The 50,546-nt window shown below is 72.2% G+C and carries 47 protein-coding genes (1 of these 47 only partly in view); 21 read left to right on the top strand and 26 right to left on the bottom strand.

From position 1 onward, the window contains the following. The first annotated feature begins 488 nt into the window (after window positions 1-488). Both EES43_RS01325 and EES43_RS01320 read left to right on the top strand, forming a co-directional pair. Complete coding sequence (locus EES43_RS01325; protein ID WP_241192307.1) at window positions 489-1,307, top strand: GNAT family N-acetyltransferase; 819 nt, start codon at window positions 489-491, stop codon at window positions 1,305-1,307. Between the two features lie 257 nt (window positions 1,308-1,564). Continuing rightward, complete coding sequence (locus tag EES43_RS01320) at window positions 1,565-2,776, top strand: PP2C family protein-serine/threonine phosphatase (RefSeq protein ID WP_124266931.1); 1,212 nt, start codon at window positions 1,565-1,567, stop codon at window positions 2,774-2,776. A gap of 136 nt (window positions 2,777-2,912) precedes the next feature. On the opposite strand, the gene EES43_RS01315 is transcribed toward EES43_RS01320, so the two are convergent. From EES43_RS01315 to dhaK, 4 genes are all read right to left on the bottom strand, one after another. Further along, complete coding sequence (locus EES43_RS01315; RefSeq protein WP_124266930.1) at window positions 2,913-3,416, bottom strand: NUDIX domain-containing protein; 504 nt, start codon at window positions 3,414-3,416, stop codon at window positions 2,913-2,915. Between the two features lie 88 nt (window positions 3,417-3,504). Then, entirely contained in the window at window positions 3,505-3,915 is a 411-nt protein-coding gene (locus EES43_RS01310; protein WP_124266929.1) for a PTS-dependent dihydroxyacetone kinase phosphotransferase subunit DhaM, read from the bottom strand. Beyond that, complete coding sequence (dhaL, locus tag EES43_RS01305; RefSeq protein WP_124266928.1) at window positions 3,912-4,523, bottom strand: dihydroxyacetone kinase subunit DhaL; 612 nt, start codon at window positions 4,521-4,523, stop codon at window positions 3,912-3,914. The genes EES43_RS01310 and dhaL overlap by 4 nt, the downstream gene beginning before the upstream one ends. A 112-nt stretch (window positions 4,524-4,635) precedes the next feature. After that, a complete protein-coding gene (gene dhaK / locus EES43_RS01300) occupies window positions 4,636-5,628 on the bottom strand; it encodes a dihydroxyacetone kinase subunit DhaK (protein WP_124266927.1) in 993 nt (330 codons plus the stop codon). Between the two features lie 255 nt (window positions 5,629-5,883). Between dhaK and EES43_RS01295 the strand changes: the two genes are divergently transcribed. Then, entirely contained in the window at window positions 5,884-8,610 is a 2,727-nt protein-coding gene (locus EES43_RS01295) for a helix-turn-helix transcriptional regulator (protein WP_164493098.1), read from the top strand. A gap of 99 nt (window positions 8,611-8,709) precedes the next feature. Here EES43_RS01295 and EES43_RS01290 read toward each other — a convergent pair whose 3' ends face one another. The 4 genes from EES43_RS01290 to EES43_RS30460 all read right to left on the bottom strand — a co-directional run bounded on the left by EES43_RS01290 (window position 8,710) and on the right by EES43_RS30460 (window position 12,516). Next, window positions 8,710-9,126, bottom strand: coding sequence for a peptidase inhibitor family I36 protein (locus EES43_RS01290; RefSeq protein ID WP_164493097.1), 417 nt, complete (start codon window positions 9,124-9,126; stop codon window positions 8,710-8,712). Window positions 9,127-9,292: 166 nt separating this feature from the next. Continuing rightward, window positions 9,293-9,748: a hypothetical protein gene (locus tag EES43_RS30465; RefSeq protein ID WP_164493096.1), complete on the bottom strand. Its 456-nt coding sequence runs from the start codon at window positions 9,746-9,748 to the stop codon at window positions 9,293-9,295. Between the two features lie 255 nt (window positions 9,749-10,003). Then, a complete protein-coding gene (locus tag EES43_RS01280; RefSeq protein ID WP_164493095.1) occupies window positions 10,004-11,710 on the bottom strand; it encodes a YhgE/Pip family protein in 1,707 nt (568 codons plus the stop codon). Continuing rightward, entirely contained in the window at window positions 11,707-12,516 is an 810-nt protein-coding gene (locus EES43_RS30460) for an ABC transporter ATP-binding protein (RefSeq protein WP_164493094.1), read from the bottom strand. The genes EES43_RS01280 and EES43_RS30460 overlap by 4 nt, the downstream gene beginning before the upstream one ends. Before the next feature lie 345 nt (window positions 12,517-12,861). Between EES43_RS30460 and EES43_RS01275 the strand changes: the two genes are divergently transcribed. Together EES43_RS01275 and EES43_RS01270 are read left to right on the top strand one after the other, a co-directional pair. Continuing rightward, window positions 12,862-13,599 (top strand): hypothetical protein, encoded by a 738-nt coding sequence (locus tag EES43_RS01275; protein WP_124266922.1) that lies wholly within the window; start codon window positions 12,862-12,864, stop codon window positions 13,597-13,599. Further along, window positions 13,535-14,242 carry a class E sortase gene (locus tag EES43_RS01270; protein WP_241192306.1) on the top strand — a complete coding sequence of 236 codons (708 nt, stop codon included), beginning with the start codon at window positions 13,535-13,537 and terminating at the stop codon, window positions 14,240-14,242. The genes EES43_RS01275 and EES43_RS01270 overlap by 65 nt, the downstream gene beginning before the upstream one ends. A 29-nt stretch (window positions 14,243-14,271) precedes the next feature. Here the strand turns inward: EES43_RS01270 and EES43_RS01265 are convergent, their stop codons facing one another. Next, entirely contained in the window at window positions 14,272-16,161 is a 1,890-nt protein-coding gene (locus EES43_RS01265) for a transglycosylase domain-containing protein (protein ID WP_241192598.1), read from the bottom strand. 447 nt (window positions 16,162-16,608) lie between these two features. Here EES43_RS01265 and EES43_RS01260 point away from each other — a divergent pair, with 447 nt between their 5' ends. Beyond that, window positions 16,609-17,097: a hypothetical protein gene (locus tag EES43_RS01260; protein WP_124266920.1), complete on the top strand. Its 489-nt coding sequence runs from the start codon at window positions 16,609-16,611 to the stop codon at window positions 17,095-17,097. Window positions 17,098-17,152: 55 nt separating this feature from the next. On the opposite strand, the gene EES43_RS01255 is transcribed toward EES43_RS01260, so the two are convergent. The 3 genes from EES43_RS01255 to EES43_RS01245 form a co-directional block, all read right to left on the bottom strand. Beyond that, a complete protein-coding gene (locus EES43_RS01255; RefSeq protein ID WP_124266919.1) occupies window positions 17,153-18,577 on the bottom strand; it encodes an MFS transporter in 1,425 nt (474 codons plus the stop codon). Between the two features lie 151 nt (window positions 18,578-18,728). Then, a complete protein-coding gene (locus EES43_RS01250) occupies window positions 18,729-19,211 on the bottom strand; it encodes an ATP-binding protein (protein ID WP_124266918.1) in 483 nt (160 codons plus the stop codon). 203 nt (window positions 19,212-19,414) lie between these two features. After that, complete coding sequence (locus tag EES43_RS01245) at window positions 19,415-21,469, bottom strand: hypothetical protein (protein ID WP_206429975.1); 2,055 nt, start codon at window positions 21,467-21,469, stop codon at window positions 19,415-19,417. Window positions 21,470-22,249: 780 nt separating this feature from the next. Here EES43_RS01245 and kdpF point away from each other — a divergent pair. From kdpF to EES43_RS01220, 4 genes are read left to right on the top strand one after another with little or no spacing between them, the layout of a single operon-like run. Further along, entirely contained in the window at window positions 22,250-22,339 is a 90-nt protein-coding gene (gene kdpF, locus EES43_RS01235; RefSeq protein WP_124266915.1) for a K(+)-transporting ATPase subunit F, read from the top strand. Window positions 22,340-22,347: 8 nt separating this feature from the next. Beyond that, window positions 22,348-24,012, top strand: a complete 1,665-nt coding sequence (gene kdpA, locus EES43_RS01230) for a potassium-transporting ATPase subunit KdpA (protein ID WP_124266914.1) — start codon at window positions 22,348-22,350, stop codon at window positions 24,010-24,012. 29 nt (window positions 24,013-24,041) lie between these two features. Further along, a complete protein-coding gene (kdpB, locus tag EES43_RS01225) occupies window positions 24,042-26,144 on the top strand; it encodes a potassium-transporting ATPase subunit KdpB (protein ID WP_206430157.1) in 2,103 nt (700 codons plus the stop codon). 5 nt (window positions 26,145-26,149) lie between these two features. After that, window positions 26,150-26,818, top strand: coding sequence for a potassium-transporting ATPase subunit C (locus EES43_RS01220; protein WP_124266912.1), 669 nt, complete (start codon window positions 26,150-26,152; stop codon window positions 26,816-26,818). Window positions 26,819-26,985: 167 nt separating this feature from the next. Here the strand turns inward: EES43_RS01220 and EES43_RS01215 are convergent, their stop codons facing one another. The 4 genes from EES43_RS01215 to EES43_RS01200 form a co-directional block, all read right to left on the bottom strand. Beyond that, window positions 26,986-27,975: a DUF3048 domain-containing protein gene (locus EES43_RS01215; RefSeq protein ID WP_124266911.1), complete on the bottom strand. Its 990-nt coding sequence runs from the start codon at window positions 27,973-27,975 to the stop codon at window positions 26,986-26,988. Between the two features lie 235 nt (window positions 27,976-28,210). After that, window positions 28,211-29,128, bottom strand: a complete 918-nt coding sequence (locus tag EES43_RS01210) for a S1 family peptidase (RefSeq protein WP_124266910.1) — start codon at window positions 29,126-29,128, stop codon at window positions 28,211-28,213. 719 nt (window positions 29,129-29,847) lie between these two features. Further along, the gene (locus EES43_RS01205; RefSeq protein ID WP_124266909.1) at window positions 29,848-30,615 is read right to left on the bottom strand and encodes an NPP1 family protein; all 768 of its coding nucleotides are present in this window, start codon (window positions 30,613-30,615) and stop codon (window positions 29,848-29,850) included. 113 nt (window positions 30,616-30,728) lie between these two features. After that, on the bottom strand, window positions 30,729-32,063 hold the full coding sequence (locus tag EES43_RS01200; RefSeq protein WP_124266908.1) for an aspartate aminotransferase family protein: 1,335 nt from the start codon (window positions 32,061-32,063) through the stop codon (window positions 30,729-30,731). A 90-nt stretch (window positions 32,064-32,153) separates the two neighbouring features. Here EES43_RS01200 and EES43_RS01195 point away from each other — a divergent pair, with 90 nt between their 5' ends. After that, entirely contained in the window at window positions 32,154-32,903 is a 750-nt protein-coding gene (locus EES43_RS01195; RefSeq protein WP_124266907.1) for an SDR family oxidoreductase, read from the top strand. On the opposite strand, the gene EES43_RS01190 is transcribed toward EES43_RS01195, so the two are convergent. Both EES43_RS01190 and EES43_RS01185 read right to left on the bottom strand, forming a co-directional pair. Then, on the bottom strand, window positions 32,832-33,431 hold the full coding sequence (locus EES43_RS01190) for a DUF6309 family protein (protein ID WP_241192305.1): 600 nt from the start codon (window positions 33,429-33,431) through the stop codon (window positions 32,832-32,834). The genes EES43_RS01195 and EES43_RS01190 overlap by 72 nt on opposite strands. Beyond that, window positions 33,428-34,231, bottom strand: coding sequence for a phytanoyl-CoA dioxygenase family protein (locus EES43_RS01185; protein WP_124266906.1), 804 nt, complete (start codon window positions 34,229-34,231; stop codon window positions 33,428-33,430). Before EES43_RS01185 ends, EES43_RS01190 begins: the two co-directional genes overlap by 4 nt. Before the next feature lie 366 nt (window positions 34,232-34,597). Between EES43_RS01185 and pgm the strand changes: the two genes are divergently transcribed. Further along, window positions 34,598-36,250: a phosphoglucomutase (alpha-D-glucose-1,6-bisphosphate-dependent) gene (pgm, locus tag EES43_RS01180; protein WP_124266905.1), complete on the top strand. Its 1,653-nt coding sequence runs from the start codon at window positions 34,598-34,600 to the stop codon at window positions 36,248-36,250. Window positions 36,251-36,416: 166 nt separating this feature from the next. Here the strand turns inward: pgm and meaB are convergent, their stop codons facing one another. The 3 genes from meaB to EES43_RS01165 are packed head-to-tail and all read right to left on the bottom strand — an operon-like array spanning window position 36,417 to window position 41,521. After that, window positions 36,417-37,418 carry a methylmalonyl Co-A mutase-associated GTPase MeaB gene (gene meaB / locus EES43_RS01175; RefSeq protein ID WP_124266904.1) on the bottom strand — a complete coding sequence of 334 codons (1,002 nt, stop codon included), beginning with the start codon at window positions 37,416-37,418 and terminating at the stop codon, window positions 36,417-36,419. A 12-nt stretch (window positions 37,419-37,430) separates the two neighbouring features. Further along, the gene (gene scpA / locus EES43_RS01170; protein ID WP_124266903.1) at window positions 37,431-39,659 is read right to left on the bottom strand and encodes a methylmalonyl-CoA mutase; all 2,229 of its coding nucleotides are present in this window, start codon (window positions 39,657-39,659) and stop codon (window positions 37,431-37,433) included. Beyond that, window positions 39,659-41,521, bottom strand: a complete 1,863-nt coding sequence (locus tag EES43_RS01165; RefSeq protein ID WP_124266902.1) for a methylmalonyl-CoA mutase family protein — start codon at window positions 41,519-41,521, stop codon at window positions 39,659-39,661. The genes scpA and EES43_RS01165 overlap by 1 nt, the downstream gene beginning before the upstream one ends. Before the next feature lie 289 nt (window positions 41,522-41,810). On the opposite strand from EES43_RS01165, the gene EES43_RS01160 reads away from it, so the two are divergent. Both EES43_RS01160 and EES43_RS01155 read left to right on the top strand, forming a co-directional pair. Continuing rightward, complete coding sequence (locus EES43_RS01160; protein ID WP_124266901.1) at window positions 41,811-42,293, top strand: SHOCT domain-containing protein; 483 nt, start codon at window positions 41,811-41,813, stop codon at window positions 42,291-42,293. Between the two features lie 41 nt (window positions 42,294-42,334). Further along, entirely contained in the window at window positions 42,335-43,132 is a 798-nt protein-coding gene (locus EES43_RS01155) for a tyrosine-protein phosphatase (RefSeq protein ID WP_124266900.1), read from the top strand. A 47-nt stretch (window positions 43,133-43,179) separates the two neighbouring features. Here the strand turns inward: EES43_RS01155 and EES43_RS01150 are convergent, their stop codons facing one another. Together EES43_RS01150 and EES43_RS01145 are read right to left on the bottom strand one after the other, a co-directional pair. Beyond that, the gene (locus EES43_RS01150) at window positions 43,180-43,800 is read right to left on the bottom strand and encodes a hypothetical protein (protein ID WP_124266899.1); all 621 of its coding nucleotides are present in this window, start codon (window positions 43,798-43,800) and stop codon (window positions 43,180-43,182) included. Further along, window positions 43,797-44,378 (bottom strand): hypothetical protein, encoded by a 582-nt coding sequence (locus EES43_RS01145; RefSeq protein ID WP_124266898.1) that lies wholly within the window; start codon window positions 44,376-44,378, stop codon window positions 43,797-43,799. The genes EES43_RS01150 and EES43_RS01145 overlap by 4 nt, the downstream gene beginning before the upstream one ends. Window positions 44,379-44,587: 209 nt before the next feature. On the opposite strand from EES43_RS01145, the gene EES43_RS01140 reads away from it, so the two are divergent. After that, window positions 44,588-44,992 (top strand): DnaJ family domain-containing protein, encoded by a 405-nt coding sequence (locus tag EES43_RS01140; protein WP_124266897.1) that lies wholly within the window; start codon window positions 44,588-44,590, stop codon window positions 44,990-44,992. A gap of 43 nt (window positions 44,993-45,035) precedes the next feature. Further along, window positions 45,036-45,542, top strand: a complete 507-nt coding sequence (locus EES43_RS01135; RefSeq protein ID WP_124266896.1) for a GNAT family N-acetyltransferase — start codon at window positions 45,036-45,038, stop codon at window positions 45,540-45,542. Here EES43_RS01135 and EES43_RS01130 read toward each other — a convergent pair. Further along, on the bottom strand, window positions 45,530-45,910 hold the full coding sequence (locus EES43_RS01130) for a VOC family protein (protein WP_124266895.1): 381 nt from the start codon (window positions 45,908-45,910) through the stop codon (window positions 45,530-45,532). The two genes, EES43_RS01135 and EES43_RS01130, sit on opposite strands and share 13 nt — an antisense overlap. A 223-nt stretch (window positions 45,911-46,133) precedes the next feature. Here EES43_RS01130 and EES43_RS01125 point away from each other — a divergent pair, with 223 nt between their 5' ends. Further along, window positions 46,134-46,685, top strand: coding sequence for a DUF6328 family protein (locus EES43_RS01125; RefSeq protein ID WP_124266894.1), 552 nt, complete (start codon window positions 46,134-46,136; stop codon window positions 46,683-46,685). A gap of 15 nt (window positions 46,686-46,700) precedes the next feature. Here EES43_RS01125 and EES43_RS01120 read toward each other — a convergent pair whose 3' ends face one another. Both EES43_RS01120 and EES43_RS01115 read right to left on the bottom strand, forming a co-directional pair. Next, the gene (locus EES43_RS01120; RefSeq protein WP_124266893.1) at window positions 46,701-47,525 is read right to left on the bottom strand and encodes a VOC family protein; all 825 of its coding nucleotides are present in this window, start codon (window positions 47,523-47,525) and stop codon (window positions 46,701-46,703) included. Window positions 47,526-47,682: 157 nt separating this feature from the next. Next, entirely contained in the window at window positions 47,683-48,015 is a 333-nt protein-coding gene (locus EES43_RS01115) for a DUF6479 family protein (RefSeq protein WP_124266892.1), read from the bottom strand. A 258-nt stretch (window positions 48,016-48,273) separates the two neighbouring features. Here EES43_RS01115 and EES43_RS01110 point away from each other — a divergent pair, with 258 nt between their 5' ends. The 4 genes from EES43_RS01110 to EES43_RS01095 all read left to right on the top strand — a co-directional run. Continuing rightward, window positions 48,274-48,660 carry a hypothetical protein gene (locus tag EES43_RS01110; RefSeq protein WP_124266891.1) on the top strand — a complete coding sequence of 129 codons (387 nt, stop codon included), beginning with the start codon at window positions 48,274-48,276 and terminating at the stop codon, window positions 48,658-48,660. 75 nt (window positions 48,661-48,735) lie between these two features. Beyond that, the gene (locus EES43_RS01105) at window positions 48,736-49,299 is read left to right on the top strand and encodes a 2Fe-2S iron-sulfur cluster-binding protein (RefSeq protein WP_124266890.1); all 564 of its coding nucleotides are present in this window, start codon (window positions 48,736-48,738) and stop codon (window positions 49,297-49,299) included. Beyond that, entirely contained in the window at window positions 49,296-50,297 is a 1,002-nt protein-coding gene (locus EES43_RS01100) for an FAD binding domain-containing protein (protein WP_124266889.1), read from the top strand. Before EES43_RS01105 ends, EES43_RS01100 begins: the two co-directional genes overlap by 4 nt. Before the next feature lie 56 nt (window positions 50,298-50,353). Next, window positions 50,354-50,546, top strand: partial view of a xanthine dehydrogenase family protein molybdopterin-binding subunit gene (locus tag EES43_RS01095; RefSeq protein WP_124266888.1) — the 5' portion only. It continues 1,904 nt past the right edge of the window; the window shows 193 of its 2,097 coding nt (coding positions 1-193); its start codon is at window positions 50,354-50,356; its stop codon lies beyond the right edge, outside the window.

The following is a 50,546-nucleotide window of genomic DNA, read 5'->3' as shown; positions in this document are numbered from 1 at the left end:
CAGGTGGTAGGCCTTGAGATCTGGTCGCCTTCCCGGAGGTTCCGGTCTCATGCGTGCCCGGTGGAGTTGATCTGGCCACCGAGTGCGAATCGGCCGGAAAAGGACGGAGTTCGGCCCTGAAGCGCCGTCAGCGGCGCCGGCGCGTCCAGGAGCGCGCAGAACCGCCCCACCGGTACGGGGGAGCCCGGTGGGGCGGTCGTCACCAGAGTGCCACAGGCGGAACTCCGTTGGGACCGCGGCGGCGCGTAATGATCTGTGGATGAGTCGAATTCGCCGCTCGGGACGGAGGTTTCGGCGACCGTCTCCACGGGCGGTGGAGGCCCGCCCGGCCCCCCGGTCGGACCCTGGTCGATTGCGGTGTCGTGAACACTTCCCGGACGCGGAATACGCCCCGTGCCCTTCGGCTTTTCGCCGCCGGCGGGCACACGGCGCGGAGGCGTCGCCAGGCCGCCGCGAGGACTGGGCGATCGACCGGAATGAGGGAGAACATGCGCGAGATGTACGCGTTCGAGGAGGGCCGCGGGCCCGCGGACCCCGCCGGCGGCGAACGGCGCGAACCGATCCCCCGGAGGCCGGCCCCGCCCCCGGGTCCGCACCCGCTGGACAACCCCGCCCGGTCGGCGCTCACCGGTCCGCACGCCCACTTCGTCGAGCGGCGCGGCCGGATCCTGCGCTACCCGGTCGACGTCAGCCCCTGGCTGGCCCTGCCCGACCACCCCGAGGCGCGGGACTGGGCCGACGTCGCCGCGCTGGCCGGACCCGGCGGAGCGGTCACCCTGACCGCGTTCCGGGAGCCGCCGCCCAGGGACTGGGAGGTCGTCTTCCGGGCCGAGGGGGTTCAGCTCGTGGACGCGGGGGTGGCCGCTCGGCCCGACCCGGAGGCCGTCCGGCTCGGCCCGGCGGACGTGCCGGAGATGCTGGACCTGGTGGCACGCACCCGCCCCGGTCCCTTCCTGGCGCGCACCATCGAGCTCGGCGTCTATCTGGGCGTACGCCGAGGCGGGAAGCTGGTCGCGATGGCGGGGGAGCGGCTGCGTCCGCCGGGCTGGAGCGAGATCAGCGCCGTCTGCACCGACGAGTCCGCACGCGGCCAGGGACTGGGGAGCCGGCTCGTCCTGGCCGTCGCCCACGGCATCCGCGAGCGGGGCGAGACCCCGTTCCTGCACGCCGCCGCCTCCAACACCGGGGCCGTCCGGCTCTACGAATCGCTCGGCTTCCGGCTCCGCCGACGTACGGAGTTCCTGTCCGCACTGGCCCCGGCGACGGCCGCACCCGCCGACGGGGCCCGCCGGCCGACGCCCAGCTGACCCCGGGCCGTACGGCCGCCGTCACGGCCCGGCCCCGTAAGAGCGGCCCGACCCGTAACAGGGCGTCCGTCCCCGGTTCAGGGGCCCAAGGCCCCGCCCGTCCGGCCCCCGGTCCCGGGCCGAAGGTCCCGCCCGGGACCTTCGGCCGCCGCCCGGGGCCCTAAGCCCTCCTGTGCCGGTGCCCGCGCCCCGGTGAACTGGGAGGAGACCGTCCGGAACCGCCGGCGGCACCGGGGGCGATCGGAAGGACACAGAGCGTGGCCATCAGGAGACAGCGCACGGCACCCTGCCGGACAGCCGTGCTGCCCGGCACGGACCCGGGCGCGGTGGCCGCCGCAGGCCGGATCGGAAGCTGCACGCTCGCGAGCGTGCTGCTCGTGCTGACAGGGCTGATCGTGTTCCTCGACATCGCCACCGGGCAGGACCTCCGGGTCGTCCCGCTGCTCGTGGTCGTCCCGGCGCTGGCCTCCGTCTTCTGCACGCTCCGGCAGACGATCTGGGTCGCGGTGTGGATCACGGCGGTGGTCGTCGGCTTCGGGGCGCACGGCGACGGCACCTTCTGGGACTTCACCCTCGGCATCGGCTTCGCCGCGCTGGCCTGCGGACTCGGGGTCGCCGCCTGCGCGGCGCGGATCCGGCACGCCGCCGAGGTGGCGCGGCTGCGCTCCGCCGCCGTCACGCTCCAACGGCAGATCCTGCGCCCGCTGCCCGTCCTGACCGACCAGATCTCCGCCGAGGGGATCTACGAGCCGATCGAGGAGGACCGCTTCGTCGGCGGCGACATCTACGAGGTCGTCCAGTCGTCCTACGGGACCCGGGTCATCATCGGCGACGTCCAGGGCAAGGGGCTCGCGGCCATCGGCGCCGGGTTCGCCGCCATCGCGGCGTTCCGGGAGGCGGCCATCCGCGAACCCACCCTCACCGGGGTGGCGGACGCCCTGGAGGACGCCGTCCTGCGGCACAACGCCTTCTCCGCCCAGACCGGCGAGGCCGAACGCTTCGTCACCGCGCTCGTCCTCGGCTTCGTCGACGAGAAGCGCGTCGAGGCGGTCAACTGCGGCCACCTGCCACCGCGGCTGCTGCGCGACGGCCGCTCCTCGCCGGTACCCCTGCGCAAGACGTACGTCCCGCTCGGCCTCGCCGCCCTCAGCCACGAGATCCGTACGACGGAGTCGTTCGACTTCCCGCGCGGCGCGACGCTCCTCCTGTTCACCGACGGGGTGACCGAGGCCCGCGACGCCGCCCACGCCTTCTATCCGCTGGACAAGCGGCTCGCCCGCTGGGCCGGGCGCGAACCGCGCGACCTGCTCGAAGCCCTCCGCGGCGACCTGGAGGACTTCACCGGGGGCGTCCGGCGCGACGACGTCGCCGCACTCGCCCTGCGCCGGGTGCCCGTCGGCGGCCGACCGCGGCCCACGGGACTCCGCGGGCACTTCCGGCGGGCCCCCGCTGTGCTCAGCGACCGCTGAGAAGCGCACGCGTACGGTATCCACGCCCCGTGCCGCGTCCGTGCGCGCCGTCGCGGCGCTCTCCGCCGGACAGCGGCGCCGCCCGGCGCCGGCCCGCCTGGTCCCGGCACACCGCCGCCGGTCGCCGGGACGCTCCTCAGACGTCCGGGGCCACCGGCGGAACCACCCGCGCGCGCAGCCGGTCGACGAAGACGCGCTGCCCCGCCACGAGCCGCTCGGCGGCCTGCTCCGGCGTGCACCAGGCGAACCGGTCCATCTCCGGGAACTCCCGCAGCACGCCGGAGCCGCGCGGCCACTCCATGGTGAACGTCCCCGGCACCGCGGACGCCGGATCCAGCTCGGCCTCCAGCGCCCACACCGTCACGGTCTTGCCGCCGCGCTGCCGGGCCTCGCCGAGCGGCAGCCATTCCCCGTCCTGGACGTGCAGCCCCAGCTCCTCCTCGAACTCGCGGCGAGCGGCAGCCGCGGGCCCCTCCCCGGCCTCGTACTCGCCCTTGGGGACCGACCACGAGGCCGCCTCCCGCCCCGCCCAGAACGGGCCGCCCATGTGCCCGATCAAGACCTCGACGTCCCGCCCGGGGCCGTCGCCGCCCGTGAACCGGAAGAGGAGGAGGCCCGCGCTGCGCCTGGCTGTCGACATGCCGTCGAGTCTGCGGCCGGGGAGTGCCGTGCGCCAACGCACGCGCGGCCCCGGGCGTCGGCCGGGACTGCCCGACTACCGGCGGCCGTCACGTCTTGCGGTAGTCGAACGCCTCCGCGGCAGCGGCCTCCACCGCCGCGATGTCACCGCCCGCCGACGCGGTCACCACGGCGGCGACCGCACCCTCCAGGAACGGCGCGTCGATCAGCCGCGACCCTTCGGGAAGCTCATCGCCCTCGGCGAGCATCGCTTTCACCGTGAGGACCGCGCTGCCCAGGTCGACCAGCACCGCGACCCCGGCCCCTCGGTCCACCGAGGCCGCCGCCCGGCCGATCAGCTCGGTGCTCGTGCCGAGCCCGCCGTTCGGGAGCCCGCCCGCCGCGGCGACCGGCGCCGTCACGCCGCCCGCCGCCAGCCCGCGCGCCAGTTCGGCGACCGACTCCGCGACCGCCCCGCTGTGCGAGACGAGCACGACACCGACCCGGCCGTCGCCGCTCATGCCGCGCCCCCGTTCCGCGCGGTCCGGGCCAGCGCCTCGACCAGCAGGGCCGCCGACGTCGCTCCCGGGTCCTGATGGCCGATGCTGCGCTCACCGAGATAGCTGGCCCTGCCCTTGCGCGCCTGGAGCGGAACCGTCGCCTCCGCACCCGCGCGGGCCGCCTCGGCGGCATCGTCGAACGACGCCGCCAGTACCTCGGTCGCCGGCAGCAGCGCGTCGAGCATCGTCTTGTCCCCGGCCCCGGCCCCGCCCAACTGCCCGACGGCGGCCACCCCGGCCGCGAACGCCTCGGCGAACCGTTCCCGCGTCACCTCGGCCTCCTCGCCCAGAGCCTTGCCCGTCCGGCGCAGCAATGTCCCGTACAGCGGTCCCGAAGCGCCGCCGACGGTCGAGATCAGCTGCCGGCCGGCCAGCGTGAGGACCGCGCCGGGTGTGGCGGGGGCGTCCTCGTCCAGGACCGCGGTCACCGCGGTGAAGCCGCGCCGCAGATTGCTGCCGTGATCGGCGTCCCCGATCGCCGAGTCCAGCTCGGTCAGACGGTCCGCCTCACGCTCCACGGAGGCCGCCGCCGCGACCAGCCAGCGGCGGAAGAAGTCGGCGTCGAGCACGTGGTCTCCTGTTCGTCGGGCCGGTGGGCGGTTCGTCCGCCGACGCGGATCGTACGGGCCGTGAGGCCGGCGGCGGGAGAGGTACGGACGACCCCGTCACCGGCCGTCCCGCTCACCGGCCCCAGCGGAGCGCCGCCGTCTCCACGGGCGCGTCCCACAGCCGCAGCAGCTCCTCGTCGGCCTGGCACAGCGTCACCGAGCAGCCCGCCATGTCGAGGGAGGTCACGTAGTTGCCCACGAGCGACCGGGCCACCCGCACGCCCCGCTCGGACAGCACCCGCCGCACCTCGGCGTTGAACCCGTACAGCTCCAGCAGCGGTGTGGCGCCCATCCCGTTCACCAGCGCGATGACGGGGCCGGCCGGCCGCAGATCCTCCAGCACGGCGCTCACCGCGAAGTCCGCGATCTCGCGTGAGGTCATCATGGGACGGCGTTCCCGTCCGGGCTCGCCGTGGATCCCGATCCCCAGCTCCAGTTCGCCGGCGGGCAGGTCGAAGGTCGGGCTGCCCTTCGCCGGAGTGGTGACGGCGCTCAGTGCCACACCGAAGCTCCGTGAGGCCCCGTTCACCTGCCGGGCCACCGCGGCGACCCGTTCCAGCGGCGCGCCCTCGTCGGCGGCGGCCCCGGCGATCTTCTCGACGAACAGGGTCGCGCCCGTACCGCGCCGCCCCGCCGTGAAGGTGCTGTCGCTGACCGCCACGTCGTCGTCCACGACGACCTGGGCGACCTGCACGCCGTCGTCCTCGGCGAGCTCGGCGGCCATCTCGAAGTTCAGCACGTCACCGGTGTAGTTCTTGACGACGAACAGCACCCCGGCGCCGCTGTCCACGGCCGTCGCCGCCCGCACCATCTGGTCGGGCACCGGCGAGGTGAACACCTCGCCCGCACAGGCGGCCGACAGCATGCCGGGCCCGACGAACCCGGCGTGCAGCGGTTCGTGCCCCGACCCGCCGCCCGAGACGAGGCCCACTTTCCCGGCCACCGGGGCATCCGCCCGCACGACGACGCGGTTCTCCACGTCGACGGTCAGCTCGGGATGGGCGGCGGCCATACCGCGCAAGGCGTCCGCGACCACGGTCTCCGGGACGTTGATCAGCATTTTCATGTCTGTCTCCTCGTGAGCCTGGCAGAGAACCCCGACAGCCTGTGCTCCTTCAATGGTGCGGCGGCGGCGTCGTATTGTCGATCTTGGCGGTCGGACACGCTCGGCGGACCCGCCCGCGCCTCTCCTGTCGATCCTGCCGACAAGCCGCGCCGCACGCCATCGGTGGAGTTCTCCGCGCGTGCGAAATTCCTCAGGAGTAAAATGAGCGATGGACTGCGGAGTTCATGTGCGAGAGGTGCTTCCATGGAGATGCGGTTGCCTATCGTCGGACGCGACGCCGAACTGAAGACCATGCTCCACGCGGCCGAACTGGCCGCTCGTGGTGACGCGCAGATCGTTATCCTGGGCGGTCCCACCGGAATCGGGAAAAGCGCGCTGTCTCGCGCGTTCTGCCAAGATCTGACCGATTTTCGCGTGCTGAGCGTGGCGGGTGTCCCGTCGGAGCAGGACATCAAGTACTCCGCGGCGAACCGCGTCATCCAGAGCGCGCACGACGAACTCTCCCTGGACCTCCGCCGGGCCAACCTGATTCAGGAGGACAGCACCATGATGGCGGCGGGGGGTGCGCTGATCAGTGTCCTCGACGATATCCGGGACGGCAGTCCGGTGGCGCTGATCGTCGAGGACGCGCATCTGGTGGACGACTACTCCCTGAAGGCCATCGGATTCATGCTGCTGCGGATGATGAGCGACGAGATCATCACGGTTCTCGACACCGAGCACATCAACAAGACGAAGAAGGACGTGGGTCTCGCCGGAAACGACGAAAGGGTCACGCAGATCGACCTGGCGGGTCTCACGGTTCCCGCTCTGAGGGAGTACCTCGCGTCGGAGAAACTTCCCGCGCTGTCCGTCTCCCAGCTCGCGCAGATCGCGAAGTGGAGCAACGGAAACCCGCTCTACGTCAAAGCCTTGGTCGGAGCGATGGAGGGCGGGCGCGGCATACCGGAACCCTTGTCCCTCGCCGACGTGCCGCCGTCTCTCACGGCGGCGGTGAAGGAGTGGTCCGACTCGTTCCCGCAGCGGAGCCGTCCGATCCTCGACGTGCTGGCCGTGCTCAACGCTCCGACCACCGTGCCGACACTCCAGCAGCTGGTGCACAGCGACACCCTGCTGGACGACATCGAACCTCTCGTCACCGAAGGCGCGGCGCAATGGCGTACAGAAGCCGACGACCCGAGGCTGGAGCTCATGCACTCGGGGCAGCGGGACGCCGTCTACGCCTCGATCCCTCAGTCCAGACGCCGTGAACTGCACCGTGCCGCCGCCGACATCCTCGCCCCGCCGGCCAAGTGGCGGCACCAGATCGCGGCTCTCGAAGAGTACGACGGGGACCTGGCGTCCGAACTGCTGGAGGCGGCGGACCGGGAGTCGGCCCACGGTGATCTCTCACATGCCGCGCAGTACGAACTCGCGGCCTCCGAAGCCGCCCCCGAGTCGGACATCCGCCGCACGGCCCTCCTGAAGGCCGTGCGGCTGCTCGTCATCAGCGGCCAGTACGCCGCCGCGCTCGGCTACGGAGCCCGTATCGAGGACACGATTGCCTCGCCGCAGAAGAACGAGGCGCTGGGTTTCCTGGAATACGCCAGGGGACACGACGCCGGCGCGTCCGAGTATCTGAGGCTGGCCCGCGAAGGCTTCGGCGACGCGGACGGCGCCGCTCGGGCGTCCGCGGAACTGGCCTCGCTGCAGCGCTCCCTCGGTCTGGGAGCCCAGGCGGTGAGATCGGCCCAGTACGCGCTCGCGCGCACCGCTGACGCCGGGATCATCGGCCAGGCGCAGGCCAACATCGCCTGGGGAGCGGCGCTTCAGGACGGACCCGCCGAGGGGCTGCGCAGGCTGTCCCAGCTGAGGGTCAATCCGGCGGAGGTGCCCGCACCCGACATGGACGCACTCGCCTGCCGGGGCATCCTGAGAGGACTCTCCGGACAACTCACCGACGCGCTGGCCGACTTGCGCGTCGTGGTCCGCAGGAGCACCCCGGGTCTGACCCGGCGCAGCGACTACGCGGCCAAGGTCAACGCCGCCGCGTGCCACTTGATGCTGGGGGAGTGGGAGCAGGCCCGGCGTACCGCCTCGCTGGCCTTCGACGAGGCGCAGATATCGGGCCGGGACGTGGATTTCGCGGTGGTCCACTCCATGAGCGCGGCCATCTACGCCCTGCAGGGACAGTGGGAGTGGGCGGAAGCCGATCTTCGCGAGGCGCAGAGCATCGCGAACGAGACCGACTTCGCCGCACCCGAATTCCACATTCGGCAGGCCGCCGGGACCATCGGCTTCGCCCGGCAGGACTGGCGCACGGTCATCCGGGAGTTGGGCCGGGCGATGGAGGACTCCTCGAACGAGGGAAGGGTGCGGGTGTACGGCACGTGGTTCCTGCCGATGCTGGGCGTCGCCTGCGCCCGTGCGCACGAACTCTCGAAGGGGGCGGAGGCCCTCGCGGCGCTGGAGGCGCTGGAACCGACCGGCGCGATGCCGATCGTGGCGAGCAAGTGGGTCAAGGGAAACCTCCTGTACGCGCAGGGCGATCTTCCCGCGGCGAGCAGAGCGTTCAGGGACGGGCTGGCGGTACCGCCCGACGGAGGCGAGCCGGTGCTGCACAGGTCCATGCTGCGCTGCGACTTCGGCCGGGTGCTGATCGAGACGGACGCGAAGGACGAGGCCAGGAGCCAACTGCTCGCCGCCGAGAAGGTTTTCCGGTCCCTGGGAGCGCAGCCCCTCGTCGCGCAGTGCCATGAGCTGCTCGGCAGGAGCGAGGCATCCGACCACGCGACGGGAGCCGAGAGCTTCTGGGGCGAACTGACGGACCGGGAGAAGGACACGGCCAAGCTGGTGGGGCGCGGCTGGACGAACAAGGAGATCGCTCAGGAGCTGTACGTCAGCACCAAGACCGTCGAATACCACCTGGGCAACATGTACGCGAAGGGCAACCTCAAGAACAGGCGTCAGCTGCGAGACGTCATCCAGACGCTGGCGGCGTGACGGACGAGCACGACGCGGAAGCGGGAGTACGGACGAGCGCCCGTACTCCCGCTTCCCCGTACTCCCGCGTGGGCGACTCCCGCGTGGGCGACGGATTCCTCAGCAGGGTTCCGTCGAGGAGGCGATGTCGTTGTTCTCCACGTTGACGGCGTCCGACGCCCCTCCCGAGCGCATGGCGAACCGCGTCCCGGTGTAGTTGATGTCCGGGTACCAGCAGTAGCGCGACGACGTCTCGTTGACCCAGGACGACATGACGTCGTTGAAGTCGATGCCCCGGAGGTCATTGAGCGCACGCCCGTTGTTCACGGCGTAGCCGCCGCCGGCGTACCCCACGTCCCGGTAGAGGCAGAGGTAGCCGTCGGGGCATCCTCCTGGTTGGGAGGGAAGGCGGAGCACTCCTGGGGCGATCATCCCGGTGGAGGCCGAAGCCGTCGTCGCGGGGAGTGCGATCGCCAGCAGTGGAGCGAGCATCGTCGCCGCGGCAACCGCGCGGGCACGTTGAGAGACAGAGAACATGTGCGCACCTCCTCGACCCCGATTCCTCATTCTTCCCCCATGGGCCGGCCTGACCAGCGATTGAAGGGGCCGAACGGGTGAATAGGGGTCAAGATCGGTTACGCAGAGCCAGGGAGTGGATACAGGGAGCCGCCGGTCGGTGTTCCCGTCCCGGGACCTTCAGGCGTCACGACTGCCGGCGTCGCCTGATCGCCGCGAAGGCCAGGGCGGTCAGCCCCGCGGCCCCGATCGTGGCGCAGACGATCGCGAACCCCTTGGTCTGACCGATGCCCGTGGGGGCGAGGTCCGAGGCCGATGGGCTCGGAGCCGGCGGGGAGGAGGGCGGACAGCTCGGCAGCGTCGGCCGCGCCGTCGGCGTGGGCGAGAGCGTCGTCGGCGCCGTGGCCGTCGGTGTGGGCGAGAGCGAGGGGGACAGCGATGGCGAGAAGGACGGCGTCAGCGTGATGGAGGGGGTGAGCGAGGGCGTGGTGGTGAAAGAAGGCGTGAGTGACGGAGTCAGTGACGGGGTGGGTGAGACGGAGGGGAAGGGGCTCGTCGTCGTGACCGAGGGGGTGGGGCTGGTCGGCGTGACGGAGATGGACGGCGAGGGCGTCGGGAAGGTCGGCGAGGCCGATGGGTTCACGGGCGGCCCGGTGGTGCAGGTGGCAGAGGGAGTCGGCTCTCCGGCGGCACTGGCCTGCCCGGCGGCTGTCATCGAAACCAGGGCAGCGGCGCAGAGGGCTGCGGCTACCCTCCTTCCCTGGTCCATAGGAGGTCCTCTCGGTAACCAGCCAGGCGATCTGACCCGGACTGTCTCATCGTGCTGTCCTCGACCACTCGCCGCCTGCCCTGAGGACCGGCCGCGCCTGATCGGCGGAGTTTTTCACCCGTGTGCATGTCAGCACCGGTCGCGGAACGGCGAGCCCATGCGTTCTCCGGTCCACTGGCGGCGTCGCGCCACGCACAGGGTGGACAGGGCGAGGCACACGGCCATGAGGCCGGCCATGACTCCGGCGGCAGCCCAGAAGTAGGACGTCGGCCCGCCGGAGACGGCCATCCGGAGCCCCTCCACGGAATAGGTCATCGGCAGATAGGGGTGGAGGCCGGAGAAGAGGGCGTTCGTGGTCTCCACCGGATAGAGCCCGCCCGCGCCGCCGAACTGCACGGCCAGCAAGAGGAAGAAGACGCCCTCGCCGAGGATTCCGGCGGCTGCTTTCAGGACGTGGCCGAGCGCGGCGAAGCCGAAGCCGGTCAGCACGCAGAGCACGACCGCGGCCCAGGGGTGGACGGCGTCGAGCGACAGCAGCGCCTGTCCGAACGCGAACAGCCCGCACGTGGACAGGGCGCTGATCACGGCGATGGGCAGCCAGCTCGCCCGGGCGATGGCGAAGGCGTTGATGGGCGACGCGACGCCCCGGCTGCTCGCACGCCCCAGCACCGTGAGCGCCACCAGGACGGACACGCAGGAAAGGAGACTGAGGGCGAACGGCGCGATGCCGCGGGCGAGGGTCCGTGCCGGGTGGTGGTTCTTCTCCTGTACGGAGATGGGGCTCTGCACACCGTGCGACGCGGAGACGCTGGCCGCCGGGATGCTCTTCGCCAGGTCCTGGAGCTCCTTCTCCAGGGCGGACACCGACGTGGTGAGCGCCTTGCTCCCGTTGATGAGCGGCGTCAGCCGGTCCAGCAGGGACTTGGTGCTGGACGCCGCTTCCTGGAGCTTCCCGTTGAGCGCCGTGACCCCGCCCTGCGCCAGCCGCACGGAGTTGCCCGTCTGCGTGGTGTTCTGCGTGATCAGGGGGCCGTTCCCCGACCCCGAGCTCTCCTGGGCGGACTGGGCGGTCGCCGCCGCCTCGTTGAGCTGGGACGCCATGGTTCCGCTGTTGCCGTTGGCGCTCTGCAGCGTGTCGTTGAGCTGGGAGAGCGCCGCCTTCATCTCCTCCATCTGCTTCGCGATCTGCTCGGTCCCGGACGCGGGCGGCTGCGCGCCGGGAGGCTGCTCGCCCTCGCCGGACTTGAGCTTCGTCTCCAGCTTGAGCACGTCGTTCACGCGCTTGCGGACGTCCGCCCACACATCGGTGGTCTGCTGGGCCTCGTATCCCAGCACGATGTTCAACGCCTCGTTCTTGATCCTCTCGGCGTAGGCGGTGGCCGACAGGCCGACGAGGTATCCGTGGGCGTCGTCGACCTCGACGGTCAGGGAGGCGTGGGCGGGCTTGCCGGAGAGTCCTTCGGCGATCTTCGACGAGAAGTCCTCGGGGATGACGAGGACCAGGTAGACCTCTCCGCGGCGCAGCTGCTCGACCGCGGTGTCGTACGGGAGGTTCCGCCAGGCGAACGCGTGGTTGAGCCGCACCTCCTCGGTGAGCCTCTTGCCGACGTCCATCCGCACGGCGGGCTCGCCGGGTTCCTGGCGCATGTCCGAGGGCCGGTCGAGGTCGACGATCGCCGCGGGCGTGTCGCGCATCCGTCCCTGCGGGTCCTGGAGCGACAGGAGGCACAGCGCGCTGCCCACCAGCGGGATGAGGATCAGGAGGGCAGGCACCCACTGGAGGCGTGGGCCGCGAAACCGCTGGAACTCCAGCCACGCCAGGCGGAGCGCTCTCACGAAGCCGACTCCTCGTCCTCGTACGGGCCCCTCGGGTCGTCGTACTCCTCGTCCTCCTCGTCCCAGGGCGCCTGATCGGCCGCGTGCGGCTTCCCCTCGGGTGAGGCGTCGTAACCGGGCAGGCGGTGCGAGGCCGGGACCCAGGTGCTGCCGTGTTCACCGCCCCGGTCCGGTGCCCGTTCGCTGCTGACGGGGATGTCGACGTCGCCCCAGCCCGCGTCGGAGGAGGTGGCGATCACGGCTTTTCCGGCCGAGCTGATCGCGCGCAGCGCCCGGCGGACGAAGAGCCGGTCCGCGGTGCCCAGACCGGCGTCGACGTCCGCCACGGCGATGCCGTCCACATGCTGGCTGCAGGCGAGCGCCACCGCGAGGAGTAGGCGTTCCACCGGATCCAGGTCCCGGATGGGGGTGTCGCCCGGCGGGGTCTCGATCCGCATGAGCTCGCACGCGTCGCGGACGGCGGCGACGGACATGCGCTTCCCGCAGACCAGCCGCCGTTCGGTGATCGCCTCCCGGACCCGCAGGAGCGGGTCGACAGTGATCACGGGCGGCGCCTGGGCGACGGCGATGCGGTCCCGGAGGACCGCGGCGATGGAGCGGCCGGGGAACGAGCTGTCCGTGTGCAGCGTGCCGCCTGCCAGGGAGAGGCGTCCGCACAGGGCCAGCATCAGCGCCGTACGCTCCTGATCCGCGGGACCGGAGACCACGGCCAGGTCCCTGTCGTGGACCACGCCGCTGACCGAGGTGAAGATCAGCCCGTCCGGGCCCATGGCGCTCAGCTGCCGCGCTTCGACAAGTAGCCCCATGACGTTTCCCTTCTCGGAACGTCGCTGCGAAATACGGTCGAAGGCGCCGGCCGGGACGGCCGGCGCCGATGCCGCCCGCAGGAAGGTGACAGCCCGCTCTCCTCGGGAAATTCCTTTGCCGGCTCGACCCGGCACCATGAAAGCCTTCGTGTGCGATTACTATATTTGCGTACTATTTCGCTCCACTCCAGCACCGCAGCCCCTGCGTGTTGGTCCGCCGGGAAGGATCTCCACGCGGCGGGGCAAGGCAAGCGGGGCAATGCGTTCACCCGAAAAGCTCAACCCGCGCAGGAACCGCTCGTCGGCGACGCGACGGATGACGACAGCGCTGCGTTACTGAGCGGCATGGAGAGTCTTGTTCGCCAGTGGCGGCGGAAGAAACGGCTCATCGCCTTCCCGCGGTGGGGCGGCGGAAGCATCGCGGCCGTCGTCGTCCTGCTCCTGAGCGTGCTGCTGGGCTACGGCTACCTGTACGCCCGCATGGGCGGCGCGCAACCGGCGCGCGGCCCGGTCGAGCTGGACGCCCTGTGCGGCAGCCCACCCGTCTACGTCGCCGCCAACAGCCCCTACCGGGGCCCCGGCCCCCACCCGATGGTCGTCTACCACGAAAAGGACCAGACCTCTCCGCCGGCCTGGACCAGGGTCGCCGTCGACCCGTCCGCCGACGACGGCGCCCCGCTCGCTCAGGAGGACAGTGCCCAGGTCCAGCTCGTAGCCTGTGCTGAGCGAGTCCAGGAAGAAAGGACCCGAGAGGTATGCAGACTCGAAGGTGGTGCGACGCCTCTGTATCGGGCCGTATACCGCGTGCGCGTGCGGGAGGCCCGTACCGCCCGCACCGTGGCCGAGACGCTGGTCCGGCCCACGGCCGAGCAGTGCCCCCGGTTCATCCACGTGGACTCGCGCGATCCGCGCGCGTACACCCTGCCCTCGGCGCAGGACTACGCGCAGCAGCTCGCCGACGTGATGAACGCACCGGCCGCCGGCCCTCCGGCGCGGGATCCGTGTCGGGAACCCTCCGGTGACAGCTCGTCCGGGCCGCCCGCCCCGGAGCGCACCTGCCCGCCTCTTCGGCGTCCTCGGTGAAGTCTTCGTCACCGTCGCCGTGATCATGGCGCTCTTCCTCGTCTACCGGATCTGGTGGACGAACGTGGAGGCCGACCGGATGGCCCAGTCGACGGCCAAGGCGATCCGGGCCGAATGGTCGCGCGAGGGCGGCGGCGGCAGGCAGAAGTCCGCGTCCTCACCGGGAATCGGGTTTCTCCACGTCCCCGCGCTCGGCGGCGCGGGAGAGATAGCCATCGTCGAGGGAACCGACCCCGAGCGCCTGGACGAGGGCGTCGCCGGTTTCTACACGCATCCGGTCAGATCGGCCATGCCGTGGGACCGCGAGGGAAACTTCTCGCTGGCCGCCCACCGGGACGGCCACGGAGCGAAATTCCACAATCTCGACAAGGTGAGGTCCGGCGACCACGCCATCGTGGAAACCGAAGGGAAATGGTACGTCTACACCATTTTCGCGACCCTGCCCAAGACGGCGGACACGAATGTCGGCGTCATCGATTCCATTCCGAAGGGGTCGGGCCGCTACACACGCGGGCAGTACATCACCCTCACCACCTGTACGCCGGTGTTCACGTCCGACTACCGGCTGATCGTCTGGGGAGAACTCACCCGGGTCGAGCCCGTGACGCCCGGCCGGACCCCGCCGCCCGAGATGCGCCGCTGATCCCGCCGCACCGCGCACCCGGGCCGCGGCTACGGGTTCGAGGCGAGTTCCAGCACGAAGGGCGAGGGTTCCACTCCGGTCAGGGCCGCCTTCGTGTAGGCGGCCCAGATCCGCGCCGGATAGCCGCCGCCGTTGACGCGCGCCTCCCCCAGGGCCCCGTACAGCGGTCGTAGGACGCCGGAGTCGGGATCCTGCCCCATCACCGCCACCACCGTCACCAGGTCGGGCGTGTACCCGGCGAACCAGGCGGCACGGTCGTGCTCCGCGGTCCCCGTCTTCCCGGCGGCGGACCGGCCGGACGCGAGCGCCTCCCTGCCGGTCCCGTTCTCCACCGCGCCCACCAGGACCGCGGTGGTGGCGTCCGCGGCCGTGCGGGGGATGACCTGGATGCTGGTGCGCTCGGGCAGGCTGATCGGCGCATCGCCCCGGTCGATCTCCTTGAGGAGGGTGTAGCCGCGGCGCGCGCCGTGGTTGGCGAGCGTCGCGTAGGCCTTGGCGAGGTCCAGGACGCTCGGCTGGGCGGCGCCCAGGGCGATCGCCGGAGCGGAGGTGAGACCCGGTGTCGCCGCCGGCAGACCCAGATCGACGGCGGTCGATCGCACGCGGTCGGTACCCACGTCGGAGGCCAGTTGCGCGTAGACCGAGTTGACCGACTTCTCGGTCGCCGCGCGGAGGGTGATCGGACCGTAGTCCACGTCGTCCTCGTTGGCCGGGGCGTAGCCGACCGGCCCGTCGGCGCTCACCACCCGTCGTCTGTTGGAACCGTCGTAGACGGTGTCCGGGGTGATCGCCGCGCCGTCGACGGTCGACGAGCCGTTCGCCAGTGCGGAGGCCAGCACGATCGGCTTGAACGTCGATCCGGCCTGGTAGTCGCGGCGGGTGGCGTTGCTGACGTACTGCCGGGTGTAGTCGTAGCCCCCGTACAGGGTGGTCACCTCCCCGGTCGCCGGGTCCACCGACGCGCCCCCGACCCGCACGGAACGGTCCTGCGGCCGTCTGCGGTCGAGGGCGCGGACCAACTGCTCGTCGACGGCGCGGACGAACGCCTCCTGGCGCTCCTTGCGGATGGTGGTGACGATCCGGTAGCCGCCGGCGGCCAGCCGGCTCTCGTCGACGATGGCGTTCTCCACCAGGTACTGCTTGACCGCTTCGACGACGTAGCCGCGCTGACCGGAGAGACCGGCCGGCGCGCGTACCGCGTGAGGAACGGGGAAGGCCGTCCCCGCCCGCTCGGCGGCACTCAGCCACTTCTCCTCGACCATGCCGTCCAGGACGTAGTTCCACCGCCGCACGGCCTGCCGCCGGTACTCGGGGCGGGCGACGACGTCGTACCTGCTCGGCGCGTTCAGGAGCGCCGCCAGGTAGGCCCCCTCGGCGACCGTCAGCCGCTCGGCGTCCTTGCCGTAGTACGCCTGCGCGGCGGCCTGGATCCCGTAGGCGTTGCGCCCGAAGAAGCTCGTGTTCAGGTAGCCCTCCAGGATCTGGTCCCTGCTCTGCTTCTGGGCGAGCTTCACCGAGATGAACAGCTCCTTGGCCTTGCGGGCGAAGGTCTGCTCCTGGTTGAGGTAGTAGTTCTTGACGTACTGCTGCGTGATGGTCGAACCGGACTGCCTGCCCTTTCCGGTGACCGTGTACCAGGCGCCCCGGAGCATGGTCCTGGGGTCGATCGCGTGCCCGGAGTAGAAGTCGCGGTCCTCGGCGGCCAGCACGGCCTGCCGCACCTTCACCGGTACCCGGGAGAGCGGAACCGCCTCGCGGTTCACCTGGCCCTCGCGGGCGAGCACCGAACCGTCGGCGTACAGGTAGAGGTTGCTCTGCAACGTGGCCGCGCTGTTCGGCGACGGGACCTGGACCAGGAGGTACCCGACGACCAGGAGGTTGACGGCGAGCACCGCCCCCCACAGGACGACCCGCGTCACCGAACGCCGCAGTGAGACCAGGCAGCCGCGCCGCGCCGCCGCCGGGCGGCGTTTCCAGCGCCCGTACGACGTCCGATGGCCGGATCCGGCGCGTGCCGCGGACACGGTGGGGGCACCCGGGACATCTCGACCGTTCGGCTCGCTCATGCTGGCCGGCCACTCCTCCCGCTGCGGACGACGACCCGGACGTCATCGGGCACGTACCAGATATCTCACAACGCGCGGGCGCGTCGCGCGCTCCTGCGCCGTACGTCCGCGCGTCCCCGCCCAGCGGCCGAACCGTGCGCGGGCGTCCTCCGTCCCGCCCCCGAATGGGTCTCTCCGCTTGGCACCGACCGGGCCCCCGACCAGAGTGGGGCCATGGCTGCTCGGGGACCGAGGGAACCAATGACATCTCGTGGACGAGGAGTGAGGAGCGGGTTTCTGACCGCTCTCACCGTGATGGCGATGACACAGGCGCTGCCCGCCGCGGAGGCGCTCGGCCAGGAGCGGCCACGGCACCGGCCGGCGGGCGACCTTCTCCCCGGCCCGGCGCGGATCCTGCCGCGGGCCGACGAGACGATCGCGCCGAGCGCGAACCCCCTGTGCGTCCTCACGCCGACGCCGACCAGCGGGACCACGCCCACGTCGACCGTGTCGCCCCTGCCGACGTGTTCGACGCTCTCGCCCAGCTCCACCGGCGATGTGACGGTGTCCCCGGCCACGTCCTCGCCGTTCTGCGTCATCGTCCCCGCGGGCGGCACCGTCGCGCCCACGCCGACCTCCACGGGGCCGACGCTGCCGCCGTGCCCCACCGCGTCCCCCTCGGGACTCGCCCGCACCGGGACGGCGGGAGTGGGGACGCTCAAGGCCGCCCTGATCGCGGCGGGCCTGGTGGGCGTCGTGTTCCTGCTGCTGGGGGCCTTCTTCGGGCGCAGGCCGCAGGGCCGCCACTGACCGGTACGGGAGCCGGACGGCCCGCAACGCGTCCTCGGCCCCCGCCGGCCGCCGGTCAGTCCCGCTGCGGCTCACTCTGCTGATGGCGCAGCGTACGCACCGTGGTCGGCAGAGTGACCAGGGCCCCGACGATCAGGAGCAGGGCCGCCGCCCGGCGGATGACGTCGATGGCCCCGGTGTCGGTCGCCGCCCCGGCGACTCTGTGGTGCAGGGATTCCAGGCTCGTCGAGGCGAAGGACGTGGCCACGGCCGCCGCGAGGTACTGGATGGCGAGGCTCTGGCGCGAGACCACTCCGGCCTGGTCGGGCGTGACGCGGTGCTGGACGAGCACGTTCGTGAGTCCCGACGTCAGGCCGAACCCGGCCCCGCACACGGCGAGCGCCGTCACGTAGACGCCCGGGAAGGCCTCGGCCGTCAGGGTGGCCACCCCGGCGGCCGTCAGCGCGAGGGTCAGGGTGAGCAGCGCGTGGGCGTTGCGCACACGCCCCAGATGCCCGGCGGCGTACGCGGCGAGCGTGTGCGGAATCGAGAAGCCGAGGAACGCGCACCCCGCCACCAGTACGGAGAGTCCGAGGCCGTCCTGGAGATGCAGCATCGAGAACGTGGACACGATGACGAGCCCGACCACCGAGGTGGAACCGGCGATCGTCAGCACGTGCAGGGGCCGGTCGCGGTACAGCGTCCGCTTGCGGACCCCGCCGGAGGAGTCCCGCTCCAGGATGACGTAGACGGCCAGCAGTCCGAGGCTCAGGGACAGGCAGGTGAGGGTGGAGGTGGACGACCAGCCCCACGCCGTCCCGCGGTCCGCGGTGACGGCCAGGCCGATGCTGCTGAGGGTGATGCACGCACCGGTGACGAGCGGAGTCCGGCGGCCGGCCCCCTTGGGCCCGGTGGGGGCCGGCAGCCGCCAGCGGACGAACACGATCGCGATCAGTGCCACGGGCACGTTGGCGAGGAAGACCGCGCGCCATCCGAAGGCCTCGGCCAGCAGACCGCCGACGAACGGCGCCGAAGCGGCCCCCGCCCCCGAAGCGGCCAGCACGAACCCCACCGCGATGTCCCGCTGCCGCCCCCGGAACGCACCGGCGGTCATCGCCACCGCCCCGGGCAGCACGAACGCTCCGACCACTCCCTGGAGCGCGCGGCCCACGATCAGCCACGGCAGGCTGCTCGCGGCGGCGCAGACCAGCGAGCTGAGGAGGAAGAAGAAGAACCCGTAGGCGGTCGTCCGGCGGACGCCGACGGCCTGGGTGACCCACCCGGTCACCGACATGGCTCCGCCGAAGCCCAGCATGAAGGCCGTCACCAGCCAGTGGAGATCGGTGGGGGAGCGGTTGAGGTCGCCGGCGATCTCCGGCAGCGCCGTGTTCACCGACAACCAGTTCAGCTGAACCACCAGAGCGGCCATTGCCGCGGCGATCAGGACGGTCCGGTCCCGGCGGCTGAACGACCGTACGTCGCCGTCACCGATCCGCCGCACGCGCCTCACCCCCGCCACCCGCTGTAGTCGGAACAGTCCCCCGTCCCTTCCTACTCGGCTCCCGTGCGCACGGCCACCGGACACGACGACGTGTTCGCCCGACGGGGCGAACACGTTCGGTCAAGGTCGGCCGAAAGAGGTAACGGACCCCTCAGGAGCTGATCCGGCAGGGCGACGCCTCGGCGACGACTTCCGCCGAACGGACGGCGCCGTGCTCGCCTTCGCTGAAGTCGGTGTTCATGGCCAGGGAGGCGACGATGTCCTGGCCCCGGCCGTGCTCGTCGCCCGGGAAGGAGGCGTGGGAGGCCGGCCCGACGGGGGCGGGTCCGCCGTCGGCGACGGTGACACAGACGGTGTGGTGGTCGGCGCTCTGCGCGACGTGCAGGCACAGGGGAGGCTCGGCGTGCACGACCGCGTTGGTGACCAGTTCGGAGACGACCATCAGAACGCCGTCGGAGTCGGACTCCTCGACCCCCCATACCGCCAGCGCCGAACGGGTCACGGCCCGCGCGGTCCGCACGGATTCCCGGCTGTGGGGAAGAGACTCGCAGATGGCCGGTTCCGTGTCGGGCGCCGACGCCCGGGCGAGGCGCGAAGCAGCCGAAGCGATGCCGTTCTTCTGGGTGGTAGCCATGGCCAGTCTCCCGGATGCTCTCTCTGTGCCTCGTTCGCCCAAGGGGCCTTACATCCTTTGTAGGTCTCCGCGGCCGTCGGAACCCCCGGCACAGTCCCCAGTCGTCCGACGGGCGTGTCGCGGGGGCGGCCGGGGCGGCGGGGGCGGACGCACGACCGGGGCGACACCGCCGTAGCGGCATCGCCCCGGTCGCCTTCGTTCTCCTACTTGGGGGCCTGGTAGGGGCCGACCGCCGTTCCGTGCTTGGTGACGGCGTGCACGGTCATGCCCTTGAGGTTCTCGATGGAGGTGAGGTCGGAGGCCGTGGCGAGCTTGAGGGTCCCGGCCTGGACCGCCATGGGGAGCGAGGCCACTTTGTCCTTCTGGATGTTCTCCCGCGGCAGCTCGTCCGCCGGAACGAGCGCGTTGTAGCGGAAGACGGCGACGCTGGCGGGGTTGTCGACCGCTCCGGTGCCCGCGGCCTTGACCCGGTACGTCGGGGCGGCGCTGGTGGAGGCGGTGGCGGCGGTGATCTGGGAGGTGTTCTGGGCGATGGGGACACCGCTGGAGATGGTGCCGGTCAGCCGGTGCGTGGGGGCGGTGTACCGCGTGTCCACGTTGACGGTGTCCATGTGGTCGTCGAGGTCGAGGGTGGGCGTGAGCCACGTCAGGCCGGCGGCGCTGTCGGTGGTGGAGAGGTAGGCCCGGTTCTTCTCGACGGACTGGGCGCCCATCGCGCCGGTTCCGGCGCCGGTGTTGATGGTGGCTCCGCGGTGGCGCGAGACGGCGGACGCGCCGTCCCGTCCGTGCATGCCCGTGATCAGCTTGCCGTTCTCGTCCCGGAAGTAGATCGAGTCGTAGGCGTCGGACAGTCCTCCGCTCTGCGGGATCAGGGTTCCGTTCTGGTCGAAGAGCTTCATGCTCAGCTCTTCCTGGACGGCGCCGTTCGCTTCGAGGGTGATCCGGCCCGCGGCGCTCTGGGCCTTCACTTCCATGGCGCTGATGTCATTCATCGTGACCGTCGGGGCCGGCAGGGAGGAGAGGGGGATCTCGTTGGAGGAGGTGCCATAGCCGCCCGTGACCCGCAGTTGCGTGATCGACTCTCCGGCCTTGTTCTGGAAGAGGAAGTCGGATCCGCCGTGGGAGACCCGCTTGCCGGAGGCGCTCGTGGTGGAGGAGGGGAGCACCGTGCCGACCTTGCGCCACTGGCCGGAGGAGTCCTTGCCCTCGACGACGTACGGCGGGACACGGAGCTGGGAGGGGTGGTCCTCGGCGAAGGCGCGGGTCTTCGCCTCGATGTCGACCTTGTAGATGGGCCGCTCGTTGACGGCCCGGTCCGTGCTCGTGCCGGTGATGCGCTTGGCCGTCACCTTGTTGGGGGCGCTGTGGACGTCGCAGACGCCGCCCTGGGAAGCGGCTCCGGAGGGACGCAGTACGGAGATCGCGCCGGTCTTGTCGCTGGTCGCCCAGAAGCCCTTGCCCCGGCCGTCGGAGGCGAGGCCGCCGCCCAGTTCCTCGGCCTTGGGGAAGTATCCGTTGAAGGCGAGGGACGTGGAGGTGGTGTCGTAGCAGCGGAACCAGTAGTCGGCGTTGGCCTGGAGGTTTTCGAGCTTCCACTGCTGGCTGCCGTCACCGAGATCCTTCCACGGCGAACCAGTGGTTCCGACCCGCGTGTCCAGTTCCCATCGCAGGGGATAGGGGAAATCGGCGCCCCCGAACGCGGTCTCGGTGTTGGCGCGCGCCTCGGAGATCACGATGCGCGTCTTCTTGTCGGAATATCCCGATTGCTTCTGCTCATAATGCGATTCGATCTTGAAGCCGGTTCCGGCCTGCTCCTTCACGGAGGCCGGCTGCTCGCCCGGGTTCCAGCGGTACATCTTCGCGACGGTACGGTCATTGGGATCGTCGCCCCGCGTCACCTCGACCCAGTAGCCGTTGTCGTAGGTGCCGCTTCCGACCTTGTAGGCGTAGTTGGCGCTCTTCGCGCCGCTGTCCAGCGGGACTCCGGCACTGGTGGGGAGCTTCTGCGCGTCCGGGAGGCCGTCGGTGTTGACGTCGCCCTGGTGCTCGCCCGGACCGTAGAAGAACCTGACCTTCACGTCCGTACCGGAATGGTTGACGACATCGACCTCGTAGGTGGGCTGCGCTGTCGCCCCCACCTCCGAAGCCGAGGCCGGGGAGGGCAGAGCGGCGAACGTCCCGCCCATAAGGGCGGCCACCGCGCAGATTCCTCCCACCCGCTTGGCGGTCTTGGTGCTGGGCTTCGCCACCGTACTCATGATCTCCTCGCCGTTTCCATCGCTGTTATCGGTGTCATCGGTGTTGTGCATCGCCGGTCCGCGCGATTCCTCGGGGCGTGGGTGAGCGATTGCGCAAAGTCGTTGCCTTGGTTCTTCGGAAGCCGGGTTTTCCGGCCGTGCCCGTCTGTGCGGAGCGCTGACGGGCACGGCCGGACGGGCCGGGCAGCCCTCACAGGGGAATTACCTGATGTTTCAGTCGTGGTGCGGGATGCGAGGGGAATCGGGTACCGAGTAGGTGTCGATCATCCGAAGCCACCGCTGGAAGAAGTCACTCAGCCTGTTCGTCATGGATCTTCTCCATTCCGTGAAGGATGGGCCGGTCGAGAACGGGGTGCCTCGGCCTGCATCTACCGTCGCGTCTCCCTGAGAAATCGAGCTAAGGGTTTCGCCCTAGCCTTCGCGCCGGCCGGAATGAGGCCCGCGTCGACGGGCGTGGCGGGGGCGTGCCCGGGGCCTGGCCCGGGGCCCGGCTGTGGGCGGCCTCGTGGGCGGGCTCGGACAGGTGAGGGCCGCCCGGGGCCGCTGCCCTCCGCGGTCCGGTCTCCGGCGCGGAACTCGTAGCGATCGCGTAAAGAGCGAGGAGCGGGACGTATGGGAGCCGTCAACGCGGCCGGTCGCCCGATCCGGAGGAGGTTTCCTCATCTCGTCAGAGAATCCGTTCTTCATTCAGGAGCTCACGATGGCCGACCTGGCCTTCGTCGTCACCACGATCGCCGTCTTCGCGCTGGTGGCCCTCGTCGCCAAGGGGGTGGCAAAGCTGTGACCGCCGAGAACATCGTCGGCCTCGTCGTGGCCGCCGCCCTGCTGGGCTACCTCGTCCTCGCCCTCGTCAAGCCCGATAGGTTCTGAAGCGCGACATGAGCCCCGTACTCGCTGGTGCACTCCAGCTCCTCGCACTGATCGTCGCGCTGGGTCTGGCCCACCGACCTCTCGGTGACTACATGGCCCGGGTCTACTCCAGCGACAGGCACCTGCGCGTCGAGAAGTGGATCTACCGCGGCATCGGCGCCAACCCGGCCGCCGAGATGCGCTGGCCCGCCTACCTGCGCGCCGTGCTCGCCTTCTCGGCCGTGAGCGTCCTGTTCCTGTACCTCCTCCAGCGGATCCAGGGCAGCCTGCCCGGCTCGCTGGGCTTCTCCTCCATCGATCCCGACCAGGCGTTCAACACCGCCGCCTCCTTCGTCGCCAACACCAACTGGCAGTCGTACTACGGCGAACAGGCCATGGGCCACGTCGTGCAGACCGGCGGCCTGGCGGTGCAGAACTTCCTCTCGGCGGCGGTGGGCATCGCCGTGGCGGTCGCCCTGGTCCGGGGCTTCTCCCGGGTACGCACCGGCGAGCTCGGCAACTTCTGGGCCGACCTGGTACGCGGAACGGTGCGCGTGCTGGTGCCGATCTCGGTCGTCGGCGCCCTCGTGCTGGTCGCCTGCGGGGCCATCCAGAACTTCTCCGGCATCCACGAGGTCGGCCAGTTCACCGGCGGCAGCCAGCAGTGGAACGGCGGCGCGGTCGCCTCGCAGGAGGTCATCAAGGAGCTCGGCACCAACGGCGGCGGCTACTTCAACGCCAACTCCGCCCACCCGTTCGAGAACCCCAACGGACTCTCCAACCTCTTCGAGATCTTCCTCATCCTGGTGATCCCGTTCGCCCTGACCCGCACCTTCGGCCGCATGGTCGGATCGCTCCGGCAGGGTTACGCGATCCTCGCCACGATGGCCACCATCTGGCTCGCCTTCACGGCGCTGATGATGTGGACCGAGTTCGCCCACCGGGGCCCGGCCTTCGACATCGCCCAGGGAGCCATGGAGGGCAAGGAGACCCGCTTCGGCATCGCCGGCTCGTCGCTCTTCGCGGTCGCCACGACCCTCACCTCGACCGGCGCGGTGAACTCCTTCCACTCCTCGTACACCGGTTTCGGCGGCGGCATCACGATGCTCGGCATGCAGCTCGGCGAGATCGCGCCCGGGGGCGTCGGCTCCGGCCTCTACGGCATGCTGATCATGGCGATCATCGCGGTCTTCATCGCCGGGCTGATGGTCGGCCGCACCCCCGAGTACCTCGGCAAGAAGCTCGGAGCCCGCCAGATCAAGCTGGCGGCCTGCTACATCCTCGTCACCCCGGCGCTCGTGCTCGGGTTCACCGCCGTGGCCATGGCCCTGCCCACCCCCGGCGACTCCATGACGAACTCCGGGGCGCACGGCTTCTCCGAGATCCTCTACGCCTACACCTCCGGGGCCAACAACAACGGCTCCGCCTTCGCCGGGCTCAACGCCGACACCCAGTGGTTCAACACCACCATCGGCATCGCCATGCTGCTCGGCCGGTTCCTGCCGATGGTCTTCGTCCTGGCCCTGGCCGGATCGCTGGCCGAACAGAAGCCCGTACCCGAGACGGCGGGCACCCTGCGGACCGAGAAACCGCTGTTCAGCGGCCTCCTCGTCGGTACCGTCCTGATCCTCACCGGTCTGACCTACTTCCCGGCCCTCGCGCTGGGGCCGCTCGCCGAAGGGCTCGCGGCATGACCAACGACGTAAAGAACCAAGAGGGCGCCATGTCCACCGCCACCCCGACCGAGGCGCCGCACCGCGACCCCTCGCCGCAGCACCCGCCGGCCGCACGCGTCGGCGGCGGGCTGTTCGACCCGAAGCAGCTTCTGCGCTCCTTCCCGGACGCGCTGCGCAAACTCGATCCGCGCGTGATGGTCAAGTCCCCGGTCATGTTCGTCGTGCTGGTCGGCTCGGTGGTCACCACCGGACTGGCGGTGACGGATCCCGGCGACTGGTTCGGCTGGGCCATCGCCGCGTGGCTCTGGCTGACCACCATCTTCGCCAACCTCGCGGAGGCGGTGGCGGAGGGACGGGGCAAGGCGCAGGCCGAGACCCTGCGCAGGGCCAAGACCGGCACCGTCGCCCGGCGGCTGGTGGACGGGGTCGAACAGCGCGTCGCGGGAACCGAGTTGACCATCGGCGACCTGGTGGTCTGCGAGGCCGGAGACATCGTCCCCGGCGACGGGGACGTCGTCGACGGAGTGGCCTCGGTCGACGAGTCCGCCATCACCGGCGAATCGGCCCCCGTCATCCGCGAGTCGGGCGGCGACCGCAGCGCCGTCACCGGCGGCACCAAGGTGCTGTCGGACCGGATCGTCGTCAAGATCACCACCAGGCCCGGCGAGACGTTCATCGACCGCATGATCAACCTGGTCGAGGGCGCCGCCCGGCAGAAGACGCCCAACGAGATCGCGCTCAACATCCTGCTGGCGTCCCTGACGATCGTCTTCCTGCTCGCCGTCGTCACGCTGAAGCCGTTCGCGATCTACGCCGGAGCCGACGAGCAGACGTCGATGATCGTCCTCGCCGCGCTGCTCGTCTGCCTCATCCCGACCACCATCGGCGCGCTCCTGTCCGCCATCGGCATCGCGGGCATGGACCGGCTGGTCCAGCGCAACGTGCTCGCCATGTCGGGGCGCGCGGTCGAGGCGGCGGGCGACGTGTCGACCCTGCTGCTCGACAAGACCGGCACCATCACGCTCGGCAACCGTCAGGCGGCCGAGTTCGTGCCCGTCGAGGGCGTCGCGGAAGCCGACCTCGCGGACGCGGCCCAGCTCTCCTCGCTCGCCGACGAGACCCCCGAAGGACGCTCCGTCGTCGTGCTGGCGAAGGAGAAGTACGGTCTGCGCGAGCGCCACCGCGGCGAGCTCGCCCACGCCGCCTGGGTCGCCTTCACCGCCCAGACCCGGATGTCCGGCGTCGACGTGGACGGACGCAGGATCCGCAAGGGCGCGACCGGCTCCGTGCTCGCCTGGGTCGCGAGACGGGGCGGAGACGCCGGCGAGGACGCTCGGGAGCTCGCCGACCGGATCTCCCAGGCCGGCGGCACGCCTCTCCTGGTGGCCGTGGAGGACGCCGACGGCGCGCGGGTCCTCGGCGTCGTCCACCTCAAGGACGTCGTGAAGGACGGCATGCGCGAGCGGTTCGACGAACTGCGCCGCATGGGCATCCGAACGGTCATGATCACGGGCGACAACCCGCTGACCGCCAAGGCCATCGCCGAGGAGGCGGGTGTCGACGACTTCCTGGCCGAGGCCACGCCCGAGGACAAGATGGCCCTAATCAAACGGGAGCAGGCCGGCGGCAAACTCGTCGCCATGACCGGTGACGGCACCAACGACGCCCCCGCGCTGGCCCAGGCGGACGTCGGCGTCGCGATGAACACCGGCACCTCGGCCGCCAAGGAGGCCGGGAACATGGTGGACCTGGACTCCGACCCCACCAAGCTCATCGAGATCGTCGAGATCGGCAAGCAGCTGCTCATCACACGCGGCGCCCTGACGACGTTCTCCATCGCCAACGACGTCGCGAAGTACTTCGCGATCATCCCGGCCATGTTCGCCGTGGCCTACCCGTCGCTGGACCGGCTCAACATCATGGGCCTGACCTCGCCCGAGACCGCGATCCTGTCTGCGGTCGTCTTCAACGCGCTGATCATCGTCGCGCTGGTGCCCCTGGCCCTCAAGGGCGTGCGCTACCGGCCGGCCGGCGCCGACCGGATGCTCCGCCGCAACCTCGGCGTCTACGGACTCGGCGGCCTGGTCGCCCCGTTCGTCGGCATCAAGATCATCGACATGCTCCTCTCCCTCATCCCCGGAATCGGCTGATCGCCATGACCAACAACTCCGTAAGCAACGCGGCCCGGCTGTTCGGGGCGGGCCTGCGCGCGCTCCTGGTGCTGACCGTCGTGACCGGCGTGCTCTACCCGCTGGCCGTCACCGGCCTCGCGCAGGGACTCTTCCCCGAGAAGGCGAACGGTTCCGAGGTCAGCGCCGACGGCCGGGTCGTCGGCTCCGAACTCATCGGCCAGACCTACACCCTCCCGGCCGAAAAGGGCCAGGAGACGGCGAAGCCGGATCTCGCGTGGTTCCAGCCGCGCCCTTCCAACGGCCTGGGCGCCAACACCGTCAACACCCAGTACTCGCTGATCCTCTCCGGCGCCACCAACCGCTCCGGCGACAACGAGGAACTGATCCGGTGGGTGACCGACGCCAAGGCGGCCGTGGTCGAGGACAACTCCACCGCCGGCCACCCGGTCCGGCCCGAGGACGTCCCGGCCGACGCCGTCACCTCCTCCGGCTCCGGCCTCGACCCGCACATCTCCCCCCAGTACGCCGAACTCCAGGTCCGCCGCGTCGCCGAGCGCAACCGGCTGGAGGTGCGACAGGTCGAGCGGCTCGTCGCCGACCACACCGACGACCGCATCCTCGGCTTCATCGGCGAGCCGCGGGTGAACGTCCTCCGGCTCAACATCGCGCTCCGGGAGCTGACGGGGCGCTGACCGGTAACGGACCGGCGCACTGCGGGGCCCAGGCCCTCCGCCGGGCACCCGCGCGCCCTCCGGCGGACCGCCCGGTCCCCCGGAGGGCGCTCTCCGTCACCCGGGTCCGCCGGCCGGTACGTCGTCGCCGTTGACGCGGACGCCACAGTCGACCCGGCTCGCCCCGCTCATGGCGCGGTCGCGGTGGCGGAGGCTCCGCGCGGTGCGAACACGACCCAGAGCGGACCGCGGGCGAGGTCGACGCGCCGGCCGTCGGCGTCGGTCAGCTTGGTGTCCGCGCCGGCCGTCGGCCGCGTCCAGCGGGCGTCGTACGCCTTGCCGTCGCGCAGCACGAGCGCCTGGCCCGCGCCCACGGTCTTTGTGAACGGCGTGGTGTTCCCGGACCGGTCGTGGAAGTCGGACGGGCGTACGGTCACCTCCTGCACGACCACCGTGGCCGCGGCGAGCCGGCCGCCCTCGGCGGTGCGGGCGGGAGAGCCGTCCATGGAGACGAGGAACCGCCCCCGCTCGGCGGACCAGCTGAAGGCGAAGCGCGCGGAGGGGTAGCGGACGGTCTGGGTGCCCGCCGGCCTCCCGCCGGGCGGCGGCGCGCCGAACCTCATGCCCAGCGCCTCGACGGCGTCGGTCCCCGTCGCCCGGTACGGGATCTTCGCCGGCCGCAGGTAGAGATCGTGCGGGGCGGGGCGCTCCGGGTTCCGGAAGTACGCCCCGGGCGCCTTGGAGGGCGGCACGGCGTCGATCGGCGCCCGGTCGATGAGCGGGAGCAGCTTGCTCTGGGCCCCGGAGAAGGCGAGTGTCGGCCGGTCGAACTGCCGCAGCAGCTCCAGATCCGTCTCCCGTGCGCTGCGTACCGGGCCGATCACCGAGGGCAGCGTGGAGGAGTAGACGGCGAGAAGCCGGCTGAGACCGGCCTCCACCTGCTCGACGTACACGATGTCCGCCGCGTCGAGCCCGGTCTGCGGCCGGGCGGGCGCCACGTTGTCGATTTTCACCCCGAGCACGTGCGGGTCCTCGGCCGTACCGCTACGGGACGGGGCCGCGCTGCTGCGGGGCGTGGCCGGCGGGCCGCCGCCGCCCGTGCATCCGGCCGCCGCGACGGCGAGGAGGAGTGCGGCGAACAGCGTGGCGGCGAGGGCTCTCACTCGGGCTGCGTACATGGCGACCGCCCCTTCCGGGGCTCCGGTCGACCGTGCCTGCGGAGTGCGGCCGGGTCGCTGCCCCACATCCATCATCACGCGGCCGGCCCGATTTCGGTTGCCCGAAGGCCGGAGGGCCGCCCGGCGGGGCCCGCAGGCCCCGGGGGATCCGTCGCCGCGTGGCCTGCCCCGCGACGGACCAGCGGACCGCGCCATCGGCGCGGCCCGCTGTGCCTGCTGTGCTGAACGGCGAAGGTCAGAAGACGCTCACGCCGTAGGCGGTCAGTGCCTCCACGACGGGCTGGAAGAAGGTGGTGCCGCCGGAGGTGCAGTTGCCGCTGCCGCCGGAGGTGAGGCCGAGAGCGACGCTTCCGGCGAAGAGCGGGCCGCCGCTGTCGCCGGGCTCGGCGCAGACGTTCGTCTGGATGAGGCCGGAGACGATCTGGCCGCTGCCGTAGTTCACGGTGGCGTTGAGTCCGGTGACGGTGCCGGTGCGCACACCGGTGGTGCTGCCGCTGCGCGTGACGGCCTGACGGACCGTCGGGTTGGCGGCGGACGTGATGTCCTGGTAGGAGCCGTTGTACAGGTAGACCCGGCCGTCGGCGGCGGCGGGGTTGGCGTGGCGGATCAGACCGTAGTCGTTGGTGGGGAAGCTGGAGCCGGCCGTGGATCCGAGCACCGTGGTCTGCCCGGAGTTGGTGTACCAGGTGCTGCCGATGTTGGTGCAGTGCCCGGCGGTGAGGGCGTAGTAGGTGCTGCCGCTGCGGACGTTGAAGCCGAGCGAACAGCGGCCGCCGCCGGTGTAGATGGCCTCGCCGCCGGCGATGAGCTTGCTGAACTTGCCGTTGGTGCGCTCGACGCTGAGCTTCGCGCCGGAGTCCGCGACCGACTTCCTGATGGTGGCGATCTCGGCGGCCGAGACGGTCGTGTCGGCCGTGACCACGATCTTGCCGCTCGCGGCGTCGGTGTACCAGGCGGTGCCGGAGACATCGGCGGCCCGTACCGCGGAGGAGGCGGCGGAGAGTTGCGAGGCCGTGGCCCCGGTGTCCTGGACGGTCTGGGCGACGGCTGTGGGGGAGGCCAGTGCGACGGCGGACGCGAGGCCCGCGGCCACGGCGAGAAGACGGGCGCGTCTGGTCGCGGGGGCGAGGACCGAGAAGGGCTTGATGGTCAAGGCGAGTCCTTAGTGAGTGGGGGTGGCACGGTCCGCTGGGTGGGCGGACCGCGTCGCGCGGCCTTCCGCCGCCGGGGGTCGACGGGGAGCTCGCTGCCGCACGAGCCGAATACTCGACGCGCGCCGGGGCGGCGACAAGGGCGTGTTCCGGACCGAATGAGGCGCGAGGGGCGGTGTCCTGGAGCGCGCGCGGGAGATCCGCGTCCGCTCGCTCCGCGTGAGCGTTTCGCCCGCGCTCCGCAAAGGCGCGCGGGAGGCGGTCGCGGCTCCGGTGTCCGCTCAGGCTCGCGCCTGGTCCGCTGGCCGGAGGGCTGATCACGACTGCGGAGGACCGAGCGGCGTATGCGTTCGTCTCAACGCCCTTGCCACGACGCTCTGTTGCGGTCACGCACGTCCCGGGGCGGCGGGTGTGGCCCGGTTCGCGCCCGTGTTTGTCGTCGTACCGCCGGGATATCCCGTGGCCGATTTCCTCGGATGGGAGGACATCCGGCCACTGGATCATGCGAGTTACGGCTGACCGCGCCGTCTTGCGGTGCTCTGCCGACCTGTGGTGGAAGGGCCCCCGCGCGGTCCGGATCGCGCCGGAGGCACGGCAGCGCCCCCGCCGGAACGCTCAGGACGACGGGGGCGCTGGAGGGGCGTCGCGGTGCGCGGCGGCCGGGCACGCCGCACGCGGAGGAACGGCGGGGCGCCGCACCTCCCGGCTCACCGCTCTCCGGTCAGCCGTTCGGGTCGAAGGCGATGCCGGACGGCTTGGCCTTGGCCAGATGGCCGGTGAACTTGCCGTCCTTCAGGCCGAAGTTGGCCTTGCCGAAGTCCGCCTGCACGAGCTTGTCCCGTATCCCCGGGGGATACCCGTTCCAGCCGACCAGGGCCGGGTACTGCCAGGTCCCGCGGTGGTTCTCCGGAGGGTCGTCCTTGGCGGTCGCGGGCCGGAAGCAGTGCGTGCTCGCCCCGTCCTTGTGATAGACGATCTTGGGGTGGGAGCCCTCCCAGCGGATCTGGTCGCGCCGGTAGGTGGAGAACCCTCCGTGCGCCGAGGTCGAGACGTACTGCGCCTCGCCGTTCTGCACCCACACGATGACGTGCTCCCAGTCGTGCCGGTGCCCGCCGAGGCCGCTCCCGGCCACCGCCTGGTCCTTCTCGAAGTAGAGCTCGTACATGACGGCGCACCAGCCGTTGTTGCACAACGCCCTTGAGTAGCCGTTGGTGTTGGCCAGGTCCGAGGCGTCCCGGCAACTGCCGTTGACGGCCCCCGAGGTGTTGAGTCCCGGGGCCGGCGTTCCGTCCGGCCCGATGCCGGGTGTGGGGTAGCACCCGTCCTTGTCGTAGTCGTACGCCGGCTGGAACGTCCTCTCCAGTTCGTCCGCCTGCGCCGGCAGGGCGAGGGGCGGGGCCGCCAGAGCCGTACCGGCCGAGGAGACGACCAGCGCGAGGGCTCCGCCGACGATCAGGGGCGCCTTGCGGATCAGCGAAACCGTTCTCACATGTCCTCCGTTCACCACGCGGTCAGGGCAACGCGCATCCTGGCACGCCACTTCGCCTCGCGGGAGGGGCCGCGCGGCGCGGCGGAGACTGGCGGCCGTCGTGTGATACACCGTCACCTCAGTGCGGCGAACGCCTCCTCCACGGCGCGGCAGGTGGCGGACAGGTCGTCCTCGGAGACGACGGCGGGGACGAACCAGCACGCCAGGGCGTAGGCGTTGGAATGCACGCCGCGCTTGAGCAGTTCGTGCCGGAAGGCGTCGTACCGGCCCCCGTCCACGCCGAGCAGGTCGCGGTAGCGCCGGGTGGGCGCGCCGTCCGGGGAGAAGACCACCTGGAACATCGCGCCGACGCCCTGGACCGCGCAGGGCACCCGGTTGTCGTGCGCCGCCCGGCGGACGGTCTCCATCAGACGCCGGCCGGTCTCGTCGATGCGCTTGGTGACGGCGGGGTCGTTCAGCGCCCGGAGCGTGACGAGCGCGGCCGTCGCGCACAGCGGCGAGGCGTTGTAGGTGCCGCCGTGCTTGACTTCGCCGCGTGCCAGCGGCTCCATCACGGCCCGGCGGCCGGCGAACGCCGCGATCGGCAGACCGCCGCCGAGCGCCTTGGAGAACACCGCGATGTCCGGCAGCACGCCGAAGAGGGCCTGGGCCCCGCCGGGGCCGGTACGGAACCCGGTGCACACCTCGTCGAAGATCAGCACCACGTCGCGTGCCGTGCACTCCTCCCGGAGCAGGTCCAGATAGCCCGGATCGGGCATGGTGCAGGCGTTGTTGGCGACGATCGGCTCGCAGATCACGGCCGCCGGCGCCGGGTGGGCGTCCAGGACGTCCCGCAGCGCCGCCGGGTCGTTCCACGGACAGACCACCACGTCGTCGACGACGCCCGCCGGAATGCCGGGCGAGTGCGGGACGGAACGCGGCGTCGCGTAGGGCCCGGCCTCGGCGGCGGACGGCCGGTTGGAGATGGCCAGGGTGTCGCTCCAGCCGTGGTAGTGCCCCTCGAACTTGAGGATCGTGGACCGCCCGGTGTAGCCGCGCGCCGCCCGCACCGCTCCCTGCACCGCCTCGCTGCCCGAGTTGGCGAACCGCACGAGATCGGCGCACGGCACCATCCGGCAGATGAGCTCGGCCAGTTCGACCTCGGGGACGTTGCACGTGCCGAACATCGTCCCCGAGTGCAGGACGCGGGTGAGCGCGTCGGTGAGCAGCGGCGAGGCGTGGCCCAGGACGGCGCTGCCGTACGAGATGAGGTAGTCGACGTACTCGTTGCCGTCGACGTCCGTGATCCGGGCCCCCGAACCGCTCGCCATGTACAGCGGGTACGGGTGCGGTCCGGTGGAGGTGAGCCGGGAGGAGGAACTGATCCCGCCGGCCAGCGAGTGCCGCGCCCGCTCGAACCAGGACCGGCTGCTGTCGGTACCGCCCAGTGCCGGGATGAAGCCATTCATTGCTGCTCCTGTTTGGGTGGGAAGGCGGTGGGACACGCTCCGAGAGCCATGTGCCGAGGAGTCGGCCCACGCGGAGAGGAAGTGCGCACCATGGGTGTGAGGACGGCTGTTGTCACCGGGGCGGGCAGCGGTGTGGGGAGGGCCTGCGCGCTGGGCCTGCTCGCCGACGGCTGGAGGGTCGTGCTGACCGGGCGGCGCCCGGCGGCGCTGGAGGAGACGGCCCGGCTCGCGCCCGCCGCCGACCGCGACCGGGCCGTGCCGGTGCGGGCGGACATCACCGAGCCCGCCGAGGTCGACGCGTTGTTCGCCGAGGTCGCCGACCGGTTCGGCCGGCTGGACCTGCTGTTCAACAACGCCGCCGACACCATGCCGTACACCCCCACCGAGGAGGTGCGGGCCGAGGACTGGCACAGGGTCATGGACTCGATCGCCACCGGCACCTTCCTCTGCTCGCAGGCCGCTTTCCGCATGATGCGGCTCCAGTCGCCGCGCGGCGGCCGGATCATCAACAACGGTGCGCCGTCCGCCCAGGCGCCCCGCCCCGACTCGATCGCCTTCACCGCGGCCAAGCACGCCGTGGCCGGGCTGACCCGGTCGCTCTCGCTGGACGGCCGCCGCTACGACATCTCCTGCGGCCAGATCGACATCGGCAACGTCACACCGCAGGACCGGCCGCAGCCCGAGGTGCGCCAGGCGGACGGCTCCTTCCGGGTCGAGCCGACGATGGACATGCGCCACGTCGTCGAGACCGTCCGCGCGATGGCCGCGCTACCGGCGGGGGTCAACATGCAGTCCGTCCTGATCATGCCGAGCTCCATGCCCTACGTCGGCCGGGGCTAGCCCCGCGCCCGGCAGCCCCGCGACGTACGCCTCCAGCCAGCGGCCCGGCGCCAGCAGGCCGCCGCGGTGCCAGGCCAGCATCCGGTGCAGGCCGTCGAGGTGGACCAGCCCCTCGCGGACCGTCAGCGCCGCGTAGTCCCGGGTCGGCATCGCTCGGGTGCTCAGATACAGGGGCTGGGCCGGGGCCCCCTTCTGGCGCGTCAGCTTGTACGCGCAGAGCGGATTGGTGTGCGCGTACGTGGCGTCGAGCGCCGCGAGCCGCGCCGCCGCGGCGGCCACCGTGAGTCCGGTCGGCGGAATCAGCTCGACGCCGCCGCCCTCGCCCAGGTGCCACGGCAGGACGACGTCGAGCACCTCGGGCCCCTCCAGCAGGACCCGGTGCCAGCGTCCGCCGAGGACCCGTTGGGCGTCGAGGACGTGCGCGGCGGCCTCGTCGTTCGAGTTGGCCCGGTCGGACGGGTCGTAGGGGTGCTCCCGACCGAAGCGGCGCATGAGCGCGTCGTAGCCGACGGCTTCCAGGATCCTCACGCCGACGGCCTGCGGGCGGAGGGGGCGTACGGGCTGAAGTGCCGGTCGGAGAAGAGCTCGGGCCACCGCCCCCGGGCCGGCTCCAGCGTGCGTCCGACGGCCAGCACGGCGCGCCAGTACGGCTTGACGGGCGGCCACGGCGCGCCGGTGCGGCAGTACGAGGCGTCCACCATGTACCGGGGCCCTGTGCCGGAGGGGCCGCGAGCCGCGCGGCGGGTGTGGAAGAGCGCCGAGTGCAGAAGCACGGTGGAGCCGCGGGGCAGGTCGTCGACGACCTCCTCCCCGGGCTGCCGTGCCGTCCCCAGAGCGCTCATCTCGTCCTTCTCGGCGACCCGCAGGTGCGATCCCGGCAGCACGGCCAGTGAGCCCATGCCGGGCCGGAGTCCGCCGATGTAGTGCAGCGCGTGGACCATCGGCAGCTCGCGGTCCCGCTGCGGGCGCTGTTCGTAGTCGTGGTGCCAGCTCTTGCCGGCCCCGCCGGGCGGCCGGCGGTCGCTGTGCAGATGGTGGAAGACGAAGGAGGGACCCAGCAGGCTCTCGTCCGCCAGGAGTTCGAGGAGCGGCGGGTACGCGGCGAGCTCCGCGTGAGCCGCCATCTCCAGTTCGACCGCCGGCGGAGTGGCGTCCTCCGATAAAGAACACGCCTCGATGGATAACTTTCTCAGGCCGGTGTCCACCCAACGGTCCACTTCGGGCATGAGGCGATCGACCAGAGTGCCGGGAAGGAATCCGGGCAGGACGAGAAATCCGCGCTCAGGGAAGTTCTTCACCTGTATCTCGAGGTCCGTGCAGCCGATCATTCGAGGAAACCCCCACCTATTCGCAGAGAAGTCGTCAAAAGTCCACCGACCATGTGCGGGACCTTTCTATCCCGCTCACCTGCGGCGCACGCCTGGCTGTCCGACATTGGCCAAAGGTCGGCGAGTTGGCCGGAACTGACATGAACGCGACCGGTGCGCCGTGGCACCGGACGTCGCCGAGACGGCCTGTGCCACCGGGGGAACCGGGGGTACCTGGGCGCGCCACGGCCGGCGCCGGCGGCTCCGCGATCGGCCGAGGAGACAGAATCGGCTACGGACCGGGGTGATCGTCCGCCCCCGGGACGGCGGCCCGCCCAGCGGGACGGGACCGGCCGACGACGCAGACGAGACGCATGAGGAGAACCGATGGTGCACGAACGGGCCGGGCAACCGGCGCAGTCCGCAGACCTGGTCGACGTGGCGCGGCTGGTGACCGCCTATTACGCCCTCCACCCCGATCCGGCCGAGCCGGACCAGCGCGTGGCCTTCGGCACCTCCGGCCACCGGGGCTCGGCCCTGGCGACGGCGTTCAACGACGACCACATCGCCGCCACCACCCAGGCCATCTGCGACTACCGGTCCCGGCAGGGCACCGACGGGCCGCTGTTCCTCGGAGCCGACACGCACGCCCTGTCCGAGCCGGCCCGGGTCACCGCCCTGGAGGTGCTCGCCGCCAACGGGGTCACCGTCCTGATCGACGGCGACGACGGCTACACCCCGACGCCCGCCGTCTCGCACGCCGTCCTGACGTACAACCGGGGCCGCACCGGCGGCATGGCCGACGGCATCGTGGTCACCCCGTCGCACAACCCGCCCGCCGACGGCGGCTTCAAGTACAACCCGCCGAACGGCGGACCGGCCGCCTCGGACGCCACCTCGTGGATCCAGGACCGGGCGAACGCCCTGATCGAGGCCGGGCTCGGCGAGGTCCGACGCATCCCGTACGCCCGCGCGCTGGCCGCGGACACCACCCGCCGGCACGACTTCCTCGGCGACTACGTGGACGACCTGCCCTCCGTGCTCGACCTGGACGCCGTGCGCGAGGCGGGCCTGCGGATCGGCGCCGACCCGCTCGGCGGAGCCTCCGTGGCGTACTGGGGCCGGATCGCCGAACGGCACCGGCTCGATCTCACCGTGGTCAATCCGCTCGCCGACCCGACCTGGCGCTTCATGACGCTGGACTGGGACGGCAGGATCCGCATGGACTGCTCCTCGCCGTACGCCATGGCCTCGCTGATCGCCCAGCGCGACGCGTACGCCATCGCCACCGGCAACGACGCCGACGCCGACCGGCACGGCATCGTCACCCCGGACGGCGGGCTGATGAACCCGAACCACTACCTGGCCGTCGCCATCGACTACCTGTACACCCACCGCGACGGCTGGCCCGCCGGCACCGGCATCGGCAAGACACTGGTCTCCTCCTCCATGATCGACCGGGTCGCGCACGACCTCGGCCGCACCCTGGTGGAGGTCCCGGTGGGCTTCAAGTGGTTCGTCGACGGACTCTTCGACGGCAGCCTCGGCTTCGGCGGCGAGGAGTCGGCCGGGGCCTCGTTCCTGCGCCGCGACGGCCGCGTCTGGACCACGGACAAGGACGGCATCCTGCTGGCCCTGCTCGCCTCCGAGATCACCGCCGTCACCGGCTCCACCCCCTCCGAGCGCTACGCCCAGCTCACCTCCCGCTTCGGCGACCCGGCCTACGCCCGCGTGGACGCGCCCGCCACCCGCGAGGAGAAGGCGGTGCTGGCGCGGCTCTCCCCGGAACAGGTCAAGGCCGACACCCTGGCCGGGGAACCGGTCACCGCGGTGCTCACCGAGGCCCCGGGCAACGGCGCCCCGATCGGCGGCCTCAAGGTCTGCACGGACAGCGCCTGGTTCGCCGCCCGGCCCTCGGGCACGGAGGACGTGTACAAGGTGTACGCGGAGAGCTTCCAGGGCCCCGACCACCTGGCCCGGGTACAGGAGGAGGCGCGCGCCCTGGTCTCCGACGCCCTCGGCGGCGACCGGCGCTCCTGAGCCGTGCAGACCCCGGGGCCACCCGGCCCGCCCCGGGGTGGCGCCAGGCCGAGGTCGTCCGGCGCCCAGGGATGCCGCGAGCGCCTGAGAACGGGCCGGGGGCGGTGGGAGGCGACTGCCCGTTTCCCACCGCCCCCGACGGGGACGGTCCTGCCGCGCGAACGCCTCAGGCGTCCGTTCCGCCGCCCCGGCCGAACGCGTCGAGGATCTCCTCGGCCGCCAGTGTCGCCGTCAACGAGCCGTCCCGCACCCGCCGTTCGAGCTCCGGAGCGAGCCTGCGCACCGCCGGGTGGTTGCGCAAGCTGTCCAGCAGCTCGTCCCGGACCATCGTCCAGGTCCAGTCCACCTGCTGGTCACGGCGTTTGGCCGCCAGCCGGCCGGTCGACTCCAGCACCGTACGGTGCTGCTCCAGGCGGTCCCACAGGGTGTCCAGCCCCGTCGACTCGCGCGCGCTGCACGTGAGCACCGGGGGAGTCCAGGCCGCGTCCGCCGGGTGCATCAGCCGCAGCGCGCCCGCCAGTTCACGCGCCGCCGAGCGCGCGTCGCGCTCGTGCGGACCGTCGGCCTTGTTCACCGCGATGGCGTCCGCCAGCTCCAGGACGCCCTTCTTGATGCCCTGCAACTGGTCGCCGGTACGCGCCAGGGTCAGCAGCAGGAACGTGTCCACCATGTTGGCGACGGCCGTCTCCGACTGGCCGACGCCCACCGTCTCCACCAGCACCACGTCGTACCCCGCCGCCTCCATCACCACGATGGACTCCCGCGTCGCCTTCGCCACCCCGCCCAGCGTGCCCGCGGCGGGGGAGGGGCGCACGAAGGCGCGCGGGTCCACCGCCAGGCGTTCCATCCGGGTCTTGTCGCCCAGGATGGACCCGCCGGTACGGCTGGAGGACGGGTCGACCGCGAGCACCGCGACCCGGTGTCCGAGCCCCGTGAGCATCGTGCCGAGCGCGTCGATGAACGTGGACTTGCCCACGCCCGGCACCCCGCTGATCCCGATCCGCCGGGCCCGCCCCGAGTGCGGCAGCAGTCTGCTCAGCAACTCCTGTGCCAGTACGCGGTGTTCGGCCCGGGTGGACTCGACGAGCGTGATGGCGCGGGCGACGAAGGCCCGCTTCCCGTCGAGGACTCCCCGTACGTAGGCGTCGATGTCGATCTTCGCGGCCATCCGGTCAGCGGCTCACAGCTCGTGGCCGAGCGCGGCGGCGAGCCGCGTCACCAGATCGTGTGCCGCGTCCGGGATCACCGTCCCGGGCGGGAACACCGAGGCCGCGCCCGCCTCGTGCAGCGCCTCGACGTCCTGCGGCGGAATCACCCCGCCCACCACGATCATGATGTCCTCCCGGCCCTCGGCGGCCAGTTCCTCCCGCAGTGCCGGCACCAGGGTCAGGTGCCCGGCCGCCAGCGAGGAGACGCCCACGATGTGCACGTCCGCCTCGACCGCCTGCCGGGCCACCTCGCCCGGCGTCTGGAACAGCGGACCGACGTCCACGTCGAAGCCCAGGTCGGCGAAGGCCGTGGCGATCACCTTCTGGCCCCGGTCGTGACCGTCCTGGCCCATCTTGGCGACCAGGATGCGCGGCCTGCGGCCCTCCGCCTCCTCGAACGCCTCGACCAGCCCGCGGGTGCGGTCCACCGACGGCGACTCCCCTGCCTCCTTGCGGTACACACCGGAGATCGTACGGATCTGCCCGGCGTGCCGCCCGTACACCTTCTCCAACGCGTCGGAGATCTCCCCGACCGTGGCCATCGCGCGCGCCGCGTCGACCGCCAGCGCCAGCAGGTTGCCCTCCAGGCCCGGCCCCGGCGCCCGGCCGGCCGCCTCGGTCAGCGCCCGCAGCGCTTCCTGGCAGGCCCCCTCGTCGCGCTCCTCGCGCAGCCGCCGCAGCTTCTCGATCTGCTGGGTGCGCACCGAGGAGTTGTCGACCTTGAGCACGTCGATCTTCTCGTCGGTCTCCACCCGGTACTTGTTCACCCCGATCACCGGCTGCCGCCCGGAGTCGATCCGCGCCTGGGTGCGGGCCGCGGCCTCCTCCACCCGGAGCTTGGGGATGCCCGCGTCGATGGCCTTCGCCATGCCGCCGGCCGCCTCGACCTCCTCGATGTGCTGCCAGGCGCGCTCCGCGAGGTCGTGCGTCAGCTTCTCGACGTAGGCGCTGCCGCCCCACGGGTCGATGACCCGGCAGGTGCCGGACTCCTGCTGGAGCAGCAACTGCGTGTTGCGGGCGATCCGGGCCGAGAAGTCCGTGGGCAGCGCCAGCGCCTCGTCCAGGGCGTTGGTGTGCAGCGACTGGGTGTGCCCCTGTGTCGCGGCCATCGCCTCCACGCACGTGCGCGTCACGTTGTTGAACACGTCCTGCGCGGTCAGCGACCACCCCGAGGTCTGCGAATGAGTGCGCAACGAGAGCGACTTGGGGTTCTTGGGATCGAACTGCCCCACCAGCCGGGCCCAGAGCAGCCGGGCCGCCCGCAACTTGGCGACCTCCATGAAGAAGTTCATGCCGATCGCCCAGAAGAACGACAGCCGCGGCGCGAACGCGTCCACGTCCAGGCCGGCTTCGCGACCGGCGCGCAGGTACTCCACGCCGTCGGCCAACGTGTACGCCAGCTCCAGATCGGCCGTCGCACCCGCCTCCTGGATGTGGTAGCCGGAGATGGAGATGGAGTTGTAGCGCGGCATCCGCTGCGAGGTGAACGCGAAGATGTCGGAGATGATCCGCATCGACGGGGCCGGCGGATAGATGTAGGTGTTGCGGACCATGAACTCCTTGAGGATGTCGTTCTGGATGGTCCCGGCCAGCTTCTCGGGCGCTACGCCCTGCTCCTCCGCCGCCACGATGTACAGCGCCAGCACGGGCAGCACCGCGCCGTTCATCGTCATCGACACCGACATCCGGTCCAGCGGGATCCCGTCGAAGAGCCGGCGCATGTCGTAGATGGAGTCGATCGCCACCCCGGCCATGCCGACGTCACCGGTCACCCGCGGGTGGTCGCTGTCGTAACCCCGGTGGGTGGGCAGGTCGAAGGCGACCGACAGGCCCTTCTGCCCGGCCGCGAGGTTGCGCCGGTAGAAGGCGTTGGACTCCTCGGCCGTGGAGAATCCGGCGTACTGGCGGATCGTCCAGGGCTGGTTCACGTACATCGTCGGGTACGGGCCGCGCAGATACGGCGCGATGCCCGGATAGGTGTGCAGGGAGTCCAGGCCCTCCAGGTCCTCCCCGGTGTACAGCGGCTTGACCGTGATGCCCTCGGGGGTCTCCCAGAGCAGCGCGTCCGGCGAGCCGCCGACCGCCCGCGCGACGGCCTCCTGCCACTGCCGCCCGGACCCGGCGGGCGCGGCGGCGGCGTCCAGGGCCACTTCGGAGAAGTCGGGGACGGCGGACTCGTGGTCCGTGGACGGGGTCTGCATCACGCCACTCCCATGCGGTCGAGTACGGAGGTGAGAACGGCGACCGCGTCGCAGCCCGCGAAGACGTAGGAGTCGACACCGGCGTACGCCCCGGGCCGTCCCGCGAGGAACACCTGTGCCGCCCCGGCCGACCTGAGCGCCCCGGCCACCGCTTCCGCCTGCTCGGCGTACAGGGCGTCCGACGAGCACAGGCAGGCGACCGTGGCGCCGGAGGCGGTCAGCGCGCCGCCGGCGGTCTCGGCGTCCACCGACACCGGGTCGTGCACCGCCTCGATGCCGCCCGCGCCGAAGAGGTTGACGGCGAACGAGACCCGCCCGGTGTGTGCGGCGGCGGGGCCCAGCGCGGCGACGAACACCTTCGGGCGGGCCCCGCTCGCCGCCAGGTGGGCGTCCGACCGGGCACGCAGCGCCTCGAACGCCTCGTCCCGCCGGACCCGGGGCAGTCCGCCCGGCCCGTCCGCGAAGGCGTCCGGAGCCGGCTCCCGTTCGACCGGGCGTTCGGCGGGCTGCGGGAACTCGCTGACTCCGGTCACCGGCTCCTCGCGGCGGGCCAGCCGCTCGCTGCGCACGGCCCACGTGGCGGCCAGCCGCTCCGCCACCAGGCCCGAGCGCAGGGCGGCGGGCAGTCCGCCCGCCCGCTCCGTCTCCTGGAAGAACGCCCAGGAGGCCGCGGCCAGTTCGTCGGTGAGCCGCTCCACGTACCAGGAGCCGCCCGCCGGGTCGACGACCCGGGCCAGATGCGACTCCTCCATCAGGATCGTCGAGGTGTTGCGGGCGATGCGCCGCGCGAACGCGTCCGGCAGTCCCAGCGCGTGGTCGAACGGCAGCACGGTGACGGAGTCCGCACCGCCGACCCCGGCGCCCAGCGCGGCGAGCGTGGTCCGCAGCATGTTCACCCACGGGTCGCGGCGCGTCATCATCACGGCGGAGGTGACGGCGTGCTGCCGCTGGGCCCCCGCCCCGGGAGCCCCCGACGCCTCGGCGACCCGCGCCCAGAGGCGGCGTGCCGCGCGCATCTTGGCGATGGTGAGGAACTGGTCCGCGGTGGCCGCGTAGCGGAACTCCATCTGCGCGCACGCCTGTTCGACGCTCAGCCCGGCACCGGTCAGCGCCCGCAGATAGGCGACGCCGGTGGCCAGCGAGAGCCCGAGCTCCTGCGCGGCCGAACCGCCCGCCTCGTGGTACGCCAGCGCGTCCACGACGACCGCCCGCAACCCCGGGTAGTCCTGGACGCACACCCGCGCCCAGCGGACCGCGGCGCCGAGGTCCGCCTCGACGCCGGTCCTCGCCTCGCGGCCGAGCGGGTCGGCCCCCAGGGTGCCGCGCGCCTCGCTCCTGGCGACGCCGCGCTCCTCGTAGATCCGCAGCAGTTCGGCGGCTGCGGCGTCGAGGTCGGACGGCGCGTCGAGGGCCACGGGCGCGAGATCGAGGTAGACGCCGTCCAGCGCCGCCGCGAGCGCGTCGACGGGCACGCCCGCCGGCCCGCCCACGGAGAGCCAGAGAGAGGTGACGCCGTTCTCCAGATCGCCGAGCACCGCCTCGTTGAGCCGTGCGGGGTCGGTGAGGGCGTGGCGTTGGCGTACGTCCCAGCCGCCCGCGGCGTTCCCCTCGGCGGTGCCGCCCCGGGTGAACGGGGCGAAGCCGGGGAAGCCGGTGTCGGGCGAGGTGTCGTGCGCGGTGTAGAGGGGCCGGGTGATGAGCCCGTCCTCCAGGGTGGTGGACAGCGCTTCCTCGGCGGCCGAGCCCGAGACTTCCTTGCCCGACTTGCGCAGGACGCCTTCGACAAGGCTCTGCCACTGGTCGTGGGAGGGGTCGGGGAACGCGGCGGCCTGGGAGAGCCCGTCAGCAGGCTGGACCGTCATGGTCAGATGTTAGGCCAGGGCGACGAATGAGCAGCAGGGGCACGTGCTGTGACCTTGCCCTCTCCGGAACGCACTTGATCCTTTACGTACGGTCGCGTAACCGGAGCCGTGGGCGACCCGGCGCGCCCGGCCACCTGCGCGCCGCGGGCGACGCAACACGGCCGGTCGCGACAACGGGGTGATTCGGGCTACTGGTGCATATTATGTGCGAAGTTTCCCGGATTCTTATGTCATGCCCGTATACATCCCGGCCGCCCCGAGAGGCCCGGGATACGGAGAGGACGCGACCGTGGCCGTCGGACCTGTGGAGTACCTCGTCATCACCCTGCCCGCCGGCCGCTTCACCGGAGCCGTCGCACCCGCCCTGGCGGACGCCGCGGCCTCGCAGGCCGTGCGGCTCCTGGACCTGCTCTGCGTCCGGCGCGCCGACGACGGCACGCTGGTCCGCGTGGAACTGCGCGACCTCGATCCGGAGGGGCTGGTCCCCTTCGATCCGGCCCGGGCCACCGGCCTCCTCGGCGACGAGGACGTCGAGGCGCTCGGCCGGAACGTGCCGGCGGGAGGCTCGGCCGCGCTCGTCGCCTGGGAGGCGCTGTGGGCCGCGCCGCTGGCCCGGGCCGTCCAGGAGGCCGACGGGACGCTCGCCGCCGACGGGCGCGCCGCCGAGGACGACATCATCACCCTCCTGGAGCGGCTCGCCGAGCTGAGGCAGCAGGGCGCGCTCACCGACGCCGAGTTCGGCCGGCAGAAGGCCAAGCTCCTCGCGGACTGACCGCGGTATCCGGAACTCATCGGGGAAAGAGGCAGTTCATCGTGCAGACCGCCCGGACCGTCCCGGCCGCCACCGTCGTCAATCTGCGCGACCTGGGCGGCATCGCCCTGGGCCGCGAACGCCGGGTCCGGCAGGGCGTCCTGTTCCGCTCGGGGCAGTTGAGCGGTCTCGACCCGGCGGGCGACCTGGCGGTCGCCGCGCTCGGCATCCGCACCGTCGTCGACCTGCGCACCGCCGACGAGCGCCGCTGGGCCCCGGACCGGCTCCCGGACCGGGCCCGGCTCTTCGTCGCCGACGTCCTCGGCGACCATCCGGGCGTCGCGCCCGCCAGGCTGAAGGCCCTGCTCGCCGACCCGGTCGAGGCGGAGCGGATGCTGGGCGGCGGACGGGCCGAGGAACTCTTCGCCGACACCTACCGCAAGATGGTCCTCTCACCCGGCGCCTCGGCCGCCTTCCGGGCCTTCCTGGAGACGGCCGCCGACCCCGGTGCGCGACCGGTGCTCTTCCACTGCACGGCGGGCAAGGACCGCACCGGGTGGGCGGCGGCCGTGCTGCTGCTGATCCTCGGTGCCTCGCGCGAGACGGTGCGCTCGGACTTCCTCGCGGTGAACCCGGCCGTGCGGGCCGCCTTCGCGCCGTACGTGCAGAAGTTCCTGGACGAGGGCGGCGATCCGGCTGTCGCCGCCGCCGTCGTCGAGGTGCGTCCGCGCTACCTGGAGGCGGCGCTCGACGCCGTGGACGAGCGGTGGGGCGGATTGGAGGGGTACGTGCGCGACGGTCTGCGCGTCCCCGAGCCGGCGCTGCGCCGGCTGCGCGACGGCCTCGTCATCACCGGTTGAGGGGAAGCGGCAGCCGGTGCCGCTTCCCCTGACGCCGACAGGCCCTCCTAGAGGTGGACAAGGCGCTCGGTGAGGTCGCGGTAGTGCTGGAGGGCGATCCGCAGATCCTCCGTCTCCGCCCGGCCCCGCTCGCCGTCCCGGTCCCCCCGCAGGTGCCGGCCGCGATCGGCCAGTGCGGTGGAGAGGCGGGAGACGACCTCGTCGAACGTCGCGTCCGCCTCGCGTACCGCGCGGGCCGGGTCCTCCACGAATCCGGCCACCGCCTGATGGACGCGCGCCGCGTACTTCTCCCGTTCCTCCGCGCTGAACAGCGGCGCACCGGAATCCGCCGATCCCGATCCCGATCCCGATCCCGGTGCCGGTGCCGCGGTCGTGCGGCCGTCGCGGGTGCTCGCGCCGTCCGTGGGCGTCGCGGGCTCCTCGCCCGCCCCGCCGGCCCCTGTCCGCGCGTCCCGGGCGCGGGGGTCCGACGTCACGGGCACCGCCGGGCCGCCGCCGGGCGAGCGGGCGGGCTCGGCGGGCTCGGCGGGCGAGGACCCGGCGGCCGGCGCGTTCCTGGGCGGCGGGACGGACCCGGCCGGTGCGCGCCCGATGGCGGAGTCGGCGGCTCCCGCGGGCCTGATGGGCGTGTCGCCGGTGTTCCCGCTGTCGTTCGGTGTCTGCGTCATGATGTGCCGCGTCCCTTCACCAGATGTCCGTTGCCGTGCTCCCGGTGCGCCGGGCCGTCTCCGAGCAGTGCGTCGAACAGACCGCGGGCCTCGACGAACGCCTCGCGCATCTCCTCGGTGCCGCTGCCGCCGCTCAGGGCGCGGTGCACCCGGCGGTAGCCGTTCACCTGGGCTCCGTGGTGCACGGAGAGCGCGTCGGTGCGCTCCTCGAAGTTCTCGCCGTCCGGGAAACCGCGGTCGCGCGAGAGCGCGGCCAGCAGGGCGTCGGCCTCGGCCAGCGCCTGCTCCGGCGACTCCACGAACCGCTCCTGCGCCCCGGCCCACCGGGCGGCGTACTGCGCGCGGGCCTCGTCGGCCAGCGGACGCCGCTCCAGCGAACCGTGCAGCCTGACCCGCTCACCGAGCTCGTGCTCGGCCGCCTTCGTGTCGCCGCCGTGGCGGGCGACCACGCGGTCGTACTCCGGGCCGAACCGGCCGCGCAGCCCCCGGCCTCCGGTGGCGCCGCGACCGCGGACCACGAAGAACGCGGCGGCGGCCAGCGCGAGGAGCACGGCGATGATGATGATCGCTGTCGTCATGGCTACCGTCCCCGCCGCTCGTCCGCCGGTACGTGCCTCTGTCGTCGCACAGTGGTCAACCCCTCTCGGTCCGTGCCCGGCGCTGTGACCGCCGGGCGGCGTGCAGGAGGTCGTGTACCCCCGTGCGGCCGTTCGAGGCAGCCGATGTCCGTCGGGCGGCTCTGTGTATCGTGAAGACGTCGCGCGGGCGGCGGGCGGGAGCGTGTGGGATGACCGAGCGGAAACCCCCGGGAGTCAGCTTCGAGGGGTGGGTCGACCGGCAGATCCAGGAGGCCGAGCAGCGTGGCGACTTCGCCCGGCTGCCCGGCTTCGGCAAGCCGATGGCCGGCCTGGAGCGCCCCTACGACGAAGCGTGGTGGATCAAGCAGAAGATGCAGCGCGAAGGCGTCTCGATGCTGCCGCCCGCCCTGGCCCTGCGCAAGGAGGCCGAGGACGCGCCTGCGGCGGTGTCGGCGGCGCGCAGCGTGGCCGAGGTGCGACGGGTCCTGACCGAGCTGAACGAGAAGATCGAACGGGCGATCCGGCGTCCGCCCGAGGGCCCGCCGCTCAACCTGAAGCCGTTCGACGTCGACGAGGCCGTGCGCGCCTGGCGCGCGGAGCGCGGCCTGGGATGACCGCCGGCGGGCGCTCCGCCGGACGCGACGCGGCGGGGCGGGTATGACGGCGTACGGACGACGGAGCGCGCACCGCCCCGGTGCCGTGATCCGCCGGGCGGTCGCGGGTGACGCGAAACGGCTCACCCGTCTGGTGCGGACCTCGCGCGCCTACGAGGGCCCGTACGCGCCGATGGTCGAGGGCTACCGGGTCGGACCGGACTACATCGCGGTCCATCGGGTGTTCGTCGCGGCCGACGAGGCCACGGACCGGGTCCTCGGCTTCTACGCACTGGTCCTCGATCCGCCCGAAATCGACCTGATGTTCGTCGCCGACGAGGCGCAGGGGCGGGGCGTCGGACGGCTGCTCGTTAGCCATCTGCGCGAGGAGGCCGGGCGCGCCGGGCTCCACGCCGTCCGGATCGTCGCCCATCCGCCCGCCGAGGGCTTCTACCGCAGTGTGGGCGCCGAGCCCGCCGGCACGGTGCGCGCGAACCCGCCCGCGGTCCAGTGGGACCGGCCCGCGTTCCTGCTGCCGACCGGCCCGCCACGCGGTGCTCAGCCGCCGTAGCGGCGGGTCATCAGCTCCATGCTGTGGCCGTCCGGGTCGCGGAAGTACAGGCCGCGGCCACCGTCGCTCCGGTTGATCTCACCGGCCCGCCTCATGTGGGGATCGGCGAAGTACGCGATGCCCCGCTCCTCGATCCTGGCGAACGACGCGTCGAACTCCGCCTCGGAGATGAGGAAGGCGTAGTGCTGCGAGGCGATCGGCCCCTCGTCGACCGTCGCGAAGTCCAGCGTGACGCTGTTCGCCAGGACGACGGGGACGAACGGGCCCGTCTCCGCCCCGGTGCTCAGGCCCAGGACCTCCGCCAGGAACTCGGCGGACTTCCGGTTGTCACGGCACCAGACGATGGTGTGATTCAACTCGACCGACACGGTGGAATCCCTCCCACGGGCACCTCGCGGGCTGCCTCCACGCCCCACCGGGCCGGTGACCGACGCGCTGCCCCGAGCAAGATCCTAGGCGCGCGCCGGGACCGGGGCCAGGCGGCGGCCCGGCGCCCGTCGTGATTGAGCCACGTGCGACGGGGCACGTGGAAGGCCCGGCATCGAACGCACGCCCGAGTGCACGCCGGTCGCGTCGAGGAGGAGTTCACCTGTGGAAGCGAGACCGGACGACGGACGGCGGGAGACCGAGGAGGAGCGGGCGGACCGGCAGTGGAGCGAGCTCCTGCAGGAACTGCGCGTGGCCCAGACCGGGGTGCAGATCCTCTTCGGCTTCCTGCTCGCCGTGGTCTTTCAACAGCGCTTCGCCGAACTGGGCGAAACCGACCGCGACATCTACGTGGTGACGGTCCTTCTGGGCTCCGCGACGGCGGCGGCGCTCATCGGCCCCGTCTCGTACCACCGGCTGCTGACGGGCCGGCGGATGAAGCCCGAGACGGTCATATGGGCCTCGCGGCTGACCATACTGGGCCTGGTCCTGCTGTTCTGCACCATGTGCTCGACGCTGCTGCTGATCCTCCGGGTGGCCCTGCACAACCAGCTCGCCCTGTGGCTCGTCGGCGGTATGGCGCTGTGGTTCGTGATCTGCTGGTTCGTCTTTCCCCTCTGGGCGCTGGCCCGCGGCCGTTCGGGACCGGGCGGCGGAAAGCGGTCCGGCGAAGGCGCGGCGTCCGGCGCCGCGCGGCGCGGCGGCGCGGGCGGCTGAGCGGGTCCGGCGGGGTCAGCCGACGGGGCCGAGCGGGCCGCGCACGTCGGTCACCGTGAACAGCGCGCCGTCCGGGTCCCGCAGCGTCGACTCCGTGCCCCCGAGCACGCTGCGCTCCTCGATCAGCGCGCCCCCGTGGTGCTGTGCGGCGGCGACCGTCGCGGGGAGGTCCGCCACCGGGAACTGCACCTGCCAGTGCGGACGCACCAGCGGATCGACGGCCGCCGCCACCGCCCCGGAGCTGATCCGGGCCAGCGGTCGCCCGTCGCACCGCACGATCACCTCGCCGCCCTCGTAGGCGACGTCGCAACCGCCCGGACGTCCGCTCGCCCAGTCGAGTACTTCCCCGTAGAAGATCGCCGCGTCGAAGGCGTCGCGCGTCCGCAGCCGCAACCAGGCGTGGGCGTGGTCGTCGGGGGCCGGCGGCGAGGTGGCGGGCTCGGTCCGCTCCCAGAGGCCGAACGGCGCTCCGTCCCGGTCGGACGCCAGCACGCCGCGGCCCTTGCCCACCGTCAGCGGGCCCACGGCCACGGTGCCGCTGCGCTCCCGGACCCGGGAGGCCGCCACGTCCGCGTCCTCCACCGCGAAGTACGGCGTCCAGGCCACGGCGACCTGGTAGGCGGAGGAGACGGCGAAGACGCCCGCCACCGGAACATCGCCGCGCCGGGCCACCGAGAACTCGGCGCCCAGCCGCCCGGGGCGGAACGTCCAGCCCAGGACGGCCGAGTAGAAGCTCTGCGCCTCCGCCAGGTCCCGGGTCATGAGCGTGACCCAGCACGGTGCGGCCGGGCCCGTCAGCGGAGCCGCCGGGGTGGCCGTACGGGGGTCGCTTCCGGTCATGGTCCCCAGCCTTCTTCGGGCGTGCGGCCTCCTGCTCGGCCGACGCGTTCCTGCACCAGCCTCGGCCGCCCCGACCGGTCCCGCAACGCGAAGGCCCGCCGGGGACGCCCGCCCGGGATGCCCGCCCGGGACGCCCGCCCGCTGGGCGCGGACCGCTTCAGTCGCGCGGCTGTTCCGAGCCGGGCGGCAGCGGCTCGTTGCCGTGGTCGTTCAGTTCGTACGGGGAGAGGGCCCGGCCGCTCTCGGGGAAGCGGTCCTTCCCGTGCTGGTCCGTGGCGTCGATGTGGCTGCGGTGCTCCGGCTTGACCGGCTGCTCGTGGGGGAGGGGCGGCGGCGACTCGGCGTCCCGCTTGCGCATCCCCCACCAGAAGCCGCCGATCAGCAGGGCGATCAGGGCGACGGCCGCGATGGGCAGCACCACTCCGAGAGCGCCCGCGCCGTCCGCGAGAGTGGCGGCGAGCAGATCCCTGGCTCCGTTCGTTACGTCCATGTCTGCCGCATACCCCCGGGGGAAGGGGCCAGACGGCTGGGTACATCAATTCATGTTTTATGGGTATCTGACGTGAAAAGCGTTTTATGCGGTGATCGGACCAACCATCACACCGGCAGCCGTGGCCGCAAGCGGCTCTCCCGCCCGCTCCGCGCGAACCCCATCCCTCTCCAGGACGCCTCGTGTCGCCGTCGCCCGGTCGCGGGGTGAGCCTGGAGGGAGCCCCGAAGGCCGGCACACCCGACGGAAGGAACCACGGTGAACAGCACCCCGGAACAGAGCGACGACCACCCGGCGGGCCGGGAGGTGCTGGTCTCGCTGAGCCGGTGCGACCAGAAGGACGCGCGGACCGTCTTCGACGTGCTCGGCAGCGCCTTCTCCTCCGACCGTCCCGCGGCCGACACCCCCGTAGAGGCCGCGGGCCCCCGTCCGACCGTCTGGGCCACCACCGTCGACGTCACCGAGCCGCAGGCCGTGGCCGAGCCCGTGAGGCTGTCCGGACCGGTCACGGTCGACGCCCAGGGCGGCTACTGGGCCGTCGACCGGCTGCGCGACCACCTCACCGGAGCCTTCGCCGTCAGCGTCGTCGGCACCGCGGCGGGCGACCAGGAGCAGGAGGTCAGGATGCGCCTGGAGAACCGCTGAGAACCCGCCGGCCGAGCCCGCCGGCGCGGCCGTGACCGAGGGGCGACCGGCCCCCGAGTGAAAGGCGCCCCTTCCATGGACTCCCTCGCCGCCGCACCGGGCATCACACCGGAACCGGTGTTCGCCGAACGTTCCCCCGTCACCCTGCACGTCAACGGCACGGAGACGACCCTGACGCTCGACCACCGCACCACGGTGCTCGACCTGCTGCGCGAGCACCTGGGGCTCACCGGCGCGAAGAAGGGCTGCGACCACGGCCAGTGCGGGGCCTGCACGGTCCTGGTCGACGGCCGGCGCGCCAACAGCTGCCTGCTGCTCGCCGTCGCCCAGGACGGCGTGGCGCTCACCACCGTGGAGGGCCTGGCCGACGGCGACGAACTGCACCCGCTCCAGCGGGCGTTCGTGGAGCGGGACGCCTTGCAGTGCGGCTACTGCACGCCCGGACAGATCTGTTCGGCCCTCGGCATGATCGGCGAGGCGGCCGATGGCTTCCCCTCGCACGTCACCCCGCCGGACTCCGTCCCCACCGCACCCGCCGTCCTCGGCGCGGACGAGATCCGCGAGCGGATGAGCGGCAATCTCTGCCGGTGCGGCGCCTATCCCCGGATCGTCGAGGCCATCGAGGACGTGACGCCGTGAAACCGTTCGGCTATCTGCGCCCCACCTCCACCGACGAAGCCGTCCGGCTCTGCGCGGGCGGTCCCCGGGCCCGGTTCCTGGGCGGCGGGACCAACCTGGTCGACCTGATGAAACTCGGCGTCGAGGAGCCCGGCCTCCTCATCGACGTCGGCCGGCTCCCGCTGGACCGGGTGACCCGGACGGCGGACGGCGGACTGCGCATCGGCGCCACCGTGCGCAACAGCGACCTCGCCGCCCACCCCGACGTGCGCCACGACCACCCCGTCCTCTCGCAGGCACTGCTGGCCGGGGCGTCCGGGCAGCTCCGCAACACGGCCACCACCGGCGGCAACCTCCTCCAGCGCACCCGCTGCCCCTACTTCCAGGACGTCGCCAAACCCTGCAACAAACGCCTCCCCGGCTCCGGCTGCCCCGCCCGCGACGGCGCCCACCGCGACCTCGCCGTCCTCGGGCACTCCCCGGAGTGCGTGGCCACCAACCCCTCCGACATGGCCGTGGCCCTCGCCGCGCTCGACGCGACCGTGCTCCTGATCGGACCGGAGGGCGAACGGACCGTCCCCGTCACCGGCTTCTACCGGCTGCCGGGGGAGAACCCGGACCAGGACACCGTGATCAGACCCGGCGAACTCATCACCGACGTCGTGCTGCCGCCCCCCGTCCCCGGCGCCGTCTCCCGCTACCGCAAAGCGCGCGACCGGGCCTCGTACGCCTTCGCCCTGGCCTCCGTCGCCGCCGTCGTCCGGGTGGACGCCGGGCGCGTCGTCCACGCGGCGCTGGCCTTCGGCGGCCTCGCGCACCGCCCCTGGCGCGCCACCCGGGCCGAGGCGGAACTGCTCGGCGCGCCCGCCACCGCCGCGTCCCTCGCCAGGGCCGTGGAGAGCGAACTGGCCCACGCCCGGCCGCTGCGCGACAACGGCTTCAAGGTCGACCTCGCACGCCGGCTGGCACTCGACGTGCTCGGCGAGCTCACCGGCGCGTCCACCGCGCCGGCCGGCTGAACGCCCGCCCGGCCCGCCTCCGTCCGCCCGCCCGACCCACCTAAGGACCCGTCGCCATGACCCTCGCCCCGCAGTTCTCCGGCGCGCCCGACGTCCGCAGGGAGGCCCGGGACAAGGTCACCGGCACCGCCCGCTACGCCGCCGAGCACACCCCGCCCGGCTGCCTGTACGCCTGGCCGGTCCCGGCCGCCGTCGCCGCCGGCCGGGTCACCGCCGTACGGACGACCGACGCTCTCGCCGTCCACGGGG

The organism is Streptomyces sp. ADI96-02, assembly GCF_003846185.1.
Taxonomy (GTDB): Bacteria; Actinomycetota; Actinomycetes; order Streptomycetales; family Streptomycetaceae; genus Streptomyces.
Note: the sequence above shows the minus strand (reverse complement) of the source record. Positions and strands in the feature narration are given on the sequence as shown.

Bases quoted from the DNA above. Each gene is read 5' to 3' on its own strand.
- EES43_RS01325 (WP_241192307.1), top strand. From the start codon at position 489: ATGCGCGAGATGTACGCGTTCGAGGAGGGCCGCGGGCCCGCGGACCCC.
- EES43_RS01315 (WP_124266930.1), bottom strand. From the start codon at position 3,416: ATGTCGACAGCCAGGCGCAGCGCGGGCCTCCTCCTCTTCCGGTTCACG.
- EES43_RS01310 (WP_124266929.1), bottom strand. From the start codon at position 3,915: ATGAGCGGCGACGGCCGGGTCGGTGTCGTGCTCGTCTCGCACAGCGGG.
- dhaK (WP_124266927.1), bottom strand. From the start codon at position 5,628: ATGAAAATGCTGATCAACGTCCCGGAGACCGTGGTCGCGGACGCCTTG.
- EES43_RS01290 (WP_164493097.1), bottom strand. From the start codon at position 9,126: ATGTTCTCTGTCTCTCAACGTGCCCGCGCGGTTGCCGCGGCGACGATG.
- EES43_RS30460 (WP_164493094.1), bottom strand. From the start codon at position 12,516: ATGGGGCTACTTGTCGAAGCGCGGCAGCTGAGCGCCATGGGCCCGGAC.
- EES43_RS01275 (WP_124266922.1), top strand. From the start codon at position 12,862: ATGGAGAGTCTTGTTCGCCAGTGGCGGCGGAAGAAACGGCTCATCGCC.
- EES43_RS01260 (WP_124266920.1), top strand. From the start codon at position 16,609: ATGACACAGGCGCTGCCCGCCGCGGAGGCGCTCGGCCAGGAGCGGCCA.
- EES43_RS01250 (WP_124266918.1), bottom strand. From the start codon at position 19,211: ATGGCTACCACCCAGAAGAACGGCATCGCTTCGGCTGCTTCGCGCCTC.
- EES43_RS01245 (WP_206429975.1), bottom strand. From the start codon at position 21,469: ATGAGTACGGTGGCGAAGCCCAGCACCAAGACCGCCAAGCGGGTGGGA.
- kdpA (WP_124266914.1), top strand. From the start codon at position 22,348: ATGAGCCCCGTACTCGCTGGTGCACTCCAGCTCCTCGCACTGATCGTC.
- kdpB (WP_206430157.1), top strand. From the start codon at position 24,042: ATGTCCACCGCCACCCCGACCGAGGCGCCGCACCGCGACCCCTCGCCG.
- EES43_RS01220 (WP_124266912.1), top strand. From the start codon at position 26,150: ATGACCAACAACTCCGTAAGCAACGCGGCCCGGCTGTTCGGGGCGGGC.
- EES43_RS01215 (WP_124266911.1), bottom strand. From the start codon at position 27,975: ATGTACGCAGCCCGAGTGAGAGCCCTCGCCGCCACGCTGTTCGCCGCA.
- EES43_RS01200 (WP_124266908.1), bottom strand. From the start codon at position 32,063: ATGAATGGCTTCATCCCGGCACTGGGCGGTACCGACAGCAGCCGGTCC.
- EES43_RS01195 (WP_124266907.1), top strand. From the start codon at position 32,154: ATGGGTGTGAGGACGGCTGTTGTCACCGGGGCGGGCAGCGGTGTGGGG.
- EES43_RS01185 (WP_124266906.1), bottom strand. From the start codon at position 34,231: ATGATCGGCTGCACGGACCTCGAGATACAGGTGAAGAACTTCCCTGAG.
- pgm (WP_124266905.1), top strand. From the start codon at position 34,598: ATGGTGCACGAACGGGCCGGGCAACCGGCGCAGTCCGCAGACCTGGTC.
- meaB (WP_124266904.1), bottom strand. From the start codon at position 37,418: ATGGCCGCGAAGATCGACATCGACGCCTACGTACGGGGAGTCCTCGAC.
- scpA (WP_124266903.1), bottom strand. From the start codon at position 39,659: ATGCAGACCCCGTCCACGGACCACGAGTCCGCCGTCCCCGACTTCTCC.
- EES43_RS01165 (WP_124266902.1), bottom strand. From the start codon at position 41,521: ATGACGGTCCAGCCTGCTGACGGGCTCTCCCAGGCCGCCGCGTTCCCC.
- EES43_RS01150 (WP_124266899.1), bottom strand. From the start codon at position 43,800: ATGACGCAGACACCGAACGACAGCGGGAACACCGGCGACACGCCCATC.
- EES43_RS01145 (WP_124266898.1), bottom strand. From the start codon at position 44,378: ATGACGACAGCGATCATCATCATCGCCGTGCTCCTCGCGCTGGCCGCC.
- EES43_RS01140 (WP_124266897.1), top strand. From the start codon at position 44,588: ATGACCGAGCGGAAACCCCCGGGAGTCAGCTTCGAGGGGTGGGTCGAC.
- EES43_RS01135 (WP_124266896.1), top strand. From the start codon at position 45,036: ATGACGGCGTACGGACGACGGAGCGCGCACCGCCCCGGTGCCGTGATC.
- EES43_RS01120 (WP_124266893.1), bottom strand. From the start codon at position 47,525: ATGACCGGAAGCGACCCCCGTACGGCCACCCCGGCGGCTCCGCTGACG.
- EES43_RS01115 (WP_124266892.1), bottom strand. From the start codon at position 48,015: ATGGACGTAACGAACGGAGCCAGGGATCTGCTCGCCGCCACTCTCGCG.
- EES43_RS01105 (WP_124266890.1), top strand. From the start codon at position 48,736: ATGGACTCCCTCGCCGCCGCACCGGGCATCACACCGGAACCGGTGTTC.